This window comes from Streptomyces sp. NPDC046925 (genome assembly GCF_040644915.1).
GTDB lineage: Bacteria > Actinomycetota > Actinomycetes > Streptomycetales > Streptomycetaceae > Streptomyces.
Genome location: NZ_JBEYWZ010000005.1, coordinates 170,139 through 226,872, shown reverse-complemented (window position 1 = coordinate 226,872; position 56,734 = coordinate 170,139). Strand labels below are relative to the sequence as shown.

The 56,734-nt window shown below is 70.6% G+C and carries 50 protein-coding genes, 1 tRNA gene and 1 pseudogene (1 of these 52 running past the window's edge); 23 read left to right on the top strand and 29 right to left on the bottom strand.

What is annotated here, in order from left to right; translation table 11 throughout:
• Window positions 1-3 precede the first annotated feature (3 nt).
• From ABZ906_RS22485 to ABZ906_RS22465, 5 genes are all read right to left on the bottom strand, one after another.
• Window positions 4-1,221, bottom strand: a complete 1,218-nt coding sequence (locus ABZ906_RS22485) for a cytochrome P450 (RefSeq protein WP_361385223.1) — start codon at window positions 1,219-1,221, stop codon at window positions 4-6.
• Between the two features lie 19 nt (window positions 1,222-1,240).
• Window positions 1,241-1,909 carry a response regulator transcription factor gene (locus tag ABZ906_RS22480; protein WP_361190802.1) on the bottom strand — a complete coding sequence of 223 codons (669 nt, stop codon included), beginning with the start codon at window positions 1,907-1,909 and terminating at the stop codon, window positions 1,241-1,243.
• Window positions 1,906-3,171 carry a histidine kinase gene (locus ABZ906_RS22475; RefSeq protein WP_361385848.1) on the bottom strand — a complete coding sequence of 422 codons (1,266 nt, stop codon included), beginning with the start codon at window positions 3,169-3,171 and terminating at the stop codon, window positions 1,906-1,908. Before ABZ906_RS22475 ends, ABZ906_RS22480 begins: the two co-directional genes overlap by 4 nt.
• A gap of 768 nt (window positions 3,172-3,939) precedes the next feature.
• Entirely contained in the window at window positions 3,940-5,553 is a 1,614-nt protein-coding gene (locus ABZ906_RS22470; protein ID WP_361385220.1) for an ABC transporter permease, read from the bottom strand.
• Complete coding sequence (locus ABZ906_RS22465) at window positions 5,550-6,479, bottom strand: ABC transporter ATP-binding protein (protein WP_361385217.1); 930 nt, start codon at window positions 6,477-6,479, stop codon at window positions 5,550-5,552. The genes ABZ906_RS22470 and ABZ906_RS22465 overlap by 4 nt, the downstream gene beginning before the upstream one ends.
• 93 nt (window positions 6,480-6,572) lie before the next feature.
• On the opposite strand from ABZ906_RS22465, the gene ABZ906_RS22460 reads away from it, so the two are divergent.
• Entirely contained in the window at window positions 6,573-7,082 is a 510-nt protein-coding gene (locus ABZ906_RS22460; RefSeq protein WP_361190810.1) for a MarR family transcriptional regulator, read from the top strand.
• 67 nt (window positions 7,083-7,149) lie between these two features.
• Here ABZ906_RS22460 and ABZ906_RS22455 read toward each other — a convergent pair whose 3' ends face one another.
• A complete protein-coding gene (locus ABZ906_RS22455; RefSeq protein ID WP_361190812.1) occupies window positions 7,150-7,986 on the bottom strand; it encodes a diacylglycerol kinase family protein in 837 nt (278 codons plus the stop codon).
• Window positions 7,987-8,150: 164 nt separating this feature from the next.
• Here ABZ906_RS22455 and ABZ906_RS22450 point away from each other — a divergent pair, with 164 nt between their 5' ends.
• Window positions 8,151-9,434 (top strand): adenylosuccinate synthase, encoded by a 1,284-nt coding sequence (locus ABZ906_RS22450; RefSeq protein WP_361190815.1) that lies wholly within the window; start codon window positions 8,151-8,153, stop codon window positions 9,432-9,434.
• Between the two features lie 103 nt (window positions 9,435-9,537).
• On the opposite strand, the gene ABZ906_RS22445 is transcribed toward ABZ906_RS22450, so the two are convergent.
• The 3 genes from ABZ906_RS22445 to ABZ906_RS22435 form a co-directional block, all read right to left on the bottom strand.
• Window positions 9,538-11,529 carry a serine/threonine-protein kinase gene (locus ABZ906_RS22445; RefSeq protein ID WP_361385214.1) on the bottom strand — a complete coding sequence of 664 codons (1,992 nt, stop codon included), beginning with the start codon at window positions 11,527-11,529 and terminating at the stop codon, window positions 9,538-9,540.
• A 78-nt stretch (window positions 11,530-11,607) separates the two neighbouring features.
• The gene (locus ABZ906_RS22440; protein ID WP_361385211.1) at window positions 11,608-12,105 is read right to left on the bottom strand and encodes a MarR family transcriptional regulator; all 498 of its coding nucleotides are present in this window, start codon (window positions 12,103-12,105) and stop codon (window positions 11,608-11,610) included.
• Window positions 12,102-12,698, bottom strand: a complete 597-nt coding sequence (locus ABZ906_RS22435) for a DJ-1/PfpI family protein (protein ID WP_361385208.1) — start codon at window positions 12,696-12,698, stop codon at window positions 12,102-12,104. Before ABZ906_RS22435 ends, ABZ906_RS22440 begins: the two co-directional genes overlap by 4 nt.
• A 190-nt stretch (window positions 12,699-12,888) precedes the next feature.
• On the opposite strand from ABZ906_RS22435, the gene ABZ906_RS22430 reads away from it, so the two are divergent.
• Window positions 12,889-13,554, top strand: a complete 666-nt coding sequence (locus ABZ906_RS22430) for a DUF4956 domain-containing protein (RefSeq protein WP_361385205.1) — start codon at window positions 12,889-12,891, stop codon at window positions 13,552-13,554.
• Entirely contained in the window at window positions 13,551-14,372 is an 822-nt protein-coding gene (locus ABZ906_RS22425) for a VTC domain-containing protein (protein WP_361190828.1), read from the top strand. The genes ABZ906_RS22430 and ABZ906_RS22425 overlap by 4 nt, the downstream gene beginning before the upstream one ends.
• Here ABZ906_RS22425 and ABZ906_RS22420 read toward each other — a convergent pair.
• Together ABZ906_RS22420 and ABZ906_RS22415 are read right to left on the bottom strand one after the other, a co-directional pair.
• On the bottom strand, window positions 14,296-15,657 hold the full coding sequence (locus ABZ906_RS22420) for a HAMP domain-containing sensor histidine kinase (protein WP_361385202.1): 1,362 nt from the start codon (window positions 15,655-15,657) through the stop codon (window positions 14,296-14,298). The genes ABZ906_RS22425 and ABZ906_RS22420 overlap by 77 nt on opposite strands.
• A 599-nt stretch (window positions 15,658-16,256) precedes the next feature.
• Window positions 16,257-16,934, bottom strand: a pseudogene (locus tag ABZ906_RS22415) (response regulator transcription factor); the annotation flags it as partial.
• Between the two features lie 72 nt (window positions 16,935-17,006).
• On the opposite strand from ABZ906_RS22415, the gene ABZ906_RS22410 reads away from it, so the two are divergent.
• The 5 genes from ABZ906_RS22410 to ABZ906_RS22390 all read left to right on the top strand — a co-directional run bounded on the left by ABZ906_RS22410 (window position 17,007) and on the right by ABZ906_RS22390 (window position 23,130).
• Window positions 17,007-17,504 (top strand): hypothetical protein, encoded by a 498-nt coding sequence (locus ABZ906_RS22410; RefSeq protein WP_361385199.1) that lies wholly within the window; start codon window positions 17,007-17,009, stop codon window positions 17,502-17,504.
• 203 nt (window positions 17,505-17,707) lie between these two features.
• Window positions 17,708-19,075 (top strand): aspartate aminotransferase family protein, encoded by a 1,368-nt coding sequence (locus tag ABZ906_RS22405; protein ID WP_361385196.1) that lies wholly within the window; start codon window positions 17,708-17,710, stop codon window positions 19,073-19,075.
• Window positions 19,076-19,207: 132 nt separating this feature from the next.
• Window positions 19,208-19,924: a GntR family transcriptional regulator gene (locus ABZ906_RS22400; RefSeq protein WP_361190839.1), complete on the top strand. Its 717-nt coding sequence runs from the start codon at window positions 19,208-19,210 to the stop codon at window positions 19,922-19,924.
• Window positions 19,921-22,350, top strand: a complete 2,430-nt coding sequence (locus ABZ906_RS22395) for a dolichyl-phosphate beta-glucosyltransferase (RefSeq protein WP_361385193.1) — start codon at window positions 19,921-19,923, stop codon at window positions 22,348-22,350. The genes ABZ906_RS22400 and ABZ906_RS22395 overlap by 4 nt, the downstream gene beginning before the upstream one ends.
• Before the next feature lie 129 nt (window positions 22,351-22,479).
• The gene (locus tag ABZ906_RS22390; protein ID WP_361190845.1) at window positions 22,480-23,130 is read left to right on the top strand and encodes a hypothetical protein; all 651 of its coding nucleotides are present in this window, start codon (window positions 22,480-22,482) and stop codon (window positions 23,128-23,130) included.
• A gap of 118 nt (window positions 23,131-23,248) precedes the next feature.
• Here ABZ906_RS22390 and ABZ906_RS22385 read toward each other — a convergent pair whose 3' ends face one another.
• A complete protein-coding gene (locus tag ABZ906_RS22385; protein ID WP_361385190.1) occupies window positions 23,249-23,998 on the bottom strand; it encodes an SLATT domain-containing protein in 750 nt (249 codons plus the stop codon).
• 346 nt (window positions 23,999-24,344) lie between these two features.
• Here ABZ906_RS22385 and ABZ906_RS22380 point away from each other — a divergent pair, with 346 nt between their 5' ends.
• The 3 genes from ABZ906_RS22380 to ABZ906_RS22370 all read left to right on the top strand — a co-directional run bounded on the left by ABZ906_RS22380 (window position 24,345) and on the right by ABZ906_RS22370 (window position 26,113).
• Window positions 24,345-24,686 (top strand): YbaB/EbfC family nucleoid-associated protein, encoded by a 342-nt coding sequence (locus ABZ906_RS22380; protein ID WP_361190850.1) that lies wholly within the window; start codon window positions 24,345-24,347, stop codon window positions 24,684-24,686.
• Between the two features lie 97 nt (window positions 24,687-24,783).
• Window positions 24,784-25,383 carry a recombination mediator RecR gene (recR, locus tag ABZ906_RS22375; RefSeq protein ID WP_055569715.1) on the top strand — a complete coding sequence of 200 codons (600 nt, stop codon included), beginning with the start codon at window positions 24,784-24,786 and terminating at the stop codon, window positions 25,381-25,383.
• A complete protein-coding gene (locus tag ABZ906_RS22370; protein WP_361385187.1) occupies window positions 25,376-26,113 on the top strand; it encodes a DUF5063 domain-containing protein in 738 nt (245 codons plus the stop codon). Before recR ends, ABZ906_RS22370 begins: the two co-directional genes overlap by 8 nt.
• Window positions 26,114-26,187: 74 nt before the next feature.
• On the opposite strand, the gene ABZ906_RS22365 is transcribed toward ABZ906_RS22370, so the two are convergent.
• Window positions 26,188-27,345 carry a hypothetical protein gene (locus ABZ906_RS22365; protein WP_361385184.1) on the bottom strand — a complete coding sequence of 386 codons (1,158 nt, stop codon included), beginning with the start codon at window positions 27,343-27,345 and terminating at the stop codon, window positions 26,188-26,190.
• The gene (locus ABZ906_RS22360; protein ID WP_361385181.1) at window positions 27,281-27,706 is read right to left on the bottom strand and encodes a PadR family transcriptional regulator; all 426 of its coding nucleotides are present in this window, start codon (window positions 27,704-27,706) and stop codon (window positions 27,281-27,283) included. The genes ABZ906_RS22365 and ABZ906_RS22360 overlap by 65 nt, the downstream gene beginning before the upstream one ends.
• A gap of 430 nt (window positions 27,707-28,136) precedes the next feature.
• Here ABZ906_RS22360 and ABZ906_RS22355 point away from each other — a divergent pair, with 430 nt between their 5' ends.
• The 4 genes from ABZ906_RS22355 to ABZ906_RS22340 all read left to right on the top strand — a co-directional run bounded on the left by ABZ906_RS22355 (window position 28,137) and on the right by ABZ906_RS22340 (window position 32,665).
• On the top strand, window positions 28,137-29,408 hold the full coding sequence (locus ABZ906_RS22355) for an aspartate kinase (RefSeq protein WP_361190860.1): 1,272 nt from the start codon (window positions 28,137-28,139) through the stop codon (window positions 29,406-29,408).
• Window positions 29,405-30,451, top strand: a complete 1,047-nt coding sequence (locus ABZ906_RS22350; RefSeq protein ID WP_361190862.1) for an aspartate-semialdehyde dehydrogenase — start codon at window positions 29,405-29,407, stop codon at window positions 30,449-30,451. The genes ABZ906_RS22355 and ABZ906_RS22350 overlap by 4 nt, the downstream gene beginning before the upstream one ends.
• 316 nt (window positions 30,452-30,767) lie before the next feature.
• Window positions 30,768-31,427, top strand: coding sequence for a SigE family RNA polymerase sigma factor (locus ABZ906_RS22345; RefSeq protein WP_361190864.1), 660 nt, complete (start codon window positions 30,768-30,770; stop codon window positions 31,425-31,427).
• A complete protein-coding gene (locus tag ABZ906_RS22340) occupies window positions 31,424-32,665 on the top strand; it encodes a hypothetical protein (protein ID WP_361385179.1) in 1,242 nt (413 codons plus the stop codon). Before ABZ906_RS22345 ends, ABZ906_RS22340 begins: the two co-directional genes overlap by 4 nt.
• A 30-nt stretch (window positions 32,666-32,695) precedes the next feature.
• Here ABZ906_RS22340 and ABZ906_RS22335 read toward each other — a convergent pair whose 3' ends face one another.
• Complete coding sequence (locus tag ABZ906_RS22335; protein ID WP_361385176.1) at window positions 32,696-33,517, bottom strand: SURF1 family protein; 822 nt, start codon at window positions 33,515-33,517, stop codon at window positions 32,696-32,698.
• Between the two features lie 73 nt (window positions 33,518-33,590).
• Complete coding sequence (locus ABZ906_RS22330) at window positions 33,591-35,423, bottom strand: prolyl oligopeptidase family serine peptidase (RefSeq protein WP_361190871.1); 1,833 nt, start codon at window positions 35,421-35,423, stop codon at window positions 33,591-33,593.
• Between the two features lie 71 nt (window positions 35,424-35,494).
• Here ABZ906_RS22330 and ABZ906_RS22325 point away from each other — a divergent pair, with 71 nt between their 5' ends.
• On the top strand, window positions 35,495-36,325 hold the full coding sequence (locus ABZ906_RS22325; protein ID WP_361385173.1) for a class I SAM-dependent methyltransferase: 831 nt from the start codon (window positions 35,495-35,497) through the stop codon (window positions 36,323-36,325).
• A gap of 83 nt (window positions 36,326-36,408) precedes the next feature.
• Here ABZ906_RS22325 and ABZ906_RS22320 read toward each other — a convergent pair whose 3' ends face one another.
• Entirely contained in the window at window positions 36,409-36,999 is a 591-nt protein-coding gene (locus ABZ906_RS22320; protein ID WP_361190877.1) for a hypothetical protein, read from the bottom strand.
• A gap of 217 nt (window positions 37,000-37,216) precedes the next feature.
• Between ABZ906_RS22320 and ABZ906_RS22315 the strand changes: the two genes are divergently transcribed.
• Window positions 37,217-38,614: a serine hydrolase domain-containing protein gene (locus ABZ906_RS22315; RefSeq protein WP_361385170.1), complete on the top strand. Its 1,398-nt coding sequence runs from the start codon at window positions 37,217-37,219 to the stop codon at window positions 38,612-38,614.
• A gap of 49 nt (window positions 38,615-38,663) precedes the next feature.
• Here the strand turns inward: ABZ906_RS22315 and ABZ906_RS22310 are convergent, their stop codons facing one another.
• Window positions 38,664-39,206 carry a hypothetical protein gene (locus ABZ906_RS22310; RefSeq protein WP_361385167.1) on the bottom strand — a complete coding sequence of 181 codons (543 nt, stop codon included), beginning with the start codon at window positions 39,204-39,206 and terminating at the stop codon, window positions 38,664-38,666.
• Window positions 39,207-39,350: 144 nt separating this feature from the next.
• The gene (locus tag ABZ906_RS22305; protein ID WP_361385164.1) at window positions 39,351-39,800 is read right to left on the bottom strand and encodes a DoxX family protein; all 450 of its coding nucleotides are present in this window, start codon (window positions 39,798-39,800) and stop codon (window positions 39,351-39,353) included.
• Between the two features lie 213 nt (window positions 39,801-40,013).
• Here ABZ906_RS22305 and ABZ906_RS22300 point away from each other — a divergent pair, with 213 nt between their 5' ends.
• Window positions 40,014-41,228 (top strand): amidohydrolase family protein, encoded by a 1,215-nt coding sequence (locus ABZ906_RS22300; protein WP_361190887.1) that lies wholly within the window; start codon window positions 40,014-40,016, stop codon window positions 41,226-41,228.
• A gap of 7 nt (window positions 41,229-41,235) precedes the next feature.
• Here the strand turns inward: ABZ906_RS22300 and ABZ906_RS22295 are convergent, their stop codons facing one another.
• The 7 genes from ABZ906_RS22295 to ABZ906_RS22265 all read right to left on the bottom strand — a co-directional run bounded on the left by ABZ906_RS22295 (window position 41,236) and on the right by ABZ906_RS22265 (window position 50,164).
• Window positions 41,236-42,168: an FkbM family methyltransferase gene (locus ABZ906_RS22295; protein WP_361385161.1), complete on the bottom strand. Its 933-nt coding sequence runs from the start codon at window positions 42,166-42,168 to the stop codon at window positions 41,236-41,238.
• 84 nt (window positions 42,169-42,252) lie between these two features.
• Window positions 42,253-42,561: a hypothetical protein gene (locus ABZ906_RS22290; RefSeq protein WP_361385158.1), complete on the bottom strand. Its 309-nt coding sequence runs from the start codon at window positions 42,559-42,561 to the stop codon at window positions 42,253-42,255.
• Window positions 42,562-42,681: 120 nt separating this feature from the next.
• Entirely contained in the window at window positions 42,682-43,119 is a 438-nt protein-coding gene (locus ABZ906_RS22285; protein ID WP_361385155.1) for a hypothetical protein, read from the bottom strand.
• 380 nt (window positions 43,120-43,499) lie between these two features.
• Window positions 43,500-44,261: a glycosyltransferase family 2 protein gene (locus tag ABZ906_RS22280; protein WP_361385152.1), complete on the bottom strand. Its 762-nt coding sequence runs from the start codon at window positions 44,259-44,261 to the stop codon at window positions 43,500-43,502.
• A gap of 329 nt (window positions 44,262-44,590) precedes the next feature.
• Window positions 44,591-48,604, bottom strand: coding sequence for a WD40 repeat domain-containing protein (locus ABZ906_RS22275; protein WP_361385149.1), 4,014 nt, complete (start codon window positions 48,602-48,604; stop codon window positions 44,591-44,593).
• A 449-nt stretch (window positions 48,605-49,053) separates the two neighbouring features.
• A tRNA-Pro gene (locus ABZ906_RS22270) sits at window positions 49,054-49,127 on the bottom strand.
• A 110-nt stretch (window positions 49,128-49,237) separates the two neighbouring features.
• Window positions 49,238-50,164, bottom strand: coding sequence for a metallophosphoesterase (locus ABZ906_RS22265; RefSeq protein ID WP_361190900.1), 927 nt, complete (start codon window positions 50,162-50,164; stop codon window positions 49,238-49,240).
• A gap of 75 nt (window positions 50,165-50,239) precedes the next feature.
• On the opposite strand from ABZ906_RS22265, the gene ABZ906_RS22260 reads away from it, so the two are divergent.
• Window positions 50,240-50,704, top strand: coding sequence for a GatB/YqeY domain-containing protein (locus ABZ906_RS22260; protein ID WP_361190901.1), 465 nt, complete (start codon window positions 50,240-50,242; stop codon window positions 50,702-50,704).
• 93 nt (window positions 50,705-50,797) lie between these two features.
• On the opposite strand, the gene ABZ906_RS22255 is transcribed toward ABZ906_RS22260, so the two are convergent.
• Window positions 50,798-53,074 (bottom strand): transglycosylase domain-containing protein, encoded by a 2,277-nt coding sequence (locus tag ABZ906_RS22255; protein WP_361190904.1) that lies wholly within the window; start codon window positions 53,072-53,074, stop codon window positions 50,798-50,800.
• Between the two features lie 425 nt (window positions 53,075-53,499).
• Between ABZ906_RS22255 and ABZ906_RS22250 the strand changes: the two genes are divergently transcribed.
• Window positions 53,500-53,844 (top strand): WhiB family transcriptional regulator, encoded by a 345-nt coding sequence (locus tag ABZ906_RS22250; RefSeq protein ID WP_167828965.1) that lies wholly within the window; start codon window positions 53,500-53,502, stop codon window positions 53,842-53,844.
• Between the two features lie 122 nt (window positions 53,845-53,966).
• On the opposite strand, the gene ABZ906_RS22245 is transcribed toward ABZ906_RS22250, so the two are convergent.
• Together ABZ906_RS22245 and ABZ906_RS22240 are read right to left on the bottom strand one after the other, a co-directional pair.
• On the bottom strand, window positions 53,967-55,412 hold the full coding sequence (locus tag ABZ906_RS22245) for an ArsA family ATPase (protein ID WP_361385146.1): 1,446 nt from the start codon (window positions 55,410-55,412) through the stop codon (window positions 53,967-53,969).
• Window positions 55,409-56,389 carry an ArsA-related P-loop ATPase gene (locus ABZ906_RS22240; RefSeq protein ID WP_361190909.1) on the bottom strand — a complete coding sequence of 327 codons (981 nt, stop codon included), beginning with the start codon at window positions 56,387-56,389 and terminating at the stop codon, window positions 55,409-55,411. The genes ABZ906_RS22245 and ABZ906_RS22240 overlap by 4 nt, the downstream gene beginning before the upstream one ends.
• 82 nt (window positions 56,390-56,471) lie before the next feature.
• Here ABZ906_RS22240 and ABZ906_RS22235 point away from each other — a divergent pair, with 82 nt between their 5' ends.
• Complete coding sequence (locus ABZ906_RS22235) at window positions 56,472-56,633, top strand: DUF4177 domain-containing protein (protein WP_003975360.1); 162 nt, start codon at window positions 56,472-56,474, stop codon at window positions 56,631-56,633.
• Window positions 56,630-56,734, top strand: the start of a protein-coding gene (locus tag ABZ906_RS22230) for a RidA family protein (RefSeq protein ID WP_361190913.1). The gene runs 366 nt beyond the window's last position; the window shows 105 of its 471 coding nt (coding positions 1-105); the start codon lies at window positions 56,630-56,632; the stop codon falls past the right edge of the window. Before ABZ906_RS22235 ends, ABZ906_RS22230 begins: the two co-directional genes overlap by 4 nt.

Sequence of the window (56,734 nt, the reverse complement as noted above, 5' to 3'; positions counted from 1 at the left end):
GGCTCACACCTCCACAAGGAGTTCCCGCAGCCCCCGGATCACGAAGTTCGGCTTCCGTTCCGGCTCCGCGGCCAGTTTCAGGGCGGGGGCGCGGTGGAGCAACGCGCCCAGCGAGGCCGCCAGTTCGATGCGGGCCAGGGGTGCGCCGATGCAGTAGTGGATGCCCGCGCTGAAGGAGATGTGGGGGTTCTCGGCGCGGGCCAGGTCCAGTGCTGCGGGGTCGGTGAAGACGGCCGGGTCGTGGTTGGCGGAGCCGAAGAGGAGGGCGACCTCGCTGCCGCGCGGGATCATGGTGCCGTCGACTTCGATGTCGTCCAGGACCCACCGCTCGAAGAGCTGGAGCGGGGTGTCGTACCGCATCAACTCCTCCGCGGCGCCGGGAATCAGGCCCCCGGGGTCCGCGCGCAGGGCGGCCAGCTGGTCGGGATTGCGGAAGAGGGCGTACCAGCCGTTGACGGTGGCGTTGACCGTCGCCTCGTGCCCCGCGTTGAGCAGCAGCACGCAGGTGGAGATCATCTCCTGCTCGCTCAGGGACTCCCCGTCCTCGTGGGCGGCGATGAGCCCCGAGATCAGATCATCACCGGGCTTCTCGCGCCGTACGGCGATGAGTTCGCGCAGGTACGCCGAGAATTCCAGGGACGCGGTCACCGCCCGCGCGGCGGTCTCCCCGGAGGGGCTCAGTTCGTACATCCCGCAGATGTCGGCCGACCAGGGGCGCAGCTGGTGCCGGTCGCTCTCCGGGATGCCCAGCATCTGCGCGATGACCGCCACCGGCAGCGGCTCGGCGACGCGGGCCGCGAGGTCTCCGCCGCCGTCGGCGACGAGGTCCCGTACCAGCCGGTCCGCCAACTCCTCGACGTACGGGCGCAGTCGCTCCACCGTGCGCGGCGTGAAGGCCTTCGACACCAGGCGCCGGATGCGGGTGTGGGTCGGCGCCTCCAGGTCGAGCATGCCGTTGTCGTTCAGGACGTGGAACGGCTCGTGCTCGGGCGGCGGCGCCTGCCGCCCGAACTCCTCGTGCGTGAACCGGTGCAGATAGGTCCGCCCGAGCCGCCGGTCCCGCAGCAGCGCCGACACGTCGGCGTGATGCGGGATCAGCCACTGGTCGGTCGGCTCGAAGTAATGCACCCGCCCCGCGTCCCGCAGCCGCGCGTAGGCGGGGTACGGATCGGCGATGAACTCCGGATCCCAGGGGGCGAAGGGGGCGTTCGTGGCATCCATGGAGCGACGGTAATGGCGCTCAGCCGGGTGTGACCAGCCTTGCCTCGTACGCGAAGACGGCGGCCTGCGTGCGGTCCCGCAGGCCCAGTTTCACCAGGATGCGGCTCACGTGGGTCTTGATCGTGGACTCGGCGACCACGAGGCGCGAGGCGATCTCCCCGTTGGACAGACCCTGGGCGATGAGCACGAGCACCTCCGTCTCGCGTTCGGTGAGCTCGCCGTACTGCTGTGCCTGGACCGTCGCCGAGAGGCGCGGAGACTCGCCGAGCTTGGAGAACTCGGTGATGAGGCGGCGCGTCACGGAGGGCGCGAGCAGGGCCTCGCCCGCCGCCACCACCCGTACGCCGTCCGCGAGCTGGCGTGCGGATGCGTCCTTGAGGAGGAAGCCGGAGGCGCCCGCGCGCAGCGCCTGGTAGACGTACTCGTCGAGGTCGAAGGTGGTCAGGACGAGGACCTTCGACTCGACGTCCGCCGCGACGATCTCGCGGGTCGCCTCGATGCCGTTCAGCTCGGGCATGCGGATGTCCATGAGCACGACGTCCGGTTCGAGTTCGCGGACGCGCCGGACCGCCTCGCGGCCGTTGACCGCCTCGCCCACGACCTCGAAGTCCGGCATCGCGTTGAGCAGGACGGAGAAGCCCTCACGGACCATCATCTGGTCGTCGGCGATCAGTACGCGGATCGTCATTCCCGGCCTCCGGTGGGCTCCGACGCGGACGCGACGGGCAGGAAGACGGTGACTTCATAGCCGCCGTCCTCGGTGTTCTCTGTGGTCATCTCGCCGTCCAGCATGGTGACACGTTCGCGCATGCCGGTCAGGCCGTGGCCCGCTCCGGGGGACGGCTTGACCAGGCCGGTCGCCGGGCCGTTGACGATGCGCAGACCCAGGCCGCCCAGGACGTAGCCGACCTCGACGCGGGCCGTGGCGCCGGGGGCGTGGCGCAGGGTGTTGCTCAGCGCCTCCTGGACGATGCGGTACGCGGAGAGCTCGACGCCCTGCGGGAGCTCGCGGACCGCGCCGGTGATGACCTTCTCTACGGTCAGACCGGTCTCGCCGACGTTGGCGATGAGCCGGTCGAGGTCGGCGAGGGTGGGCTGCGGGGCGTCCGGCGCCTCGTAGTCCTCGGCCCGTACGACTCCGAGGACGCGGCGCAGCTCCGTGAGCGCGGCCACGGCGTTCTCGCGGATCGTGACGAACGCCTGCTCCAGCTCGGGCGGCGGGTTCTCGACGCGGTAGGGGGCGGCCTCCGCCTGGATGGCGACCACGGACATGTGGTGCGCGACGACGTCGTGCAGTTCGCGGGCGATGGTCGTCCGCTCCTCCAGGAGCGTGCGCTTGCCGCGCTCCATCTCGGTGACCGTCCGCTGGACGCTGACCTCGCGCTTGGCCTCGCGGCGGATGTGCACCAGGGAGGCGGCGAGCAGGGCGAGCGCGGAGAAGAAGAGCATCTCCGGGGTGTTGGCGCCGTAGCCCCGGCCGAGGAAGATCTCGGAGCCGATGCCGAAGATGGCGGTGCCCACCCACATCCAGGCGGCGGTGCGGGGCCGGGTCCGCAGGGTGACCACCGTCATCACGACGATGTTCGCGAGGAAGACGCCGGCCCGCCACGGATGGTCGTCCCAGGCGTAGCCCAGGGCAGCGGAGAAGGGGGTGCTCGCGAGCAGGATCCACCAGGCGCCGACGGGCCTGACCAGGGTCATGACGACGGCGGCGGCCGGGATGAGGGCGGTGAGGACGTAGCCGAGGCCGCCGTCGTCGTCCGCGTACCCGATGAGGAAGACGAAGAAGGCAGCCACCCCGACCGCCGCGTGCGGGGCCCACCCGGCGTACGGGCGTATCCGGCCGGGCAGGCGCCGGGCCAGCGGGCTGTCCGTACGTGCCCGGGGCAGCGGGCGGTAGACGAAGGCACCGCGGAAGAGGTCCTGGCGGAGCCCTGCGAGTGCACCCATGGCCAGGCGGAACTCCGGGCTGCGGGAGTTGCTGGGGGCGGTCTTGGTCGCGTCATTCACGCTTACGAAGGTACGGGGGCGGGGGCGGGGGGTCGTCCCGCCTGGGACGGGTTCCCGGGAGTCCGTCCCAGGTACTACACGGGGGTAACCGGGGTACGGCACAACGCCCCGGATCCCCCCGTGGACCCGGGCCGCCGCACGTCTCACGGCCGGGGCAGCGGCGGCTCACGCCCTCCGCCGCAGCCCCGCCATTCCCCCACCGACTAGCCCCGCGGCCGGCTCGATCCCACGAGCTCGGTCGGCCTCCGCCAGGCCCGAGCTCGGTCGGCCTCCGCCAGGCCCGAGCCCGGCCGGCCTCCGCCAGGCCCGAGCCCGGCCGCCCACCGCCGGGCCCGAGCCCGGCCGGCCTCCGCCAGGCCCGAGCCCGGCCGCCCACCGCCGGGCCCGAGCCCGATCGGCCGCCGCTGGGCCGAGCCCGGCCCGGCCTGCCCGTCCGATCCGGTCGTCGTCACGCCCGAGCCCGGCCCGGTCGCCCCGCCCTGCCTGCCGGTCCGGTCACCTGCGCCTGCCCGCCTGCCCACCTGCCCGCCTGCCCACCTGCCCGCCGGTCCGGTCGCCGTCATGCCCGAGCCCGGCCCGGTCGCCCCGCCCTGCCCGCTGGCCTGGTGGCCCCCCCGTCCGTCCGATCCGGTCGCCCCGCCCACCCGTCGAACGCGGGGCATCGGGCGGGTGGGCGGGAAAGTCTGTAGGCCAGGGCGAACCGCGGGGTTACGTCGTCATGTCCCGGCGGCGCAAACCCGCCAGGCCCGCGGCCACCAGCGCCGCCGCGATAGCGAGGAGCACCGCGATCGGTGCCCACTCCATGCCGCCGCCCGGCAGCTTCGGCAGGTGGCCGTAGGGAGACAGGTCCATCGCCACCTGCGGAAGGTCCAGCGCGGGGCCGATCCAGCCGATCGCGAGGCAGACCCCGGCCACCGCCCAGGCAGCGACCGCAGCCCGCGGGAACGCCCCCGCGAGGAGCACCGCGAGCCCGCCGATCGCCCAGATCGCGGCCACCTGCACCAGGCAGGCCCCCATCACGGGCCCGAAGTCCTTCCCGTACCCGGTGGCGAGCCCGAGCCCGCCCACCAGCATCAGGAGCAGCGCACCGCCGAAGGCGATCACGAGATGCCCCGCGGCCCACCGCAGCCGTCCCACCGCGTTGGCGAGGACCGGCTCCGCCCGCTGCGAGATCTCCTCACCGTGCAGCCGCAGCACCGAGGCGACGACGTACAGCGCGGCGACCATGCCCAGCATGCCGACCATGGTGGAGAGGAAGGCGTCCGTGAGGCCGGACTGGCCGCCCATGCGCTCGATGATGTCGCGGGTGTTGCGGTTGTCGCCGACGATGTCCGCCGCCCCTTCGACCATCCCGCCGAAGACGACACCGGAGACCAGGAAGCCGAGCACCCAGCCGATCACGCTGCCGCGCTGGAGCCGCCATGCAAGGGCGCCCGCGGTGGCGAGCCTGCCCTTGGCGGGCCCCGGCCGGGTCGGCAGGAAGCTCATGCCGACGTCGCGCCGCCCCGCGAGGTCGTAGGAGAGGGCGCCCTGCGCCAGGATCGCGCCGCCGATCAGGAGCAGCACCCACCACCGCTCACCGGCGAAGGCCCGCAGGTTCTCGACCCAGCCGAGCGGAGAGAGCCAGGTCAGCACGGACTCACCGCCCCCGGTCCCGGCGTCACCGGCGGCCTTGAGCACGTACGCGGCGCCGAGCACCCCGGAGGTGAGCCCCTTGGCGAGGCGTGCGCTCTCCGTGAGCTGGGCGACGATCGCCGCCATGGTGGCGAAGAGCATGCCGGTGCCCGCGACGCCGAGCCCGAGCGCGAGCGCCCCGCCAAAGCCGTGCCCGGCCATGCCGCCCGCGATGAGCAGCGCCACGGCGGCGTTCGCGGTGAAGGCGGCGAGCAGCGCGGCGGTCAGCGGCGCGCGCCGCCCCACCATCGCGGCCGAGAGCATCTCCTGGCGCCCGGTCTCCTCCTCGTCGCGGGTGTGCCGTACGACGATGATCAGGCTCATCGCGGCGGCGAGGACGGAGGCGTAGACGCCGATGCGCCAGGCGGAGAGCGCACCGATGGAGTCCCCGAAGACCGGCGAGTACAGCGCGCGCATCGAGGAGTTGGCGTTCATCGAGCGCATGGCGTCGGCCCGCTCGGCGGCTGTTCCGTAGCTCTGCTCCAGGGCGCCCGGAATGGCGAGGACCAGGCCGGCGACGACGAGCACCCAGACGGGCAGCATGATGCGGTCGCGCCGCAGGGCGAGCCTCAACAGGGCTCCCGTACCGGCGAGTTGGCGGGACCCGCCGGTGCGCGTACCGAACCGCGCCATGGCCACGGCGGTCATCGCGACACCACCTCGTCGGTCTCGTCGCTCTCGTCGGCGCGCACGTCGTCCTGGTAGTGCCGCAGGAAGAGCTCTTCGAGCGTGGGCGGCGTGGAGAGGAGCGAGCGGATTCCGGAGGAGGTGAGCGAGCGCAGCACCGCGTCCAGCTTGTCGGTCTCGACCTGGAGCTTGACGCGATGGCCGGATACGTCGACGTCGTGGACGCCGGGCAGTTCCCTGAGTCCGTTCGGCGGCTTCGCCAGTTCGGCGGTGACGCTGGTCCGCGTCAGATGGCGCAGGTCGGCAAGGGACCCCGTCTCGACGGTCCTGCCCTTCCTGATGATGCTGACGCGGTCGCAGAGCGTCTCCACCTCGCTGAGGATGTGCGAGGAGAGCAGGATGGTGCGGCCCCGGTCGCGCTCCTCCTCGACGCAGCTCTGGAAGACCTCCTCCATGAGCGGGTCGAGTCCGGAGGTCGGCTCGTCGAGGATCAGCACGTCGACGTCCGAGGCGAAGGCGGCGACCAGGGCGACCTTCTGCCGGTTGCCCTTGGAGTACGTACGCCCCTTCTTGGTCGGGTCGAGTTCGTACCGCTCGATGAGGTCGGCCCTGCGGGCCGCGTCGAGGCCGCCCCGCAGCTTCCCGTAGAGATCGATGACCTCGCCGCCGGAGAGGTTGCGCCACAGGGTGACGTCACCCGGTACGTAGGCCACCCGCCGGTGCAGTTCGACGGCGTCGTTCCACGGGTCCTTGCCGAGGAGCTGGGCGGCTCCGGAGTCGGCGCGGAGCAGGCCGAGGAGGACCCGGATGGTCGTGGACTTCCCGGCGCCGTTGGGGCCGAGGAAGCCGTGGACCTCGCCGGTCTCGACGTCGAGATCGAGGCCGTCGAGCGCGTGCGTCCGTCCGAACGACTTGTGCAGTCCGGAGACGGTGATTGCCTTCGTCATGTTTCTGAAAGTACGCTGGTTTCAGAAATTTGTGAAGTTAAGAAACCGTATAAACTCGATCACGACCGGTGGAGCAGGGGAGATGATCGGCAGATGCCCAAGGGGTCCAGGGGGTCCGACGACGTGGCGGTGCGTGACGAGGAAGTCGTCTCACGCTTCGTGGAGCAGTTCGCCGCGCAGCTGGTCGAGGCGGGCATGCCGAGGATGCCCGCGCGGATCTTCGCGGCGCTCCTCGCGTCGGACTCGGGCGCGCTGACGTCGGCCGAGCTCGGCGAACGGCTCCAGGTGAGCCCGGCGGCGGTCTCGGGCGCGGTCCGCTACCTCACGCAGCAGCACATGGTCTCCCGCGAGCGCGAGCCAGGCTCCCGGCGCGACCTCTTCCGGGTGCACAGCAACCAGTGGTACGAGGCGCTCGCCAACCGCGACGGGATCCTCAAGCGCTGGGAGAGCGCCCTGATGGACGGCGTGGACAGCCTGGGCGCCGACACCCCGGCGGGCCGCCGCATGGCCGAGACGCTCGCCTTCTTCGAGTTCGTCCAGACGGAGATCGAGGGGATGCTGGAGCGGTGGCGGGTGCACCGCGAAAGCCTCTTCGGCAAGTAGGCCCACCACTCTCGCGCCAGCTCCCCCGCCCTGCCCCGGGAGCCTTCCCGTCCTGCCCCCGGCGGCCTCACTCAGGCAGTACCAAGCCCCACGCCCCGGTCCGTACCGACCACGTGCGGGTCCGTACCGGGCCCCCGACCACCGCATCCGCGCGGTAGCGGAAATCCGCGCCGGACACGGTGACCGTCCGCGCCCGTGCCCGCAGGGCCGGCGCCGCCGCGCCCACCGAGGAGGGCAGGACCTCGACCTGTGCGAGGCCGTCGGCGCCCGGGGTCACCGAGACGCCCTCCACCGGCTGGTCCAGGTCCACCACGAGCACCCCGTCCGCCTCCACCCGCAGCCGCGCGGGCGACGGCCCCGGCGCGGACGCCACCCGGGCGGGACGCGCGAGGGTGCGGACGAACGACTGGCACGTGCGCAGCCAGGGGTGGGCGTCCACCGCCTGCCCCCCGGAGGCCGGGGCCGGGGCCGGGGCCGCGACGGGCGGAATACGCAGAGTCCCGATGACCACCCCGTCGCTGTCGTCGACGAGCAGATCAAGCCGCCGCTCGGCCCCTTCGAGCACCGCACGGGCCGCCGCGACGGCCCCCGAGGGGACCCCGAGCGACCGCGAAAGAACTTGGGCGGCGCCCACCGGAACGACCGAAACCGCACACGAACCGAGCTCGCGCTCCCGGTGCAGAACCGTCACGGCACGCAGCAGCGCCTGATCGTCCCCGATCACCACGGGGCGCCGTGCACCCCTCCTGGCCAGGGCTTTTGCAAACTCCTCGGGTCCTTCCGGCAGACAGATCCGGACGGCGGCCCCCGCGCCGAGCACGTCTTTGGCAATCCGTACCGACTCACCGTCCGTGCGCCGGGCGACCGGGTCGATGACGACTAGCAGCTGGTCGCGAGCCGACAACGTGCGCCCTTTCTTTCGTCCTCGGGTAGCATCTTTGTGCAAGAGCCCCTTGCGCTATTGCGCCAGGGGCTTCGTCTATTCCGGGGCAGCATCCAAGGCACACCCATACGGCGGCTACGGCCCCCAGACCTTGGACATGCCCCGCCCGGAAGGGGTGTACGCCTGTGCCCGCACTTGTGCTGCTCGGTGCTCAGTGGGGTGACGAAGGCAAGGGAAAGGCCACTGACCTGCTCGGTGGCTCCGTGGACTATGTAGTGCGATACCAGGGCGGCAACAACGCCGGCCACACGGTCGTCGTCGGCGACCAGAAGTACGCGCTGCATCTCCTCCCTTCCGGGATTCTCTCCCCGGACTGCGTGCCAGTCATCGGCAACGGAGTCGTCGTCGACCCGTCGGTCCTGCTCTCCGAGCTGAGCGGTCTGAACGAGCGCGGCGTCGACACGTCGAAGCTGCTGATCAGCGGTAACGCGCACATCATCACGCCGTACAACGTGACCGTCGACAAGGTGACGGAACGCTTCCTCGGCAAGCGCAAGATCGGCACGACCGGCCGCGGCATCGGCCCGACGTACGCCGACAAGATCAACCGCACCGGCATCCGCGTCCAGGACCTCTACGACGAGTCGATCCTGGTGCAGAAGGTCGAGGCGGCCCTCGAGGTCAAGAACCAGCTCCTCACCAAGCTCTACAACCGCCGCGCCATCGAGGTCGGCCAGATCGTCGAGCAGCTCATGGAGCACGGCGAGAACATCAAGCAGTACGTCGCCGACACCACGCTGATCCTCAACAACGCGCTCGACGAGGACAAGGTCGTCCTGTTCGAGGGCGGCCAGGGCACGCTCCTGGACGTGGACCACGGCACGTATCCCTTCGTCACCTCCTCGAACCCGACCGCGGGCGGCGCCTGCACGGGTACGGGCGTCGGCCCGACGAAGATCAGCCGCGTCATCGGCATCCTGAAGGCGTACACCACGCGTGTCGGCGCGGGCCCGTTCCCGACTGAGCTGTTCGACCAGGACGGCGAGGACCTGCGCCGCATCGGCGGCGAGCGCGGTGTCACCACCGGCCGTGACCGTCGCTGCGGCTGGTTCGACGCGCCCATCGCGCGCTACGCGACCCGCGTGAACGGCCTGACGGACTTCTTCCTCACGAAGCTGGACGTCCTGACGGGCTGGGAGCAGATCCCGGTCTGCGTCGCGTACGAGATCGACGGCAAGCGCGTCGAGGAACTCCCGTACAACCAGACGGACTTCCACCACGCGAAGCCGGTCTACGAGTACCTCCCCGGCTGGTCCGAGGACATCACCAAGGCCCAGACCTTCTCCGACCTGCCGAAGAACGCGCAGGGTTACGTGAAGGCCCTGGAGGAGATGTCCGGCGCCCCGATCTCCGCGATCGGCGTGGGCCCGGGCCGCACGGAGACGATCGAGATCAACTCGTTCATCTAGAGGCTGCCGAGGCTGTCGCGGCCGTCGCGGCTGTACGGCTGAGGGGCGCCCCGGTTCTTCCGGGGCGCCCCTCGGGCGTTTCTCCGCTCGGTCGATTTCCCGCTCAGCCTGCCTTGTCGTACGTCAGGCCCTTGTCCGTGCCGGTGTTCTCGCGGTGCAGCCTGCCGTTCGAGAGCAGGGTGATCGTGCTCGCCTGGCCCGGTCGGCAGGAGGTCGCGGGTTCGCCGACGATGACGTCCGTCGGTCCGACGCGCAGGGTGTTGCCGCTCGCCGACTCCAGCTTTCCCTGGAAGACGCAGTGGTACGTGCCGCCCGTGTCGGTCGGGCCGTCCGCCGTGATCGAGATGATCGTGTCGCCGACGTCGCCCTGCTGGAGCACGAGTCGGCGGGAGTTGCTGCCCAGGTTGTTCTGGATGGAGCCGTTCCAGGTGCCGAGGAACTTCTCCGGGACGGTGCCCTCCTCGTCCTTGGACGCGGGGGTCGTGGGCGGGTCCTCGGGGTCCGTCGACTTGTCCTCGGACGGCGTGCCCGGTGTCGAGGGGTTGCTGTCGGACGGCGACTCGGAGCTGGTGCCGCCCGCGTTCGTGGTGCCGTCGCCGTTCATCACCGCGTATACCGTGCCGCCCGCTCCTATGGCCACTATGACGGCCACCGCGATGAGCGCGGCGGTGGACCGGCCGCTGCGGCGCGGAGGTTCGGGCTGCTGCGGGTGGCCGAGAGGGCCGTACGGAGGAGTGGGTCCGTAGGGCGGCGTGGGTCCGTACGGGCCCTGCTGGGGGTAGCCGTAGCCGGAGGCTCCGGGTTGGGGGTGCTGCTGGGGGTAGCCGTACGCCGGGCCCGGCGGGGGAGTGGGGGGCGGTGCCTGGCCGCCGTTGATCATCGTGGGGAGGTGGTCGAGGGAGGAGTCGCCCGGCTTGCCCGGCGGTGGCGGGGTGTCCCCTTCGACGGGCCCGGGCTTTCCGCCGTTCGCGGCGGCGGCAGCAGCGGCTGCGGCTCCGGCGGTTGCGGCTCCGGTTCCGGCGGCTCCGGCCCCGGCCGCCCCGCTGTCGGTCCGGGCGGGCTCGTGCGCGGCGCCCTCGCCGCTCGCCGTCAGCTCCTTCGGCGGCGCGAGCGACACCGGCGGTGCCGAGCCGCCGGGACCCTGCGCGGGCGGCGCCTGCGGCGCGCCGTCGTCGGGGTTCTCCGTGTCCAGCAACTGCACGGCGTGGCGGCCCAGTTGGGCGACCAGGGCCCCCGGCAGCCAGGGGTCGCGCGTACGGCCGCCGTCGCCGAGGGTGTCCTCCGCCCCCGTGCGCTCCAGGAGCTGCTCAAGGGAAGGCCGGTCCGCGGGGTTCTTGCGCAGGCACTCGCCGACCAGCTCGGCGAGCTCCTCCGGAAGGTCTTCCAGGTTCGGCTCCTCCTGGGCGATCCGGAACATCAGCGCGTGCACACCGCTGTTGGCCGTGCCGAACGGCAGCGCGCCCGAAGCCGCGTACGCGAGGACCGAACCCAGGCAGAACACGTCGCACGCGGGCGTGATCCGGTCGCCCCGCACCTGCTCGGGCGCCATGAAACCGGGCGAGCCGACGAGGGCGCCGGTACGGGTCAGACCGCCGTCGGTGACCGTTTCGAGCGCGCGGGCGATGCCGAAGTCGATGACGCGGGGGCCGTCGATCGTGACGAGGACGTTCGACGGCTTGAGGTCGCGGTGGATGAGGCCCGCCGCGTGGATGTCCTTGAGGGCGTTGGCGAGCCCGGCGGCCAGTATCTTCACGGACCGCTCGGGCAGCGGCCCGTGGTCGCGCGAGATGACGCTCTGGAGCGAGGGGCCCGCGACATACCCCGTGGCCAGCCAGGGGATCGGCGCGTCGGTGTCCGCGTCGAGCACCGGCGCCGTCCACTCGCCGCCGACCCGCCGCGCCGCCTGCACTTCCTGCCGGAAGCGGTTCCTGAACTCCTCCTGCTCGGCGAGCTCTTCACGCACCAGCTTCACCGCGACCGTACGTCCCCGGTCGGACCGCGCCAGATAGACGTGCCCCATGCCGCCTGCCCCGAGCCGCGCGAGCAGCCGGTAGGCGCCTATTCGCTGTGGGTCCCCTGGCCCGAGCTTTTCCATCGCCGCGCAACCTCCCCCGTTGGTGTGCAACAGATCGAGGATAGTGGGGCGCTGCGACATCGGCGCACGGACTGCCTGCTACGGCTCCGTAACGGGTTGTTCCGTATCCAGGCCGGACAGGACACCGGAAAGCCGCTCCAACACCCTTACGGTCTCGCGGAATTCGTCCTCGCCGAGCGCGTCCGCGAGCCGGGCGGCCAGCTCCGCGTGGCCGGGACTGATCTTCCTGACGGCGGCAAGGCCCTCGTCCGTGGGGCGCAGGAGCTTGGCGCGCCGGTGGGCGGGGTTCGGCACGTACTCGGCGAGGCCGCGCCGCACGAGGAGGTCGGCGATGCGCTGCACGCTCTGCCGGGTGATGCCCATCGCGCGGGCGATGCCGGCGACGGGCAGGGGCTCGCGCAGGACGGCGCCGAGCACCTGCCACCAGGCGGCGGTGAGGCCGCCCGCCTCGGCCAACTCGTCCGCCACGGACAGGAACTGGCCGTTGAGCCGGAAGACGCCGAGGGCGGTGCGGGAGAACAGGTCCTGCTGCTCCCGCACCTGCTCCTCGGGCGCCGGGGTGCGGTCGGCACTCACGATTCGAGCACCTCGTAGGCGGACGCGTCCGAGTCGTGGAAGAGCCGGTACCAGGCGTCCAGCTTCTCGCCCTCGAAGGCGCCGAGGTGCCCGAGGATCTCGCGCGCGAAGGCCACGGGCTCGGTCGGCCCCGCCGTGATCAGCCCGCCGTCCGTGACGGCGTCGGCGTCCACGTACCGCTCGCCGCCCTTGTATCCGGTGGCCGCGAGGTAGAACGACACGGCGCTGGTGTGCGCGCGCTCGTCGAGCAGCCCCTCGCGGGCGAGCCCGGCGGTGGCCCCGCAGATCGCGGCGACCGGCACGTCCGCGTCGAGGAAGGCGCGGGCCGCGCGGCCGAAGGGGGCGAGGTCGTCGCCCGCGTCCCACAGATCGGCGCCGGGCAGTATCAGCAGCGCGCTGTCCTCGGGCCGCAGACCGGTGAGGGTCAGGTCGGGCTGGATGCGGATGCCGCCCGCCGTGGTGACGGGGTCGAGCGAGTCGGCGGCGACGGTACGGATCTCGTACCCGGCGCGGGCCAGGAACGCCGTGGCGTGACCGGGCTCCCAGTCGGCGAGCGTGTCGTAGACGGCGAGGTGCACGGGCTTGCGGGTCATGACTGCCTCCACGGGGTGGGGTGCTGCTGCCGCTGGGTGCTGATTGCTGTCTGCTGATTGCTTATGTGAGCATGCTGTCAAAACGACAGCATGCTGTCAAGAGTCGGATCGGGGTGGCCCCCGGTGGCTCCCCGGCTCGTTAACTCCCGCTGGGGGCGCCCTTAACCCGCCGCTCCCTAGCGTCCTGGTCATGGACAGCGCAGAGAACCTCGGACAGATGGCCGCCCACCTCGGCCTCGACCTGGTGGCGGTGACCCTCCTGACCTTCGGGGTCTTCTATCCACGGCACCGCAGAAGGGAGTTGGTGCCCGCCTATCTCGCCCTGAACGTCGCGCTCTTCGCGGTCGTCTCCGCCCTCGCGAGCGCAGGCGGCAACGGCGGTCTCGCCCTCGGGTTCGGGCTCTTCGGAGTGCTCTCGATCGTCCGGCTCCGCTCGGACGCGGTGCAGCACCAGGAGGTCGCGTACTACTTCATCACCCTCGTCCTGGGCCTGCTCTGCGGCCTTCCGGGCCTCGATCTGCCGGTGGCCGCCGGGCTCGCGGCCGTGCTGCTCCTGGTGATGTACGGCGCCGACCACCCGCGCCTCTTCGCCGGAGACCGGCGTGCGGTCATCACCCTGGACGCCGTGTACCGCGAGGAGACCGCCCTGCGCGCCGAACTGTCGCGGCGCCTGGGGGAGCCGCTCGGCTGGACCGTCCAGGAGGTCGACTACGTCCGTGACCTGATGGTTCTGGAAGTCCGCTTCCGGCAACCGGAACCTTCCGAGCGGGCCGGGGAGTTCATACGTACAGCACCACGACGCCGCACGACCCGGTCCCGCACGCCTGCCCCCGTCGCCCAGAAGGAGACCGTGTGAACCCCGCCGTACGCGCCATCGGACGGGCCGCGCTCGCCGCGCACCCCATCTCGCTCGACGAGGTCAACGCCCGCGCCGAACTGCTCGCCCGCTACGACAACAGCTATCTCGTGCCGGTCGAGATCTTCGACGACCTGGCCGCGCTCCTCACGGACCCGCGCCGCCCCTCGGGCCCCTTCCGAGCCCTGAGCATCGGCGGAAAGCGCTGGTTCAGCTACCACTCGACGTACTACGACACCCCTGAGCTGCTCACCTACCACCACCACCGGCAGGGCAGGCGGCTGCGCTACCGCATCCGGGAGCGCGTCTACCAGGACAGCGGCGAGCGGCAGTTCGAGATCAAGCTGAAGAGCGGCCGGGGCGAGACGGTCAAGCACCGCCAGCGCCTCGAAGGCGAGGACCGCGTCCTCGACGCCGAGCGACAGGGATTCCTTGCGGGCGTGCTGAAGGGGTCGTACGGGATCGAGGCGCCGGACGGCCTGACGACCGCGCTCGTCACCGAGTACCAGCGGGCGACCTTCGTGGCCGACGGGCAGCGCATCACGTGTGACGCCGGGCTCGTGGTGCGGGACGTCGCCACGGGCCGGTCGGTGGCGGCGGACTCCGGGCTCGTCCTGGTGGAGACCAAGACGCAGGGTCATCTGACGGAGGCGGACCGGGTCCTGCACCGGTACGGGGTGCGGGCCGCCGACTTCACGAAGTACTGCGGCGGATTCGCCGCGTTGCGTCCGGAGCTGGGGATCAACCGGTGGGCCCGGTCGGTCCGGGTCGCGTTTCCGAGGGCTTCGCAGGCGCTGGGGGCGCCAGGGGGAAGGTGAGCGTCACGCGGGTGCCGCGGTTGGCGTCCGACGTCATGTCGAAGGTGCCGCCCGCGGATTCCGCCGTGCGGCGGGCGATGTCCAGGCCGAGCCCCGTGGAGCCGCCGCCGCTGGTGCCGCGGGTCGCCGCGTCCGCGTAGGTCGCGGGGAGGCCGGGGCCTTCGTCGGCGACGGTGAGTTCGGCGTGCCCCGCCGGGGTGGTGCGGACGGTGATGCGGAACGGGGTGCCCTGGGGGGTGTGGTCGAGGACGTTGCCGATGAGGGCGTCGATGGCGGCGGTGAGGTCGTCTTCGGGGACGGGGACGGGGACGGCATCTCCCGGTGCCTCGGTCTCTGTCGTACGGCCTTGGTCCTCCGCCAGTGGCAGCCAGAAAGCGGCGCGTTCGCGGGCCACTGCGGCCAGGTCCGCGTAAGGGGCGTCGCGGAAGGGGCGGCGGGCCTTGCGGATCACGTCGTCCACGCTGCGTTCGAGGGCCGCGACGTCCGCGGCGATGCGCTGCGCCTCCTCCGAGTCGCGAAGGGTCTCCGCGTCCAGGCGCAGGGCGGCGACGGGGGTGCGCAGGCGGTGGGCGAGGTCGGCGGCGTTCTCGCGTTCGGCGGTGAGGAGTTCGTCGATACGGGTGGCGAGGTGGTTCAGCTGGCCCGCGACCAGGCGCAGTTCCGGCGGGCCTTCCGGGGTGGCGCGTGCGGTGAGGTCGCCCGCGGCGAGGCGGTCCGCGGTGCGGGCCAGGCGCCGGGTCGCGCCGACCAGGCGGGCGCCCAGGCGGTCGGCGAGGAGCAGCCCGATGAGGACGAGGCCGACCCCGATCCCGGCGAGCACGAGCCAGGAGGTCATGGTCCCCGCGTGCAACTGCTTCTCGCTGAGCGTCACTTGCACCACCGCCGTGCCACCGGCGGCCCCCTGCACGGGGACGAGGACCTGACGCCCGCCGGTGGAGGGCTCGTAGGTGAAGGCGCGTCCGGTGCGGGCCAGGCGGATGGCGTCCGTGACGCGGGGTGCCCCGCCGGGGTCGGGTCCGATGACGCTGCCGTCGGCGAGGACGAGCGAAGTGCTGGGCAGATCCTGCGTATTGACGCTCTCCACGGTCTGCTCGGCGGTCTCACGCTCGTCCGGGGTGGCGAGCGCGGGCCCGATGGCGTGCGCGACCCACTGGGCTCTGGCGGTGGCCTCGGCGGTGGTGCGGTCGGCGGCGTGGGTGCGGGTGAGGAGGGTGAGGGGGACGAGGAGGGCGGTGAGTACGAGGGCGGTGGTGGCGGCGGTGAGGAGGAGAAGACTGCGCCGCATCAGCTGGCCCCTGGGCCTTGGGGGGTGGGGTTTCCGCTTACGCGGGGGGCTTCGCTGCCGCGGGGTGTTTCGCTGGCTCGGGGTGCCTTGCTGGTCTGGGGAGTTTGGCTGGTCCGGGGTGCCTCGTTGGTCTGGGGTGCCTCGCTGGTCCGGGGTGCTTCGCTGACGCGGGGAGCTTCGCTGGCTCGGGGTGCCTCGTTGGTCTGGGGAGCTTCGCTGGTCCGGGGTGCTTCGCTGACGCGGGGAGCTTCGCTGGCTCGGGGTGCCTCGTTGGTCTGGGGAGCTTCGCTGGTCCGGGGTGTCTCGCTGGCTCGGGGAGCTTCGCTGGTTCGGGGTGCCTCGCTGACGCGGGGGGCCTCGTTGGTTCGGGGTGCCTCGCTCGGTTGGGGTGTTTCGTCGTGGGCTGGTGCTTCGTCGTTGTGGGGCGCCTCGTTGTTACGGGGCGGGGCCGCGCCGGTATGTCCGTCCTCGCCATCCGCCTGTGGACGCCCGTCTGCTTCGGTCCCGGAGTCCTGCGAACCGTGCTCCGGGCGGAAATACCGGCGCACCCCCTCACGTGCGTCGCGCGGCTGCGGGAGCGTGGGGGCCTGGCTCTCTTCGGGAGGCGTGAGTTTTACGCCCACCGTGCGGACCGTGTGGAGGTAGCGGGGGGCCTGGGCGGTCTCGCCGAGTTTTCTGCGGAGCCAGGAGAGGTGGACGTCGACGGTCTTGTCGGCGCCGCCCAGCGGCTGCTGCCACACCTCGGCGAGGAGTTCGCGGCGGGAGACGACCTGGCCGGGGCGGTGGGCGAGGTAGGCGAGGAGGTCGAACTCACGGGGGGTGAGGTCGAGGGGGCCGTCGTCCAGGGTGACTTCGCGGGAAGCCGGGTCGATGGCCAGTCCCCCCACGCGCAGGGGTTCCTCGGTCACTTCGCCGGCGCCCAGGCGGCGCAGGACGGCCTTGATACGGGCGTCCAGCTGGGCCGCGCCGAACGGCTTGACGATGTAGTCGTCGGCGCCGTCCTCGAGGACCGCCACCATCTCCGGTTCGTCGTCGCGGGCGGTCGCGACGATGACGGGCACGTCGCTGACGGCTCGCAGCATGCGCAGTACCTGGGAGCCGTCCACGTCCGGGAGGCCCAGGTCGAGTACGACGAGGTCGGGGCGGTGCGTGACCGCCGCGTCCAGACCTGCCATGCCGCTGGGCGCGGTGGCTACGGCGTGCCCTTTGTCGCGCAGAGCCCGTACGAGGGCGCCGCGCAGCTGGGGATCGTCCTCCACGACGAGAAGATGGGCCATACATCCACCGTAGTCAGCTGCTTTGGCCGCCCCTTAACCGGGCGTTAGGAAACTCTGCGGCACAGTGGCCGGATGAGGAAGTGGCGGAACGCGGCGGTGACCGCGGCATGGGTGGCGATGGGGACGGCCGCGGGAGCGCTGGGCGCTTGGCAGCTGGCCACGTCGGACAGCGGGGACGCCGCACACAGCCATCCCCTGGACGAGGCCGCGGTGGAGCGGGCGTTGTCGGCGACATCGGCGTCGCCGTCAGCGTCGGCATCGGCGTCACCGCCGAAGTCGCCTTCGCCGTCCGGCACGCCCTCCAAGCCGGCATCGGAGCGCTCGACCCTGCGCTTCACGGGCGGAACGGCGACGGTCGAGTGCAGGGAGGACGGCACGGTGTACCTCGTCTCGTGGAGCCCGTCGGACGGCTTCCACATCGACGACGACGTCGAGCGCGGCCCGGGCAGGGTGGCCCGCCTGGAGGCGGAACCGAGCGACGACGACGAGCAGGACGACCTCCCGTACGAAATCCGCTGCGGGGAGGACGGGAGGCCGGGGGCGAGGGTGGTGGCGGACACAGACGACTGATTCAGCCCGTGCCGCGGAAGATCAGCCCGTCCCGCGTTTGAGGACGAACTCGGCGAAGCCGGTGATTGCGGCACGTACAAGGCCCTCGCGCCGATCCCCGCCCCCGGCGAGGGAAGAGCCCGACACACTGTCCAGTACCCCCCGCCCCCGCAAAACAGGACGCCCATGTCCCGTCCACACCGTGGACATTTACCCTCAGCCCCATGACCCCTCAGCCGAACCCGAACCCCCAGGTCGGCGCAGCCGTAAAGGCAGCAGACCGCGCTCACGTCTTCCACTCCTGGTCCGCCCAGGAGCTCATCGACCCCCTCGCCGTGGCCGGCGCGGAGGGCTCGTACTTCTGGGACTACGAAGGCAACCGCTACCTCGACTTCACCAGCGGCCTCGTCTTCACGAACATCGGATACCAGCACCCGAAGGTCGTCGCCGCGATCCAGCAGCAGGCGGCGGAGATGACGACCTTCGCGCCCGCCTTCGCCGTGGAAGCCCGCTCCGAGGCCGCACGCCTCATCGCCGAGCGGACCCCCGGCGACCTGGACAAGATCTTCTTCACCAACGGCGGCGCGGAGGCCGTGGAGAACGCGACCCGCATGGCGCGCCTGCACACCGGCCGCCCCAAGGTCCTCTCGGCCTACCGCTCGTACCACGGCGGCACCTCCACCGCGATCAACCTCACCGGCGACCCCCGCCGCTGGGCCTCCGACACCGGCTCGGCGGGCGTCGTCCACTTCTGGGCGCCGTTCCTCTACCGCAGCCCCTTCTACGCCGAGAACGAGCAGCAGGAGTGCGAGCGCGCCCTCCAGCACCTCGAGGACACCATTGCCTTCGAGGGCCCGCAGACGATCGCGGCGATCATCCTGGAGTCCGTCCCCGGCACGGCGGGCATCATGCTCCCGCCGCCGGGCTACCTCAAGGGCGTACGCGAGATCTGCGACCGCCACGGCATCGTCTTCGTCCTGGACGAGGTCATGGCGGGCTTCGGCCGCACCGGCAAGTGGTTCGCCGCCGACCACTTCGACGGCGGCATCGTGCCCGACCTCCTCACCTTCGCGAAGGGCGTGAACTCCGGCTACGTCCCGCTGGGCGGCGTCGCGATCTCCTCCGCCATCGCCGAGACGTTCGCCCGCAGGCCCTACCCGGGCGGTCTCACGTACTCCGGCCACCCGCTGGCCTGCGCGGCGGCGGTGGCGACGATCAACGTCATGGCGGACGAGGGCATCGTCGAGAACGCGGCCCGCGTCGGTACGGAGATCATCGCGCCCGGCCTCGCGGAGCTCGCCGAGCGGCACCCGAGCGTCGGCGAGGTACGCGGCCTCGGCATGTTCTGGGCCCTGGACATGGTCAAGGACAAGGAGACCCGCGAGCCCCTCGTCCCGTACAACGCCACGGGCGAGGCGAACGCCCCGATGGCCGCGTTCGGCGCCGCCGCGAAGAAGCAGGGCCTGTGGCCCTTCATCAACATGAACCGCACCCACGTCGTCCCCCCGTGCAACATCACGGACACGGAGGCCAAGGAGGGCCTCGCGGCACTGGACGCGGCGCTCACAGTGGCGGACGAACACACGGTGTAATCGTTCCCTCGCGGGGCACCTTGCTGCCGGGCGCCGGAAACCGGATGCCCGGGGCAGGGAACCCCGACCGCGTAGTCTGACGTGCTCGTAAGTAAACGACGGTCACCGAAACGACTCCGCGAGGGAACCCAGATGCCCGGCACCGACGGCCCCGCCGTCATCCGCAGCACTCTGCGCCAGCAGATCGCCGACGCGCTGCGCGACGAGATCCTCGGCGGCCGTCTGGAGCCGGGCCAGGAGTTCACGGTCAAGGAGATCGCCGAGCAGTACGGCGTCTCCGCGACCCCCGTCCGCGAGGCCCTGGTGAACCTCGCCGCGCAAGGCCTCCTCGACGCCGACCAGCACCGCGGCTACCGCGTCCACGAGCACTCCCTCGCGGACTACCGCGGCATGCTGGAGGCCCGCAGGCTCGTCGCCGACGGCATCTTCCGCGACCTCCTGCGCAAGGGCACCCCGCTGGGGCCCAAGGGCCCGGAGGAAGCTTCCGCCGCCCTCCTGTCCGTACGCCGCCGCGGCGAGGAAGCGTCGCGCGCGGCCTGCGCGGGCGACCTGAACGTCCTCATCGGCTACGACCTGCGCTTCTGGCGCGAGCTCAGCGCCCTCTTCGGCAACGCCTACCTCTCGGACTTCCTGCACCGCATCCGCGTCCAGTCCTGGGTCTGCGCCGTCACCTACCTCCGCCGCGCCGTCGAACGCGGCGACGGTGACCTGCGCGGCACCCTGTGGGCCCGGCACACCGAGCTCGTGGACGCCCTCGCGCGCCGCGACCCCGAGGCCGCGCACAGAATCATCGACGAGTACAACACCCACTCGCTCGAACTCATCGAACGTCTCGCGGCCGCCGCATGAGCGTGGACCTGACCGTCGTCGTCCCCGCCTACAACGAGGAACGGCGCCTGGCCCCCACGCTCGACGCGATCCGGGCGTACCTCGACGACGGATACGCGGAGGGCGGCGAGCGCCCCCGGTGGGAGCTGATCGTCGTGGACGACGGCTCCACCGACGGCACCCTCGACATCGCGGCCGACGCCGAGGCCGCCGACTTCCGCGTCCAGCTGATCCACTCCGACCGCAACCGCGGCAAGGGCCACGCCCTGCGCCTCGGCGTCCTCGCCTCGCGCGGCGACCGCGTACTGATCACCGACGCCGATCTGGCCACCCCCATCGAGGAACTGGAGTGCCTGGACAAGGCGCTCACCGACGGCCACACGGCGGCGATCGGCTCCCGCGCGGGAGCGGACGCCACGATCGAGGCCCACCAGCACCGCCTGCGCGAACTCCTCGGCCGTACCGGCAATTTCCTGATACGCACGGTCGCCGTCCCCGGAATCCGCGACACCCAGTGCGGCTTCAAGCTCTTCGACGGCGACCACGCGCGTGCGGCCTTCGCCGCGTCCCGCCTGCGCGGCTGGGGCATCGACGTCGAGATACTGCAGTACTTCCGCCGCTCCGGCTGGCCGGTCGCCGAGGTGCCGGTGCGCTGGGCGCACCAGGAGGGCTCCAAGGTCCGGCCCTTCGACTACGTGAAGGTCCTCGCCGAGCTGACCTCGCTCAAGGCCCGCACGGTCCGCCCGGTGGATCTGCTCGTGGCGGCGCTTTTCCTGTCCATGGCGGTCACCCTCTACTCGGGCCGCCTGATCGCACCCGGCGACCGCTACCTCCCCGACTCCCTCCAGGACCAGAACCAGTGGGAGTGGTTCTTCGCGGTGACGGCGGACAACGTCCGCCACCTCCACAACCCCCTCTTCACGACCCTCCAGAACGCCCCGGACGGCGTGAACCTCATGGCCAACACGGTCATGCTCGGCCTCTCCGTCCCCTTCGCCCCGGTGACCTGGCTCTTCGGCCCCGCGGTCGCCCTGAACGCGGCGATGACGCTCGGCCTGGCCGCGACCGGGGTCGCCTGGTACTGGCTGATCCGCAAGCGTCTCGTACGGCACCGGGGCGCGGCGGTGGTCGGCGCGGCGCTCGCCGCCTTCGCGCCACCGATGATCAGCCACGCCCACGCGCACCCGAACTTCATGGTCCTGTTCATGATCCCGCTGATCATCGACAGGGCGCTGCGGCTCTGCGAGGGCACCCGTGTCCGGCGCGACGGGGTCGTCCTCGGGCTCTTCACGACGTACCAGATCTTCCTCGGCGAGGAGCCGCTGCTGCTCGCGGCGATGGGCATGCTGCTGTTCGCGGCGGCGTACGGGTTCGTGCGCAGGGACGTGGCGAGGGACGCCTTCCGCCCCCTGGCGCGCGGCCTCGGAGTGGCCGTGGCGGTCACGGTCCCGCTGGTCGCCTTCCCGCTCTACTGGCAGTTCTTCGGGCCGCAGAGCTATGCGAGCGTGCTGCACGGCGACAACGCCGGCAACAGCCCGCTCGCCCTCCTCTCCTTCGCGGAACGCTCGCTCGCGGGCAGCGAGGAGACCGCGAACGCCCTCGCCCAGAACCCCACCGAGCAGAACGCCTTCTACGGCTGGCCCCTGGTCGCCCTCGCCTTCGCGATCGTCGTACGTTTCTGGGAGCGGGCGGTGGTGAAGGCGCTGGCGTTCACGGCCGTCGCGGCGGCGCTGCTCTCGCTGGGCCCGAAGTTCCGGATTCCGCTGACGGACATCGTGCTTCCCGGCCCGTGGGCGCCCCTGGCGCACGCCCCCCTCTTCGAGTCGGTCATCGAATCGCGGGTGGCGATGGTGTGCGCTCCGGCGCTCGGCATGCTGCTCGCCCTGGCGCTCGCCCGCCTTCTCGCTCCGGAGCGCCCGATGACGGCGACGCGGTACGCGGGCGTGGCCGCGGTCGCCCTCGCGCTGCTGCCGATCGTGCCGGCGCCGCTGCGGGCGGTGGAGCGCGAGCAGCCGCCCGCGTTCATCGCCGACGGGACGTGGCGGAAGTACCTGGGCGAGGGCGAGTCCCTCGTACCGGTACCGCTGCCGGACCCGGCAGCGGCGACGGCGCTGCATTGGCAGACCACCGCCGACCTGGGCTTCAGCCTGCCCGGCGGCTACTTCAACGGGCCGTGGGGTCCGGAGCGCATCGGCATCTACGGAGCCTCGCCCCGCAATACGTTGAACCTCCTGCGCGACGTCCGGGACTCGGGCCGTGCCCCGAAGCTCACGGACGCGTGGCGCGAGGCCGCGCGCGAGGACCTGGCGTACTGGAAGGCCGGAGTACTGGTCCTCGCCCCGCAACCGCACGACGCCGCACTGCGGGAGACGGTGGAACAACTCCTTGACCGGCCGGGAAAGTGGGTAGACGGGGTGTGGATCTGGGATCTGCACAGGGGCAGCTAGCGGGCGTCCGCCCGGACTACGCTGCCTGAACGCGAGGAACGTCCGATGTCCGACATCAGCCGGACCTGAGCCCGACTTCCGACTCTCTGACCTTCTGACTCTCTGACCCTCTGACCTGAGGAGCACCCTTTGGCCTGTGACTTGTGGTTGGTCCCGCTCGTCGACGTGCTGTGCCACAGCCCCGACAATCCCTTCGCGGAAGAGATCGCGGTGTACGACAAGGCGCTGCACGAGGCGGGACTGCCCTCCGTCCCCGTCTTCGCCTATATGCCGGGCCTGTCCGGGGACGTCGCCCCGGTGGCGGGGTTCGACTACGACGCGCTGCATTTCCTGCGCCGGGCCTATCTGCTCCAGGTCTGCGGCCTCGAAGTGACCCCGGTCGACGAACTGGGCGGTGACTACGAGCAGTTGCTGGAGATGTTCGACTCGACCGCCCAGCAGTCGCACCTGGTCTGGCACTACGACCACGCGGGGGCGTACGTCCCGGTGGACTTCCCCGCACCTCTCTCGAACGACGAACTCCTCTCGGGGGGCGGCCCGCTGGGCTCGTCCCACGGACTGCTCCGGGAGCTGGAGTTCGTGGCCCCGTCCATCGGCATCGACCCGGCCAACCCTCCGCGCCCGCCGACCCCGCCCGAGGCCCCCACATCCCTGGAGGAACCGGCGGCCCCGGCTCCCCCCGACGACAGCCCCTTCGCCAGAGAACGCCACGTATGGCTGGGCCTCCACGCGGCAACGACCCGAAGCCTGGCGCAGGGCTCAATGATCATCTACAGCTGACGGTTTCGGGAAGGGGCGCCCGCGCGCGGAGCGCGCTGATTGGCTCTGTGGGGAGAGCCCCGCAGGGCCGGCCCTGACCCGCACCCGCTCCCCGTACCCAGCCCCGGGCACCCCGCCCCTACCGAGGCTCCGGCGGCCGCTGCCGGGGCATGTTCGGCCGAGCCCCCGGCGGCAACGCGGCCCGCGCGGGAAGGGCGGAACCTGCCTCCCCCCGGGAGGCAGGACCCGAGGCCTGCATGGCCAACGGCGCGGGCCCCGACCGGAACTCCACCATCCAGTCCGCCGTCTCTGCCCGCACAAGCTCCGTCACGTCCTCCGAAAACCGCCGAAGCACCCCCAGACACCGCTCGGCAGCCTCACTGGCAGTGCCCTCGGTAGGCCCGAGCACCTCCCGCACGCTCTCCGACGCCCAGTCGAACTGGAGCACCTGAAGCCGCCGCTGCACGGCCTGCGCGGTGGCCACGTCCCGCATCCACCCGGACGTGAGGCCGAAGAACCGGTCGCACCCCACACACGCGGCCCCCGCGAGCAGCGAGACGAACCCCCACGTGGCGACACCCGCCACCGCCCCCGCCAGATCGAGCAGCGGAAGCACCCCCGCGCCCACGGCCCCCACCGCCGCCCCGACCCGCGCAAGCCGCGCCCCGCGCCGCTTCCACGCCCGGTCGGACAGGTACCACTGCACGGTGCTGAGCGCCCCCAGCTCCACCCACCGGTACAGCTCGTCGAGCCGCTGGGCCGGCTCGCCCCAGTCGCCGAGCGGGAAGGCCCGCCCCGCCAGATCCCCGAGCCGATAGCCGTGCCCATCCGCCCCGGCACCCTGCCCCTCCAGGGGCACCCCCTCGGGCTGCATCTCCGGCTGGCTCACCCGGCACTCCCTCTACCTCTACGAGATCCCTGACTGGTCCCTGCGGCGGTTCCCTGCGGTGCGCGCCCCGTGACAGCTGGTGATGCAGCGGCTCTCGTGACCAATGCGACCGATGCGACTGACGCGACTGAAGTCATGCGCAGCCCCAGTCCTACCGCCCAATGGGTGGCCGTGAGCCCGGATTCGCGGTATTTCCGCCCGGACGAGGCGCTTGATCAGGTATAGGAGGACGGCTGGTCTCACTCGAAAGAGTGCTGGGGCGATGGCTCCCCCGACCACGTAGGCTCGTTCCAGGTGGAAAATCCACCGTAAATACCTGCACAGACCGTCGAGACAGGAGCTGATCGTGATCCCCGGTGGTGGCCAGCCCGACATGCAGCAGTTGCTCCAGCAGGCCCAGAAGATGCAGCAGGACCTCGCGACCGCGCAGGAGGAGCTCGCGCGCACCGAGGTCGAAGGCCAGGCGGGCGGCGGTCTCGTCAAGGCGACGGTCACCGGCTCCGGCGAGCTGCGCGGCCTGGTGATCGACCCCAAGGCGGTCGACCCGCAGGACACCGAGACCCTCGCGGACCTGGTCGTCGCGGCGGTCCAGGCGGCGAACGAGAACGCGCAGGCGCTCCAGCAGCAGAAGCTCGGCCCGCTCGCGCAGGGCCTGGGCGGCGGAGGAATCCCCGGCCTCCCGTTCTAGCGGTCGTTCCGGCCTTCCCTTCTAAGAGGGCCACGGGCCAACTACCGTACGTACCAAAGCGCGAAACCCGACAAGAGCAGGACAGGAAAGGCACCCCGTGTACGAAGGCGTGGTTCAGGACCTCATCGACGAGTTGGGCAGGCTGCCCGGCGTCGGTCCCAAGAGCGCGCAGCGGATCGCCTTCCACATCCTGCAGGCGGAGCCCACGGACGTACGCCGCCTCGCGCACGCCCTCCTTGAGGTGAAGGACAAGGTCCGCTTCTGCGCGACCTGCGGCAACGTCGCACAGGAAGAGCTCTGCAACATCTGCCGCGACCCGCGCCGCGACCCGAGCGTCATCTGCGTCGTCGAGGAGCCGAAGGACGTCGTGGCGATCGAGCGTACGCGCGAGTTCCGGGGGAAATACCACGTACTGGGCGGAGCGATCAGCCCCATCGAGGGTGTCGGCCCGGACGATCTGCGGATACGAGAACTGCTCGCGCGCCTGGCGGACGGCACGGTCACCGAGCTGATTCTCGCCACGGACCCCAACCTGGAGGGGGAGGCCACGGCGACGTACCTCGCGCGCATGATCAAGCCCATGGGCCTGAAGGTCACCCGCCTGGCCAGCGGGCTCCCTGTCGGGGGAGATCTGGAATACGCGGACGAGGTCACCCTGGGCCGCGCCTTCGAGGGGAGACGACTCCTAGATGTCTAAGAAGCAGCCTGAGAAGTCCACGAAGCCGGAGCAGGAAGCGGCGCTCGTCCCCGAGCCGATCGCTGCTGCCGACCCGACGGTCCTCCTGCACGCCGACGTGCAGGATCCGGACTCCTTCGCCGTGCAGATCTCGGATCAGATCGAGAGCTTCATCGTCGCGGTGACGGAGGTGGCCAAGGGCGACGAGCCCGACTCGGCCATCCCCTTCCTCCTCCTCGAAGTCTCCCAACTCTGCCTCGCGGGCGGCCGCCTGGGCGCGCACGAGGACATCGTCCCCGAGGAGCGCTACGAGCCCGATCTCGGCCCGGAGCGCGACGTGGACGACCTGCGCGAACGCCTGGCCGCCATGCTGGAGCCGATCGACGTCTACTCCGAGGTCTTCGACCCGTACGAGCCCCGCAAGGCTCCGGTCGCCTGCCGCATCTCGGACGACCTGGCCGACGTGATCGCCGACCTCTCCCACGGCCTCGCCCACTACCGCGCGGGCCGCACCGTGGAAGCCCTCTGGTGGTGGCAGTTCTCGTACTTCTCGAACTGGGGCTCCACCGCTTCGGGCGCCCTGCGTGCCCTCCAGTCCCTGGTGGCCCACATCCGCCTGAACCAGCCCCTCGAAGACCTCAACGGCCTGGACACGGACGAAGACCTGGCCGAGGACGCACTCGCCGAAGCGGCGGGCAAGGTCATGGCAGAGGAAATCGCCGGCCCCCTGGGCCTGCGCTCGGTGCAGTAAGGCGGTAAAGCGGTGACGCGGTAGCGCGGTAACGCAGCACCGCACTGACCAGTCACCGTGACGGGCGGTCGGCGTCAGGCCCTGGAGCCTGTGCCGCCGCCCGTTCGGCCCGCGCCGCCCGGCCGCAGCTTCTGCCACAGGGACGACGTGGTGGTGATCCAGGCCCAGATGCCGGCGATCAGTACGGCGGCCTTCGCCCAGAACCACGGTGACCCGGGCTCCGGATCGCTCAGCAGGTCGAAACCCCACCAGAGAAGACCCCCGGTGAACAGGGCGGTGGGCACCAACTCGGCCCGTGCCGCGCGCCGTGACTTCTCCGGGCCTTCGCTGAGCCGCAGTGCGTAGACCTCGACGTCCCCGAACTCGTCCGCGGCACGCCCGCCCGAAGCGGCGAGATGGTCCCGCGCCTCGGCCACGGACCGCGCGGCGGCCCCCGCGGACACCCCGTGCCGCCCCCGCAGCAACGCGGAGAGCCGCGTCAGCCAGGCTTCGTTGTCGTCGTTGTCGTTGTCGTCGTTCCGTATGACCCCGGAAGGCTCGGCGGCACGTCCGCGGAACCAGCGCCCCGCGCGCTCGGGGGAAAGACGCCACCCCAGCACGCCCACCAGCGCGGCGACAACGAACAACGAGGGCGCCGGGACGCTGACTTGGGGTCCTCGGGGTATGGCGGTGAACCCCGCGGCGCAGGCCAGGACGAGCAGCCCGGCGCAGGCCATGGCGGCCCGCCCGGCGCGAAGCCGCCCCGCAGCCCGAAGCTCGGGAATGACGCCGGTCACGAGCACGACGAGCGCGGCGAGCAGCAGACCGGAGCCACCCGTGGGCCAGCCGACATCGACCCAGAGGCCATTGCTCACCCACAACACCGCGCCGAACAGGAAGACTTGACCGGCGGCCAGCAGCAGCGAGCTCGTGAACCGGTCGCCCGCGGCGAACCCTTCGAGGTCGACGGAGCTGCGATGCGCCTCGTCGATCCGCTCGGCGGCGACGGTCGCGGCATACGCGCCGGGATCGCCGAAGACCTCCCTGATGGATGTCCCCGCCTCGACGGCGGTCAGCCGAGTCTCCTCAAGGACCTGCTCGGCGAGTCCGTCGGGCGCTGAATGCTCCACGGCCAACGCGATCTCGAACTCCGCGGCCCACTGCGCGTCGTCGCCCCCGCCGGCCCGGTCAGACGTCTGCTTCTGCCTCTCGGACTTCTGCGTCGCGGACTTCTGCTTCTCCGTGCGAACCATCGTGTCCCCCTAGTTCCCGTTGGTGTTCCCGTCGGTCGTCTGAGCCGGCCAAGGCCGTCACCACGCCGTCGAAGTCGCGCCAGGCGTGATACTCGACGACCAGCCGCTCGCGCCCCGCGTCCGTGAGGCTGTAGTACTTCCGCCCGGGCCCGCCCTCGCCCGCGCTCCAGCGGATGTCGACGGCGCCTTCCTCTTCCAGCCTGGTCAGGGCCGGATAGAGCGTGGCCGCTTTGGCGTTGGACAGCCCGGCTGCGCTCAACTCCTGAAGCAGCGCGTACCCATAGCTCTCGCCGCGCTCCAGCATGCCGAGCAGGCACAGCGGCAGCGCCGCCCGCAGCCACGCGGAACTGACTTCCGGCATCTGCCCCGCCTCCTCGACTAGTTGAGTTTTCAGAATAGTCCAGAACTCCGACATCCACCACCCCGCGATCGGCGGCGACTCCGCCGAGGGGTGTCCCAAGTCGGCGACCACCCCACGCGCCGAGAAACTCAAGGACTATGCCGCCTGAGGCCCGGGAAGGCTGAGGCGCGGGAGGGGGTGGGGCCTGGGAAGGGCGGGGCGCGGGGCTGTGACCCGCCCCACTTTCGGAGTGGCCCACTTTCAAACGGGCATGTGCCAAGCCGAGCGGTCGGAACGTACCTCCCGAGCAGCGGGGGTGTACGCCCTGCGGATGATCACCTGGTGGGCGGGACATCTCACCATGTGATATCAGCGAGGCGAATTTCGGCCGCTCGTTAGACTGAGCCGACCGCAGCAGTGCGGTAAGAGACGGACTGAGCGAGGAGCGCACGTGAGCCTTGTCGTGCAGAAGTACGGAGGCTCCTCCGTAGCCGATGCCGAGGGCATCAAGCGGGTCGCCAAGAGGGTTGTCGACGCCAAGAAGAACGGCCATCAGGTCGTTGTCGTGGTGTCCGCCATGGGTGACACGACGGATGAGTTGATCGATCTTGCAGGGCAGGTATCCCCGATTCCTGCCGGGCGTGAATTCGACATGCTGCTGACCGCCGGGGAGCGGATCTCCATGGCCCTCCTTGCCATGGCGATCAAAAACCTGGGTCACGCGGCCCAGTCGTTCACGGGCAGCCAGGCCGGTGTCATCACCGACTCCGTCCACAACAAAGCGCGGATCATCGATGTCACCCCCGGGCGCATCAGGACGTCGGTCGACGAGGGCAACATCGCCATCGTCGCCGGATTCCAGGGCGTCAGCCAGGAGGGCAAGAACATCACCACGCTCGGGCGTGGTGGATCCGACACGACCGCCGTCGCCCTCGCGGCCGCGCTCGACGCCGAGGTCTGCGAGATCTACACGGACGTGGACGGCGTTTTCACCGCCGACCCCCGTGTGGTGAAGAAGGCCCGGAAGATCGACTGGATCTCGTTCGAGGACATGCTGGAGCTCGCGAGCTCCGGGTCCAAGGTGCTGCTCCACCGGTGTGTGGAGTACGCCCGCCGTTACAACATCCCGATTCACGTCCGCTCGTCCTTCTCGGGACTGCAGGGCACGTGGGTCAGCAACGAACCGCAAGGGGACCGCAAGGTGGAGCAGGCCATCATCTCCGGTGTCGCGCACGACACCTCGGAGGCCAAGATCACGGTCGTCGGCGTGCCGGACAAGCCGGGTGAGGCCGCCTCGATCTTCCGCGCCATCGCGGACTCCGGGGTCAACATCGACATGATCGTCCAGAACGTGTCGGCGGCTTCGACCGGTCTGACGGACATCTCGTTCACGCTGCCCAAGGCCGAGGGCCGCAAGGCGATCGACGCGCTGGAGAAGACCCGCGCCGACATCGGCTTCGACTCCCTGCGCTACGACGACCAGATCGCCAAGATCTCGCTGGTCGGCGCGGGCATGAAGACGAACCCGGGCGTCACCGCCGCCTTCTTCGAGGCGCTCAGCGACGCGGGCGTGAACATCGAGCTGATCTCCACCTCCGAGATCCGCATCTCGGTCGTGACCCGCGCCGATGACGCGAACGAGTCCGTGCGTGCCGTGCACACCGCCTTCGGCCTCGACTCCGACACGGACGAGGCCGTGGTGTATGGAGGCACCGGGCGATGACCGGAAAGCCGACGCTCGCGGTCGTCGGAGCGACCGGGGCCGTCGGCGCGGTCATGCTCCAGATCCTGTCGCAGCACGCCGACATCTGGGGCGAGATCCGACTCGTGGCCTCACCGCGCTCGGCCGGCAGGAAGCTGGCCGTGCGCGGTGAGGAGCTTGAGGTCCTCGCGCTGAGCGAGGACGTCTTCGACGGCGTCGACGTGGCGGTGTTCGACGTGCCCGACGAGGTCAGCGCGCAGTGGTCGCCCGTCGCGGCGTCCAAGGGCGTCGTCGTCGTGGACAATTCCGCCGCTTTCCGGATGGACCCGGACGTGCCGCTGGTCGTCCCGGAGGTCAATCCGCACGCCGCGCGCGTACGCCCGCGCGGCATCGTCGCCAATCCGAACTGCACGACCCTCTCGATGATCGTGGCCATCGGCGCGCTGCATGCCGAGTTCGGCCTGCGCGAGCTGATCGTCTCCTCGTACCAGGCCGTGAGCGGGGCCGGGCGGGACGGCGTGGACACGCTGCGGCGGCAGATGTCGCTGGTGGCGGGGTCGGAACTCGGCACGAGCCCCGGTGACGTACGACGTGCCGTCGGGGACGACACCGGGCCCTTCCCGGAGCCCGTGGCGCTGAACGTGGTGCCGTGGGCCGGGACGCTGCGGGACGACGGGTGGTCGTCCGAGGAGATGAAGGTGCGGGACGAGTCCCGCAAGATCCTCGGGCTGCCCGACCTGAAGGTCGCGGCCACGTGTGTACGCGTGCCGGTCGTGACCACGCACTCGCTGACCGTCCACGCGCGTTTCGAGGACGAGGTCACGGTGGACAAGGCGCGGGAGATCCTGGCCACCGCGCCGGGTGTCGTGCTCTTCGACAATCCGGCCGCGGGGGAGTTCCCGACGCCCGCCGACGTGGTGGGGACCGACCCCACGTGGGTGGGCCGCGTGCGGCGCGCGCTGGATGATCCGACCGCCCTTGAGCTCTTCGTGTGCGGGGACAATCTGCGCAAGGGGGCCGCCCTGAACACGGTCCAGATCGCCGAGCTGGTGGCGGCCGGCTGACCCGCCGCGACAAAATTTGCGGGATCTGTGTAAGTTCTGTGTCCAACTTGATGGCCAGGATCGCTTGAACTGGACCATTGCCGCGTTCGAAGATTCGCAATATTCGTCCCCGTCCACTGCAACCGGCAGCAGGGCGGGGCGCGTCTTTGCGATCGCCCTCCGGGGGTGTGACCTGAACGCTGCGAAAACTGGGCATAGGGGAAGAGCTGGTACGCATGGGGGCATTTGATGCATCGTCACCAATGGCGACGATGCCCGCCGCAAACGCACCGCGCGATGCGTACAACCCTCCACGGGGTAGGCGTGTCCAACTGGCGTGGCAGAGGTACTCGATTTCACAGCGGTTCAGGCGAGAGGCGCACTCCTGCGTCCTCCCCGCCGTCCCCGTGCGCCCGCCGGCATGCCGGTGATCGCCCCCATGCCCACCACGAGATCGGCCCGCATCCCGACTCAGCGCGAGGGCGCTGAGGAGGCGATGAGCGCGGGCACCACAGTCGACCACCTGACCGAGACCTACCGCGCCCACTACAGGTCGCTCCTCGGACTGGCGGCGCTGCTTCTCGATGACACGGCCTCGTGCGAGGACGTCGTGCAGGAGGCGTTCATCCGGGTGCACTCGGCGCGCAAACGCGTGCGTGACCCGGAGAAGACGCTCGCCTATCTGCGGCAGACCGTCGTGAACCTCTCGCGGTCCGCGCTGCGACGCCGGATCCTCGGGCTGAAGCTCCTCTCGAAGCCGATGCCCGACATGGCGAGCGCCGAGGAAGGGGCGTACGACCTCCTTGAGCGGGACGAGCTGATCAAGGCCATGCGTGGTCTCCAGCGCCGCCAGCGCGAGGTCCTGGTCCTGCGGTATTTCGCGGACATGACCGAGGCACAGGTCGCCGAGACCCTGGGCATATCGCTCGGGTCGGTGAAGGCGTACGGATCGCGCGGGATCGCGGCTCTGCGGGTCGCCATGGAGGCACCGGCATGAGCGACCACGAGTACGAGCGTGAGCACCGCGAGCGCGACGAGAACGCCGAGTTCGAGCAGCATGCTGGGGACGGAACTGTGAAGCACGGTCAGGGCGACGAGCCCACCGAGTCCGCGCCCGAAGGCGGGTCCGGGCCCGGGGCTGACGGTGAGGTCGGTCCGGAGCCGGGCCCGGAGTCCGGCCCCGAGCCGGGCCCGGAGGCCGGCGCCGCATCGGGCGCGAAGGTCGCGGCCGTGCCGGATGAACCCTTCGGCGGCGACGGCTCCGACGAGCTGGCGCTGCGCAGGATGATGCGCTCGGCCGTCCAGGAGATCGAGCCGAGCGACCGCGCTCTGGAGCGTCTGCGGCATGCGGTGCCCGCGCGGCGGGCACGCAAGCGCCAGGCCGTGGTCGGCATGGCGGCGGCAGCGCTCTTCATCGGCACCGCCATCCCCGCTCTCGTGCACGTCACGAACTCCGGCAGCGGCTCGGACGACCGGCCGTCGATAGCGGGCAACAGCGAGCAGACCCAGGGCGGCTCGACCGAGGGCAAGGGCCCCGACGGCGGCGAGAAGGGCGAGGGCAGCGGCTCCGGCCCCTCGAAGTCCAAGGACAAGAAAGACAAGAAGGACAAGAAGGGCGGCAAGGGGAAGGACGCGTCCAGCGACGGCGCGACAGGTGGCCCCGACCCGTCGGGCGCAACGGCCGCCGGCTCGCCTGCCTGCGCGGTCGACCAGCTCGGCAACGCCAGCGGTAGCGCGGGGGCGGCGGAGGCGGACGGCAAGGTGTACGGCACCTTCCGGATCGCCAACGTCTCCGGGACCACGTGCACGGTCAGCGCCCCGGGCAATGTGAGCACGTCGACCACGGGCGCGGCCGACCCCGCGAAGATCGGCATCGCCGAGCACGTGGCGGGCGACGCGGCCACGGGCCTGCCTGATCCGGGCCAGGCGGTCAGCTCGCTGGTCCTCGCACCGGGCGCGGCGTACGAAGTGAAGTTCGCCTGGGTGCCCTCGGAAGGCTGCCCGACGGACAGCGGCGAGCCGTCCCCCGACCCGACGCCCACCGAGGGCGGCGGCTCGGACGGCGGCACGCCGGACAACACGGAGCCGCAGATGGTGCGCGAGGACGGCGGCGTACTCGAAGGCGGAGTGACGGTCTCCCTGACGGCGTCGACGGGCTCGCCCGCGGCGGGCGCGACGATCCCCAACGCGTGTGCGGGGACGGTCTACCGGACGGGGATGCTGTCGGCGTCGTAACCGACGGCGGTCGTAAACGACTGCGGTGTTCTACGGACGGGCTGGATGCGGGGCATCCGGCCCGTCTGCCGTTGCCTCCTGCGGCAGCAGCCCGAGGGCGGCGTCCCGTGCGAACTCCCGCTCCCGGCGGAACAGCCGGAACCACATGAAGACGACGAACCCCGCGAAGACGAACCACTCGCCGGTGTAACCGAGGTTCTGGAAGGCCTTGAGGTCGAGCCCCGAGTTCGCCGGTTCGGCCGCCGGGACCGCCTTCATCCCGGAGTCGCCCTTGTCCAGGGTGACCCAGGCGTCGTACACATCGCCCTGGACGACGTTCACCAGCGAGGCCGCGCTGATGGCGCCGAGCTGCCCGGACGGCAGTCCGCCCGCCGAACTGACCCCGTTGGACCCGGGGCTCTCGGAGGCCTGGAGCGCGCCGGTCACGGTGACCTCGCCGGAGGGCGCCGCGGGGGCCTTCGCCGTACTCGCGTCACCGGGGAGCCAGCCCCGTACGACGGGCAGGTCCTTGCCGGTGCCGGTGTGCAGGAGCGTCAGGACGTAGTACCCCGGCTTGTCGTCCAACTCCCGGCCCGGCACGAGCAGTTGCTTTCCGTACCGGCCGGACGCCGACACCCGTTCGCCGGACGTGTCCTGGTCCACGGGCAGGAGCGAGTCAAGCGGCTCGGCCTTCTTCCGTGACTGCGCGGGCGACGCCTGCTGGTCCGCCTGCGCCTTCGCGGCGTCATGTGCCTCGACGCGGTCCTCGAACCGCCCCAGCTGCCACGAGCCCATGAAGATGCAGACGGGGATGGCCAGCAGTACGAAGACGTTGATCCCCCACCATCGGGGCGTCAGCAGGAACCGGTACACACCCCCACGGTACGGGGGCGCCTGCGGGAGACGGGCCGCGGGGTGTGTACCGGTTCCTCCCCGGTGGCCCCTGTCAGCGGAGGTGTCGCTCGGTGAAGTCCAGTTCCAGCCGCACCTGCTTGATCCGCTCGTCCACGACGAGCGAGCCGTGCCCCGCGTCGTACCGGTACACCTCATGTACCGCCTCGCGGGCCTTCAGCCGGTCCACGTAGTTGTCGATCTGGCGGATCGGGCAGCGCGGGTCGTTCACCCCCGCCGAGATGTAGACCGGGGCCTTCACCGCGTCCACGTACGTCAGCGGGGACGAGGCCTCGAAGCGCTCGGGGACCTCCTCGGGCGTGCCGCCCAGGAGCGTGCGGTCCATGGCCTTCAGGGCCTCCATCTCGTCGTGGTACGCCGTCACATAGTCCGCGACGGGGACCGCGGCCAGGCCGAGCGCCCAGGCGTCGGGCTGGGTGCCGACGCCGAGCAGCGTGAGATACCCGCCCCAGGAGCCGCCGGCCAGGACGATCCGGGCCGGGTCCGCGAGGCCCGACGTCACCGCCCACTCCCGGACCGCCGCGATGTCCTCCAGCTCGATCAGGCCGACGCGGTGCTTGAGGGCGTCCGTCCACTCGCGGCCGTACCCCGTCGAGCCGCGGTAGTTCACCCGGACCACCGCGTACCCGTGGTCCACCCAGGCCGCCGGGCCCGCCGCGAACGCGTCGCTGTCGTGCCACGTGGGGCCGCCGTGGATCTCGAAGACCGTGGGGAGCGGGCCGCTCGTGCCGGCCGGCTTCTGTACGAGGGCGTGGACCCGGCCGCCGGGGCCCTCCACCCAGACGTCCTCCACGGGCACGGAGGCCGGGGCCTTCATGCCGGGCGGGTCGAGCACGACGCCGCCCGCCGTGGAGCGCACCACCGGCGGCTCGGCGGCCGACGACCACAGGTACTCCACGCTGCCGTCCGGCCGCGCCGTCGCTCCCGACACCGACCCCTTGGGCGTCTCGACCTCGATCAGCTCGCTGGAGGCGAACACATACCGGAACAGCTCGCTGCGGGCCTCGAAGCTGTGCACGATGAGCAGGGCGGAGCCGTCCGGATACCACTCGGCGCTCACGTCGCCCGGCAGGTCGAGCGCCAGCTCCGTCTCCTTGCCCGACGCCACGTCCCAGACCATCGGCTCCCAGCGGCCGCGCCGCTGATGCCCGACGAGCAGCCGCGTGTCCCCGTCCACCGGCGCGAAGCCGAGCACTTCGAGGCCCAGCTCGACCGTGCCGCCCTCGGTGTCGTCGAGTTCGGCGACCGTGGAGCCGTCGGGCCTGATCACCCGGAGGGTGGAGTGCATCGCGTCGCCGTGCTCCGTGTGCTCGACGGCGATCAGCGAGCCGTCCCTGGAGAGGTCGCCGACGCCCGCGGACTCGCGGTGGCGATAGATCTCGACGGGGTCGGCGCCCGGCTCCCGTACGACATAAATCGTCGAGCCGTCCTCGTCCGTCGAGCGGCCGACGACGGACATCCTGCCGTCCCGCGCGAGGGCGATGCCCGCCGGATAGGACGCTTCGAGGCCAGCCACCGCGGGCTCGTCGGCGCCGCCGCCCGCGAAGGGCTGGCGCATCCAGACGCCGAACTCGTCGCCGTCCGTGTCGTTGAACCACCAGATCCACTCGCCGTCCGGCGAGAGCAGGCCGTCCGTCGTGCCGTTCGCCCGGTCCGTCACCTGGCGCTGCTCGCCGGTGGCGCGGTCCCATGCGTACAGCTCGTACGTCCCCGTCGCGTTCGACACGAAGAGGGACCGGTCGGGGGCGTCCTCGGCCCAGTCGGGCAGCGACACCCGCGGCGCACGGAACCGCTTCTCCCAGTCCGGCATTCCGGCGCCCTCGTCCGCACCCTGCGTATCCACTGCACCCGCACCCAAGTCGCTCATGGACCCCATACTGCACGCACACGCCGACAATCCGCTGGCGAGGGTCCCCAGCCTGTGGATAACTTTCTGGAATGTACTCACCGACCCCCGCCGACTGGCGCGAGGCCAACCGAAAACGCTGGGACGAACGCGTCCCCCTCCATCTCGCCAGCGACTATTACGACCTGGAGGCGTTCCGCTCCGGCAAGGACCCGCTGCGCGCCTTCGAGCTCGCGGAGGTCGGTGACGTCACCGGGCGCGCGCTGCTCCACCTCCAGTGCCACATCGGCCTCGACACCCTCAGCTGGGTCCGGCACGGCGCGTCCCGCGTGGTCGGGCTCGACTTCTCCGAGCCCGCCGTCGACGCGGCCCGCGACCTCGCCGCCGAACTCGGCCTCGGCCCCGACCGGGCGTCCTTCGTCGCCGCCGACGTGTACGACGCGGCGGATGCGGTGCCCGACTCCTCGTACGACATCGTCTACACCGGCGTGGGCGCCCTGTGCTGGCTCCCCGACATCCAGCGCTGGGCCGAGACCGCGGCGGCGCTCGTCGCGCCCGGCGGTTTCCTCTACCTCTCCGAGTTTCACCCGCTCGCGGACATCCTGGACGACGCCACGGGCTCCCGGATCGAGTACGACTACTTCGCCCGCGACGCCTGGGTCGACGAGGCTCCCGGCGGCTACGCGGACACGACGACGCCCACCGTCCACAACCGCAGCGTGGAGTGGCAGCACCCGGTGGGCGAGGTCGTCACGGCCCTGGCGTCGGCGGGCCTGCGCATCGACTTCCTGCACGAGCACGACACCACGCTCTTCGAACGCTTCGGCGCCCTCGAACTGCGCGACGGCGCCTACCGCTTCCCCGTGGACCGCCCGCGCATCCCCCTCATGTACTCGTTGAAGGCGAGCAAGGCGGTGGCCTGAGCCTCACCGCGCCGCGCTCAGGCCACCGGCCGCATCCCTCAGGGCCATCGGCCGCATCCCTCAGGGCGTCGGCCTCGGCTTCCTCAGGGCATCGGCCGCATCCACCCCTCCCACACCAGACCGTCGGGCCCCGCCGTCTCGGTCTCCCCGCGCCGGGGCGGCGTCGTCGAGCCGGTCTCGCTCCGGTCGAACTCCCCGAGTTTCGTCCAGCCCCACGACCGCAGGACCTCCCGCCCCAGATCGTCGTCCCGCTTGATGACCGAGACGACCAGATCCGTGGAGTGCCGCACGAGCAGCAGCGTGCGCAGGCGCTCTGAGACGCCCCGGCGCCGGTAGGCGGGCACCACCATCAGCTCGGTGAGGATGAAGACCCGGCCCGCGGCCGTGCTCTCCTCGACCTCCGAGGGCAGCACCCCGCGGAATCCCTTCCACCACTCGCCGGTCCGCGCGGCGCGGTAGCCGTAGAGACAGCCGATCATGCCCACCGCGTCGGCGACGACCATGTCGAAGTCGGTCCGCTGTACGGCGTTCTCGAAATTGCGCAGGAACCCCTGCCGGTCCCGGTACTCGGCACCGGGGTCTCCTTCGTAGGACTCGACATAGACGTCGGCGATCGCCTCACGCTGCTGCTCCGCCTGCCAGCGGCTCAGCCGCCGCAGGAACACCTCTGCCATTCGTTCCTCCGCCCCGCCCCTGCCGAGGAGCCCCTGGAACACCCCTCGACACCTCTCTGGACTCCGCATGGTGGCACCACGGAAGGGCGAGCGGAACGGGGCGAGGGGTATATGTCGCCGCCTCCCCCGTATATGTCGCCCGCATTCCTTCTCTTGCGCACACTGTGCGGCGCCCGTACAGTGTGCGGACAAGCGAACGACGTGCGGAGGGGACCCCATGACGAAGACCGAACCGACCACCGTGCGGCGCTGGCAGTCACGCCTCGACGAGCTGCGCGCCGCGCACCACGTGCCGGGCGCCACCCTGGCCGTCCTGGCCGGCGGCGAGATCCACGAGCTGGCCAGCGGCGTCCTGCACCGCGGCACCGGCGTGGAGGTCACGACGGACTCCGTGTTCCAGTCCGGATCGATCGCCAAGATCTACACGGCGATGGTCGTGATGCAGCTGGCCGACTCCGGAGAGCTCGACCTGGACGCACCGGTCGTCTCCGTAGTGCCGGAGTTCGCCACGGCCGACCCGGAGGCCACGGCGGCCATCACGACCCGTCAGTTGCTCTCCCACACCAGCGGGTTGACCTGCGACTTCACCTACGACGCGGGGCGCGGGGACGACTGCCTGGCCCGCTACGTAGAGGCGAGCAAGGGCGTGGCCCTGGACTGCCCGCCGGGGACGGCGGTCTCGTACAGCAGCCTCGGGTACAACGTCCTCGGCCGCGTCATCGAGGTCGTCACCGGCCAGACCTGGGACCAGGCCCTGAAGGACCGCCTCTTCACCCCGCTCGGGCTCGACCACTCGATGACGCTGCCCGAGGAGGCGCTGCGCTTCCGCGTGGCGATGAGTCACCTGGGCGAGCCCGGCCAGGACCCCGGCCCGGCACCGGCCTGGGACCTGATGCCGCGCTCGGCGGGCCCGTACGGCAGGGTCCTGGTCACCGCGGGCGACGTGGCCCGCCTGGCGCGGATGCACCTGGCGGGCGGCACGGCCCCGGACGGCACCCGCGTCCTGTCCGCCGACGCGGTGGCGCGGATGCAGCGGCGCGAGGTCGATGTCCCCGACAAGTGGACGGTCAGCGCGGACGGCTGGGGTCTCGGCTGGACGCTCTACGACTGGGAGGGCATCCCCGGTTACGGCCACGACGGCGCCTCGATCGGCCAGTACGGATACCTGCGCGTGGTCCCGGAGGCAGGCGTGGCGGTGGTCCTGCTCACGAACGGCGGGGGAGCGCGCCAGCTCTACGCGGCCCTGTTCCGCGAGCTCCTGGGCGAGCTCGCGGGGGTCCGGATGCCGGACGCGTTCGCCCCCGCGGAGGTGCCGCCTGCGGTGGACATGACCCCGCTCGCCGGGACGTACAAGCGGGAGGGCGTGATCATCACGGTCACGGCCGCTTCCGGGGACGGGGACACCGCGCGGCTGACCTACGAGTTCGTCGACGGCATGGCGGAGTTCTCCCCGCCCCTGGAGATGGACCTGACCCCGGTGACGGACAAGGTCTTCGCGGCTTCGGGCGCGGGCCCCTCGTTCAGCGAGGACTACATGCCGGTGGTGTTCTCGACGCTGACGGACGGCACGGAGTGCTGCTACGTGGGGATGCGGGCGGCGCCGAAGGCGTCTTGAGGGCAGGGGCAGGAGCAGGAGCAGGAGCAGGAGCAGGAGCAGAGGTGAGTCAGAGGTGCATCATGGTCATCACTTCCGGGCTCCGCACCCCGGTGGCCACGCTGGGCACGTCTTCGCCGGGGCGGATCCAGCCCGCTGCCTCGGCTGCCGTGACGGCCGCCTTCTCCGCCGCGTCGGCTTCCGCGTTCAGCCCTTCGTCGACGCCCAGAGACTTCGCCCCGGCCGCGGCTCCGGCGGCCTGCGAGGCCCGGAGAGCGGCCCGGCACGCGTGGGCGGACGCCTCGGCGTCGGTGCCGTCCACGAGCTGACCCATCTGCGAGGCCTGCGCGGCGGACGCGGCGGCGTTTCGCGCGCAACGTGAATCCGCCGCGGGATCGGGCTCGCTCTCGGAGAGTACGGCGAGTGCCTGCGCCGCCACGCGAGCCGCGTGCGCGGCCCTCCACACGGCATCCGCGTGGCTGCCGGAAGCGCTCTGTTCGACGTAATGGCTCAGCGCGGCAGCCCGCGCCGCCGCGCTCTCGGCGCGGGCGGCATGCCTCACCTTGAGGGCTGCGGCCGTCGGCTCCTGCTCACCGTGGTCCTGCACGTTCACCGGCACCTCCGTGTCTGCACAGAGCGAGGGGGCGACCTGCCCCGACCCGCCGCCGACCGCAGGGCCGGGCGGCGGATGTGATGTGTCGGGCAGGGTGGCACGTCGCCGTACAACAGGCCAGAGCCGCGGGAGAACGAGACGCGCCTACGTGAAGAGACCGAAGGCGTGGTCGAGCGACCAGACCTGCCAGCCCATGCCGAAGAACGCGACCGCGGAGATCAGCGCCATCATCAGGTTCTGCCCCTGCTCGCCCCAGTCGTGGATCATGAGGACCAGGTAGATCAGGTTCAGCGCGAAGCCGCAGACGAGGGCGATCGGCGTCAGGAAGCCGACGATGAGACCGAGGCCGAGGGCGAGCTCCGCGTAGGCGACGACGTACGCCATCGTGCGGGGCCGCGGCTTCACCACGACGTCGAAGCCCGAGCGCACGAAGGCCCAGCGGTGTTTGTCCGCGATCCCCGCGGCCCAGTCGATCCCGCCGCCGGTGAACCAGGTCTTCTTGTCCTTGTGGCGCCAGCTCTCCAGCCACCACAGGCCGAGCCCGATCCGGAGCACGGCGAGCCACTCGGCTCCGCTGAGCCACATCGTCTCCATCGGACGTCCTCCCTCCAGTTGATCTGACGGGTTGTCTGATGGGCCAGCCCGGCAGCTATCTGATGGGTCGTCAGTTCAACCGATCCGGACCGATCGCGCAAGGGGTCGAGTTTCCGGCGGGCTGTTGCCGTCACCGGGGCGAGCCCATAACCTCAATCTGATGGGTCGTCAGATGCAGCTAAGGGAAACCGGCAGGTAGTAGGGGGCACAGCAGTGGACAACACCGAGGTCGGGGCCAAGGAGCTCCCCCGCGTCATCAGCGTGGACGACCACGTGATCGAACCCGCGCACCTCTTCGAGAAGTGGCTCCCGGCCAAGTACCGCGACCGGGGCCCCAAGCCCTTCACCGCAGGTATCGGCGAGCTCGCGTACATCGGCGGCAAGTACAAGTTCACGACGGACCCGGAAGGCCAGATCACCGACTGGTGGGAGTACGAGGGAGAGATCTTCCCGTACAAGCGCATCATCGCCGCCGTCGGATTCTCGCGGGACGAGATGACGCTCGACGGCATCACGCGCGAGCAGATGCGCCGCGGCTGCTGGGACCCGGCGGCCCGCCTGAAGGACATGGACATCAACCACGTCGAGGCCTCCCTCTGCTTCCCGACGTTCCCGCGCTTCTGCGGACAGACGTTCTCCGAGGCCAAGGACAAGGAGGTCGGGCTCGCCTGCGTCCGGGCGTACAACGACTGGATGGTGGAGGAGTGGTGCGGCGACAGCGGCGGCAGGCTGATCCCGCTGTGCCTCATCCCGCTGTGGGACGTGGACCTCGCCGTCGCCGAGATCAAGCGCAATGCCGCGCGCGGCGTACGGGCCGTGACCTTCAGCGAGATCCCCACGTATCTGGGGCTGCCCTCGATCCACTCCGGCTACTGGGACCCGTTCTTCGCGGCCTGCGAGGAGACCGGCACGGTCGTCAACATGCACATCGGTTCGTCGTCACAGATGCCGGCGGCATCCCCCGACGCGCCCCCGGCCGTTCAGGCGTCCCTGAGCTTCAACAACGCGATGGCCTCGATGATGGACTTCCTCTTCTCCGGGGTCCTGGTGAAGTTCCCCCGCCTCAAACTCGCCTACAGCGAAGGCCAGATGGGGTGGATTCCGTACGCCCTGGAGCGCGCCGACGACGTATGGGAGGAGCACCGGGCCTGGGGCGGGGTCAAGGACCTGATCCCGGAGCCGCCGTCGACGTACTACTACCGGCAGATGTTCTGCTGCTTCTTCCGGGACAAGCACGGCGTCGACTCCATCGAGACCGTGGGCGTCGACAACGCCACCTTCGAGACCGACTATCCGCACGTCGACTCGACCTGGCCGCACACCAAGCAGGTGGCCGAGGACCACGTCGGCCACCTGCCCGCGGACGTGGCGTACAAGCTGCTGCGCGGGAACGCCATCCGGATGCTGGACCTGCCGTTCGACCGGTAGCCGGGGCTTATCCCAGGGTCTCGGCATCGACACGGGAGAAGACCAGCTCGCTCTCGCCGACTACGGGTCCGCGCCAGCGCACCGGAGGTTCCGGTCGGCGCAGGGCGCGGGGGTAGTTCTCCGGCCGGTAGTCGGTGGGCAGCCGGTAGGTGTGGAAGCCGTTCCGGGCCATGGTCTCCAGCAACTCATCGATGGAGTCGCCGAGTTGTTCCATGCGGTCCGGAGTGACCTCCACGGCGATCTCCACGTCCGGGCGGAGCTGCCCGATGGCGGGAGCCAGGCCCCTGATGACCCCGCCCTCCGCGCCCTCGACGTCGATCTTGATGACGCGGGCCCGGGCGAGTTCGTCCTCGTGCAGGATCTCGGGCAGGGGCCGGGCCGCCATCTCGAAGCTCGACTCGGCGGGACCGTCGTACGGGACGATCGAGTTCGCGCCCATGTTGTGGGAGCTCGCGAGCACGAAGGTCAGCTTCTTGTGGCTGTCGGAGACCGCCTCGTTGACCGTACGGACATTGCCGCAGCCGTTGAGCTTGACGTGCTGCCGTACGCGGTCATGGAAGGCGGGCGATGCCTCGATCGCCACGACCTGCCCCGTGCTGCCGACGAGGCGTGATCCCAGAATCGCGAAATAGCCGATGTTGGCGCCCACGTCGACGAATGTGTCCCCGTCGCGAAGACGGCTTCGCAGCCACCGCGTCATGTGCGGTTCCCACACGCCGTACAGGCTGATGTAGCGCTGAATGAGGTCGCGCGAATCGCAGGCGAAGCGGGCGCCGAATCGCGCCTCGACCACGCGCTGACGCGGATGGTCGCGCAGATACGCGTTGAGAAAGCGGGCAGAAAGCGGGCCCTTGGCCAGAGAACCGGGCGCATTGCGGACATAGCCGCGGCCGAGGGTGACCAGAAGCTCCGACGCGTGACGGAGGGAAGTGCGAGGCATATCTGTGACCGTACGTAGTCCGCCGCGGCCACGGCAAGATCCGCCCGGTCGCCCCGGCAATACGCCTGCGCGGTACGGGAAATGTCAGTAGTGCAGCAAATCGAGGATGACGGCGAGCGAAGCGGCGCATCCCGCGTGGGCGACGGCAAGGAGCACCCATTCACCGACGGGCATACGCCACCGGTTACGGGCCAGCAGCCGCCACTCGTACACCGAAATCCCGACGGCTATGGCGAACGCCGGCGCCCACAGCAGGGCCCACCAGGACCAGACGCCGCCGAAACGGAAGACGAGGGAGACCACACCGAAGAGAAACACCGCAGGAAACCACCCCGGCGCTTCCGTCTCCTTTACGGCCTCGCGATCGGATACGGAATCAGTGCTGCTGGTCACGGTCAGGGCCTTTCGGATCAATGCGGGGGGAGAGACGAGGTGGGGGGAAGGCGAGGGGGAAACGCCGCACCTGCGGGCGCGACGCCCCCTTCACCTACTCACTCAGGCAGGCGACTTTGCTCAGTTGAAGAGCTGCCAGATTCCCCACAGGTCACTGCCGACACCGGCGGCTGCCAGCGGCCCCCGGATCCACCAGGACAGGCCGTTGTACCACTTCTTGAAATCGCTGTACTTGCCCGCGACGGCCTTGGCGAAGCCGGGCACCTTCTTGAGCAGCTTGACGAGCGGACCGAGCTTGCCGCCCGCCCGCAGCTGGACACCGCTGTCGCCGTCCGCCATGGTCCGCAGCTCGGCGCGGTCGGCGGCGCTGTACTGGATGTCGGAGTTCAGCAGGGCGCGGGCGGCATCCCGGATCGCCTGCTGCTGGTTCACCGGGGCCGTCACGGCGCTGCGGGGAGCGGGGGCCTCGGTGTGCGCCTGGGCCACACCACCACCGACACCGATGGCGAGGGCGGCAATCGCGGTGGCGCCCGCGATGCGTATCGTCTTGCGGTTCACGTATTCTTCCCTTGTGTACATGCACAAGGGGGGTATGGAGCATTAGGGCATGCGTTCGCGGAGCCGACGGCTTGGACACTTTAGGCCCCGCACCGCTACCCGGCTCCATCCCCCCGTGCGAACTGATTGCACTCACTCGCCCAATGCGAACTGATTGCAGTCACCCGCCCATTTGGCCTGGTCTGGACCTTTTCGGCGAGTGATCACGAACATATCCCGGCTTAATGACCTTCCCCAAACCGGGACACCGTGAGCAGCGTCACCACATTTCCGGGTGACCTCGAGGGCTCACATCGCCTCTACCAATCAATTGCCTGTTTTCGCGCCGCTCCGTTCGGTCCGGAGCAGTCCGGGGCAGTCCAGGGCAGTACGGGTCCGCCTCAGCGCTGACCTGCGGGATAGCTCCACCGAAAGCGCCCAAGCGCTCGCGCCCTTGCCTCCACCACGGCCATGCGGTCGGCGCGCTCCGCCGTCCCGGCGTGTGCGACCTGGCCGGTCATCTGGCCTTCCCACTTGCGGTAGAGCAGGCCGACTTCGGAGGTGAACCAGCCACGGGAAGTCGAGTCCAGGGCGAGCAGGAGGCCCGTGTCCTCGGACGCGGGCAGCGCCATCCACCCGCCCAGGGCCACGAGCAGTTCGCGGCGGACGAAGAGCGTCGCCGGATGGACCTGCGCGCGGTAGTCGTGCGACGCCCAGTGGTCGAGGACGTGCCCGCGCTCGATCGGCCCGGTCTCCGGGTCGCCGGGAAAACCGGCGGTGGTTCCGTCGGGGAGCAGGTCAAGGGCGCGTGACGTCGCCCAGCCGATGCTCGGATCGGCTTCGAGGGCCGCGAGGTCGCGGGCCAGCGCACCGGGCGCGAGCTGGTCGTCCGCGTCCAGGATCTTGATGTACTCGCCGTCCGCGTGCGCCAGGGCGAGGGTCCGGGCGACCCCGGGGCCGCCGGGGCGCCCCTGCTTGAACGTGATCCGGTCGTCGTCGGGAACGTGGGGCGCGACCCGGTCCGTCGTCCCGTCCTCCTGGATCAGCCAGTGCCACTCCCAGCCCGCGGGCAACTCCTGCTCGCGCAGGGACCTGTACGCGTCGGCCAGGAAGCGTGCCGACGGCGCGTGCACGGCCGTGATGACGATGATGCGCCGGTTCACGGCTCACCACCTTTCCAAGTGTGGTTTCGGACCGTCAATCGGGACGTTATGCAAGGCCCCACCGTCACGAAGCATGGCCCTACCACCCAGTTGGTACGGGGATAGCCGGACCGCAGTGTCTCAATTCGGATAGGCGATGAGCTCAAGCAGCCATCGGGCGGCGAGATCACGAAAGGGCCCGATCGCTGGCGACGGGGGATGCACCAGCGATCGGGCTGTGGCCAACCGTAGCAAGGCTGAATGCGTAGGGGGAGGCAACTACTCAGCCGAATTAGGGTGCTGTGATAGGGATCACTCGACGAGATCCGTAGCCCGGGCGCTGCAAACCCTCACGCGTCGCAGGGCGGTGCGTACGACAGGCGGGGCAGATACTCGTGCCATTTATCCCGGGTGAGAACGCCCTGCGTGGTCGAGCAAATGCGGCGAATCGCCTCGTCGGTGTCCAAGTTCCACAACCGGACGGTATCCGTACCGCTCGAAACGCCCAGCATCTCGCCCTTGGGGCTGAACGACAGGAAAGTGCCCGTCTTGGCGTTGGGGCTCATGGACTGGCCGATGGGAGAGGCCTTGGAGGGCCTTGTCACGTCCCACAGGCGGACCGTGTTGTCGTTGCCGCCACTGGCCAGCGTCTCGCCGTCCTTGCTGAACGTCAGTGACATGATCGCGTCCGTATGGCCGGTGAGCGATGAGCCCAGCTGGGTCGCCTCGCGCGGCTCGGCGACGTTCCAGAGCCGGACCGTGCCGTCGTCGCTGCCGCTGGCCAGCGTACGGCCGTCCGGGCGGTAGACGAGTTCGTTGATCGGGCCCAAGTGCCCCTTGAGGGGCTTGCCGAGGCGCGAGACGTGCCGCGGGTCGGCCGCGTTCCAGAGCCGGATGGTGCCGTCCGCGCTGCCACTGGCCAGCGTCCCTCCGCCCGGGCTGAAGGCGAGGGAGTTGATGTACCCCTTGTGGCCCGTGAGCGGCGCGCCGAGCTTACGGAGCCGGGACGGGTCGGCGGCGTTCCACAACTGGATGGAGCTGTCGGTGTCGGCGGTCGCCAGCGTACGGCCGTCCGGGGTGAAGGCCAGCGCGGCGGCGAAGCGTGTCCGCAGGGCGACGGGAGGACCGTAGGGAACGGGATGAGCCGGGTCGGCGACGTCCCACAGCTGCACCGCACGGTTGCCCGTGAGCACCGCGAGCGTGTCGCCGTCGGGGGAGAAAACCGGCGAACGCAGGTCCCCGCCCCCTGGATCGAACGGTTCGCCCAGCGCGACGGGCCGGGTGGGCCGCTCCACGTTCCACAGCCGCACCTTGTCGTCGCGCGCCGCCGTGGCGAGCACCTTCCCGTCGGGCCGGAACGCTCCGACCCTGCCGATCATGTCCGACGTGGGAATGGACCACAGGCGGACCTTGTTGTCGCCGCTCCCCGTGGCGAGCGTGCGCCCGTCGGGGCTGAAACCGAGGGCGTATATCTCCCCGCTGCTGCCCGCGAGAGGCTCGCCGACCTGCGACGGATGCTCCGGATCGCGGACGTTCCACAGGCTCGCCGTACTGTCCGCGCTGGCGGCCGCCAGCATCGTGCCGCCCGCGTTGAAGGACACGGACCACACGGCACCGGTGTGGCCGGTGAGCGGTTCGCCGAGCGCTTTCGCGCGACGCGGGTCGGTCACGTTCCACAGCCGGATGGTGTTGTCCCTGCTGCCGCTGGCGAGCGTGCGGCCGTCGGGGCTGAAGGCCACGGAGTGCACCGTGCCCGTATGGCCGCTCAGACCCTCGCCGAGCGGCTTCGGGCTGCGCGGATCGGCCATGTCCCACAGCTTGATCTTCCCGCTGTCGCCGCCGGCCGCCAGGGTCCGCCCGTCGGGACTGAAGGCGACGGAGCGCACGGCGGCGGTGTGGCCGCGCAGGGCACCGAGCGCCTTCGGCCGGCCCGGATCCTCCACGTCGTAAAGGCGGACCCGGTGGTCGTCGTTGGCGGAGGCCAGCGTGCGCCCGTCCGGACTGAAGGCGACCAGGTAGATCGCGCCCCCGTGACCGGCCACCGGCGAACCGAGCGAACGCGGACGGCCGGGATCGCGCACGTCCCACAGCCGGATCGTTCCGTCGTCGGCGGCGGTGGCGAGGGTCTCGCCGTCCGGACTGAAGACCGCGCTGCTCACCCAACTCGTGTGGCCGGTGAGGGGCTTGCCCAGGGGCTCGGGCCGCGAAGGGTCCGACACGTCCCACAGCCGTACGGTCCTGTCGTAGCTGGCGGTGGCGAGCACCCGTCCGTCCGGGCTGAACGAGGTGAGGTAGACGGCGCCCTTGTGACCCAGAAGCGGGGTGGCCAGCGGGGCGTTCACGATCGAAAGGAGCCGGTTCTTGGTGCCCGCGTCATCGGGCCGCAGATGGTGGGCCACCAGGTCGAGTTGGGCGGACAGGGACGGATCCGCGTGCTGGGCGCGATCGGCCTCGGCGACGACCTGCTGGAACACGGCGTCGTCCCGCTGCTGCCAGGCGACCACCGCCGAGACGACTGCCACCATCGCGAGGACGACCAGAGCCGCCACCGCACCACGCGTGATCAGGACCGTACGCCTGCGGAGCCTGGCCGAAGCGGCGAGGAACTCCGTCGCGCCCCTGGTCAGAAAGGTGCCCCCGGCGGTCTTCGTCCAGGCACGGGCCTGCTCGAGACGGGAACCCCGGTAGAGCAGTGCCGCGTCGCGGTCGGAGTCCTCCCAGGTCCTGCCGTCCTCCTCCAGGCGCTGGCGCAGGAGGTTGTCGTTCCTGTCCTCGTCGATCCAGTCGCGCAGCCGGGGCCAGGCATGGAGCAGCGCTTCATGCGTGATCTCCACGGTCTCCGCGTCGAGGGTCACGAGGCGGGCGCGCACCAGCGCTTCGAGCGACTCCTCCGTCTTGCCGGGGTCCGTCGACTCCTCGGCCAGCTGGCGCCGCGTCCCGCGCCTGCGGGTGGCGTGGGTGTCCTCGCCGAGCCGGACCAGCCTGAGCAGGAGGAGCCTGGCGGCCGTGCGCGCCGCCGGGTCGAGGCCGGACCAGGCGCGCTCGGCGCTCGCCGCGACGGCGCCCTGGATTCCGCCCGCCGCGCGGTACCCGGCCAGCGTGAGCTTTCCGGTCTTGCGCCGCTGCCAGGTGGCGAGCAGGGCGTGGGAGAGGAGCGGCAGCACACCCGCGTCGTGCGCGCCGCGGGGGCCGTCCGTGCTCACCTCGCGGACGATCAGCTCGGCAAGTCCCGGTTCGAGTTCGAGCCCCACGGCCTTGGCCGGGCCGTTCACCGCCTCGCGCAGCTCCGGGGTGGTCAGCGGGCCGAGCACCATGTGCCGGTGCTGCAAGGCGTCGGCCAGTTCGGGATGGCCGAGGCACTGCTCGTAGAAGTCGGCGCGTATGCCGAGGAGCACGAGCGCGGGAGCAGGCTCACCGGCGTCGGAGGGCGTGGACGCGGCGTCGAGGAGCTGGACGAAAGCGCGCTTGCTTGCCTCGTCGGAGGAGAGAGTGAACGTCTCCTCGAACTGGTCCACGATGACGACCGGACGTGCGCCGAAGGGAGCCTCGCGGCGCGCCCACGCCGTGACGGCCTCCCGCACCGCGGTCGCGAATTCCGGAGTGCCGGGTTCCATGGCCGCCGATTCCTCCCCGGCCGCGATGGTGTGCGCGAGCTCGGGTATGCGGCGGGCCAGCTCCCCGAGAGGATCACCGCCCGGTACGAGTTGCAGCACGGGGCCCGCGTCGCCGCCCGCCTCCCGCAGCGCGCCGTTCTGGAGGGCGGGCACCAGGCCGGCGTTCAGGAGCGAGGACTTTCCCGCCCCGGACGCGCCCACGAGCATGACCAGGCCGCCCGTCTCCTCCACCGCGCGGAGCTGGGCGACGAGGGCAGTCGTGCTCCGCTCCCGGCCGAAGAACCACCGGGAGTCCTGCTGCCGGTACGAAGCAAGGCCTCGGTACGGGCAGACGCCGTGGACGGCGGCCGGGGCCTCGTCCCGGGGGCCTTCCTCGGCTTCCGCCGACGCGGGCGCGGCCCGGCCGCTGACCGGGTCGGCCACCGCGCGCTCCCACAGGAGATGCCACTGGGCCATGTCGTACAGACCCGTGGAGACCGGCGAGGGCCGCTCGCGCCGTGCTTCGGGTATCAGGACGTGCAGCACCGCGGAGAGTGCGGCGAACTGGGCGGGCACGTTCTTGGCCCGCCGCCAGTCGCTGATCCGCTGGGCGGAGACCCGTACGGTCCGCCCCCGCTCGTCGACCCGCTGATGCCGCACGACCGCCTCGGCCACGCGCTGAAGAGGTGGGTTACCGGCTTCCTTGTACAGCAGCGCGAGACGCTCAGCGAAGGCTGTGCGTGCCCCTGAATCGGAACGCAAGGCCTCCACTCCTTACTTCCCCCGCACCTGGACATCCGGACCGGAAAACTCACCTTATACGTCTGACCTGCGGATTAGTGCTCCGGACGGTCGCGGAATCTCCCCTTCCGGGACCCTAGCTGGCAGGATCGCGAATCGGTAGCGAAGCAACCGCGCAGCGTCAGGGTAGGTCATCAGCCTTTGCTACCCGCAGGAGTGGATCGTGACGCCGCACGGCTTCGGCCGGTTTCCGTCGCTCACTCCTCGGCCCGCTCCGGTACGCCGATGCGGCGCGGGCCGACGCCGTCGTTCGGCACCGGTCCCCACAGGGGAGGGACCGGCGCCGAAACGACGCGTCGGGCACAGGAAGCACCCGTAGGAAGCAGCAGCAGTAGAAGAAGGGCACGAAGGCGCCCCGTACAACGCGTCAGGCCCGGTTTCCATCTCTGGAAACCGGGCCTGAACTGCTATTTCAGCTGTCGGGGTGGCGGGATTTGAACCCACGACCTCTTCGTCCCGAACGAAGCGCGCTGCCAAGCTGCGCTACACCCCGATGTCGTTGCTCCACCGGCCCGCTGCGCAGGTCGTGGCGACATCGATTACTTTAGCGGACCGGGGCCCTGAGACGAAATCCGGTTTCCGGGACCCCGGCCGCCGCGGGCCTCAGGACTGCGGAGTCAGCGTCAGGAGGGTCGCCTCGGGCGGGCACGCGAAGCGCATCGGGGTGTAGCGGTTGGCGCCGCAGCCCGCCGAGACGTGCATGTACGACGTCCGGCCCTCCGCCTCGTGCCGGGACAGGCCCTTCACGCGGTCCGTGTCCAGGTCGCAGTTGGTGACGAGCGCCCCGTAGAAGGGGATGCACAGCTGGCCGCCGTGGGTGTGGCCCGCGAGGATCAGCGGGTAGCCGTCGGCCGTGAACGAGTCGAGGGTGCGCAGGTACGGGGCGTGCACGATGCCCATCGAGAAGTCGGCGCCCGCGTCGGGACCGCCCGCCACGCGCGCGTACCGGTCGCGCTTGATGTGCGGGTCGTCCAGGCCCGTGAGGCCGATCTCGTAGCCCTCGACCTTCAGGGCGCCCCGCGTGTTCGTCAGGTTCACCCAGCCCGCGGCGTCGAAGCCGTCGCGCAGGTCCTCCCACGGGTTGTGGATCGCGCCGACGACGGGCGGATTGCCGTTCAGGCCGTGCTTGCCCCGCGACTTGTCCAGGAGGTAGCGGGCGGGGTTCTTGGGCTTCGGCCCGTAATAGTCGTTCGAGCCGAAGACGTACGCCCCGGGGAACTGCATCAGCGGGCCGAGCGAGTCGAGGACCTCCGGCACGCCCTCCGGGTCGGAGAGGTTGTCGCCGGTGTTGATCACGAAGTCGGGGCGCAGGCCGGCGAGCGAGCGCAGCCAGCGCTGCTTCTTGCGCTGCCCGGACACCATGTGGATGTCCGAAACCTGGAGGACTCTGAGCGGCCGCATCCCCGGCGGCAGGACCGGCACCGTGACCCGTCGCAGTCGGAAGGAGCGGGCTTCGAAGCCCACCGAGTAGGCCAGACCGGCGGCGGCTGTCGCCGTGATTCCCAGGGGTACTGCGTATCGCGCGCGCATCCACCCATCGTGTCAGACCTGAAGGCCCCTTAAATCAGCGGGCGTCGGGCCGTACGCACCTGCGACAATCACCGCATGACCACGCTCAAGTCGAAGCTCCAGGAAGACCTCACCGCCGCGATCAGGGGGCGTGACGAGCTGCGCTCCTCGACGCTCCGGCTGACCCTCACCGCCATCACGAAGGAGGAGGTCTCGGGCAAGACGGCCCGTGAGCTCTCCGACGACGAGGTGCAGAAGGTGATCACCCGTGAGGCGAAGAAGCGCCGCGAGGCCGCTGAGGCCTTCGCCCAGGGCGGTCGCGCCGAGCAGGCCGCGCGGGAGAAAGCGGAGGGCGAGATCCTCGCCGACTACCTCCCCAAGCAGCTCTCCGACGACGAGCTCCAGGCGATCGTCGCCGGGGCCGTCGAGGAGGCCAAGGCGGCCGGTGCCGAGGGGCCGCGCGCCATGGGCCAGGTCATGAAGATCGTGAACCCGAAGGTCGCGGGCCTGGCGGAGGGCGGTCGCGTCGCCGCCGCGGTCAAGAAGCAGCTCGCGGGCTGAGCGAAGGCTCCGTCCCGCGTACGTGAATGAGGGCGCCCCCTGACTCCAGGGGGCGCCCTCATTCATGAATCCTCGCGGACGGGAGATCCGGAGCTAGCGGTTCCAGCCGCCGATCCCGCCCCCGTTGCCATTGCCGTTCCCGCCGTTGCCGCCACCGCCGATGACGTCCGGCGGCAGGGTGATGTCCGGCCAGGGATTGTCGCCCCCGCCTCCGCCGCCACCGCTGTTGTCGCCGCCACCACCGCCGTTGTTGCCGCCACCGCCCGGCTTGTCGTCGTGGTGCTTGTCCCTGTCCTTGTCCTTGTCGCCGTTCGGGATGTGGACGGTGTTGAAGCCCGGCGCGGGCTTGCCCGCGAGCGCGCCGCTCATCGCGTCCCGCCAGATCGGACCCGGCACCTCACCACCGAAGACCTTGTCGTACCCGACTCCGCCGATGTTGATGTCGACCATCTGCCGCTTGTGCTGCGGGTCGCCGACCCAGACCGCGCCCGACATGTTCGGGGTGTAGCCCACGAACCAGGCGGCGTAGCGGAAGTCGGTCGTACCCGTCTTGCCCGCGCTCGCGCGGGAGCCGAGACCGGCCTGCTTTCCGGTTCCGTCCTCGACCACGCCCTTCAGGAGGGTGTTGATCGTGTCGGCCGTCTTCGTGGACATCGCGCGCGAGCACGTCGACTTCGGCACCGGCAGCGACTTGCCGCCCGGCGCGGAGATCGACTCGATGGCGACGGGTGAGCAGTACTTGCCGCGCGCCGCGAACGTCGCGTACGCGCCCGCCATCGTCAGCGGCGACATCTCCTGGGTGCCGAGCGCGATCGACGGCGCCTGGTCGATCTTCTTGCCGTCGGCCCGGTCGACGCCCATCTTCTTGGCCATCTTCGTGACCGGGCAGATCCCGATGTCGCCGATCATCTCGACGTAGTAGGTGTTGACCGACTTCGCGGTCGCTTCCCGCATGTCGTACGGGCCGACCTCGGTCTCGTTCTCGTTGGTCAGCTTGGCGCCGCCCGAGTTGAGCCACTTCTTGCCGTCACAGGCCGCGACGCTGTCGGGGTACGGCATCTCGTACGGAGAGCCGTAGCTCTTCGTCGGTGACATGCCGCCCTCCAAGGCGGCCGCCGCGACGATCGGCTTGAACGTCGACCCCGGCTGGTAGCCCGCGCCGCCGCCCATGGCGTGGTCGACGGACAGGTTCATCGAGGTCTCGTTGTCCTTGAGGTTGATGCCGTAGGGCCGCGACTGGCCCATCCCCAGGATCTTGCCGGTGCCCGGCTCGACGATGGTGGCCGCCGTCGCCACGTCGTCCTTCTGGTAGACGTGATCCTTTATCGAGGCCTGCACGGACTGCTGCGACTGCGGGTCGAGAGTCGTCTTGATCCGCAGACCGCCCTGGTTCCAGACCTTGGCCCGGTCCTTCTGGGTCTTGCCGAAGATCGGGTCGGAGAGGAAGACCTCGCGTACGTAGTCACAGAAGAAACCGGCGCCGCTGACCGCCGTGATGCAGCCGTTCTTCGGCTTGCTGACCTTCAGGCCGAGCGGCTTGTCCTTGGCCTCCTCGGCCTCCGCCTGCGTGATGTCGTGCGTCTCCGCCATCCGCTGGAGCACGGTGTTGCGGCGCTTGGTGGCTTCCTCGGAGTCGTTCACGGGGTCGTACCGGCTGGGGGACTGCACGATGCCGGCGAGCAGCGCGGCCTCCTGGACCTGGAGGTCCTTGGCGGGCTTGGAGAAGTAGCGCTGGGCGGCCGCCTCGACTCCGTACGCCTGCTGCCCGAAGTAGGTGATGTTCAGGTAGTTGCTGAGGATGCGCTTCTTGCCCAGCTTGTCCTCGACCTGGATCGCGTACTTCAGCTCGCGGATCTTGCGCCCGAGGGTCTGCTGGGTGGCCTCGGCGACCTTCGTCGGGTCGTTGCCCGCCTCCTCGACGAAGACGTTCTTCACGTACTGCTGCGTGAGGGTGGACGCGCCCTGGGACACGCCGCCGCTCTGCGCGTTCTGGTTCAGCGCGCGCAGGATGCCCTTCGCGTCGACCGCGCCGTGCTCGTAGAAGCGCGAGTCCTCGATCGCGACGATCGCCTTCTGCATATAAGGCGAGATCTCCTTGAGCGGCACCACCGTGCGGTCACGTGAGTAGACCGTGGCGATGGAGCCGCCCTTGTTGTCCAGGATCGTGGTGCGCTGGCTCAGCGGCGGCTGCTCCAGGTTGGAGGGGATCTCGTCGAACTCCTCCACCGAGCCCTTCGCCGCGAGGCCGAGCGCGCCGGCCGCGGGCAGAGCGATACCTGCCAGCACGGCTCCCGCGAGCACACTGACACCTAGGAACTTCGCGGCCTGCTGAGTTGGTGACAGACCACCGCCCGAGCGCTTCTTTCCCATGGAGGGCAGCCTACGTTCTGAATCGCCGGACACGCCTCAATGCCTTGGCCTAAGCTGCTCTCAACTGTCACAGCAGTGCGGTTTGGCAACAGCCCCTCTCTCGGTCCCGAATCCCGAACGGGGGCCACCCTGCTCTTGTTGGGCTCGGATCGAGCTCGAAAGAGCGCCCGAATTCGCCTCATGCGGCATTCGATGCCCGTTGTGACCCAGCTGAAGTGCCCGCATTTGCCGGGTTAATCACGCATGTCGCCAGCTCACTCCGTCGGGTGATCTGCCGCTTACGCATAGTCCGTTCGGGCCATTCAAGATTGGGCCCGAAGGGGGTGTTGCGCTGTGCCCACCTTCCGTAACGTCCTCAACTGGCGGCGGTGAATATGCCGCTGCCGCCGTGGGGGAGCCTCGATTCGGGAGAGGACGGCGCCGGTATGGGCTGGGTAACCGACTGGAGTGCGCAGGCGGCCTGCCGCACTACCGATCCAGATGAACTGTTCGTTCAAGGAGCAGCGCAGAACAGGGCCAAGGCGGTGTGCACCGGTTGCCCGGTGCGCACGGAGTGCCTGGCCGACGCGCTGGACAACCGCGTCGAGTTCGGCGTGTGGGGTGGCATGACCGAGCGGGAGCGCCGCGCACTGCTGCGCAGGCGTCCCACCGTCACCTCATGGCGCCGTCTGCTGGAGACGGCGCGCTCCGAGTACGAGCGTGGCGCGGGCCTGCTGCCCGTGGACTTGGAGGACGACGAGACGTACGAGAGCTACGCGGCAGTGGGCTAGCGCCCGTCCGCCGCGTGGCGGTGGGGGGAGGACCCCCACCAGCCATGAGGCAGCGGGCCGGCCATCAGCCATGAGGCAGTGGGCCGGCCATCAGCCATGAGGCAGTGGGTCAGCCCCGCTGCTCAGGCAGCTCCGGCCGGATCACCATCAGTACCGGCCGCGAGCCGGTCCCCGATGGCCCGAAGGCCTGCCAGGTCATGCACGTCGCCCGGCAGTGCCGTCACTTCGGCCACGGCCACTTCGGGGTGAAGCGCGGTGAAGCGATCGCGCGTGCGCTGTTCGCGCGCGAGCAGCTGCATGCGTTCCGCGTGCAGACGCAGCAGACCGGCGGTCAGCTGTGCCACGGGTGGATGCGTGTCGTGCGGTTCGGATGATGCCGGGGTCTCGGAGGTCTCGGGTGTCTCGGAGATCTCAGAATCGCCGGCGGTCTCAGGACCGGCGGCGTCGGAACCAACGGGGGCCTCGGGGGAGTGGCCGGGAGCCTCGTGGGAGTTACGAACTCCAACCTTCCCGTCCTCCTGATCCACAATGCGGCTCTCGTCAAGATTTTCCGCGGCGGCAAGAGCCCGCTCGGCCGAAAGCTGGGCGGCGCCGCTGCCGTGCACCCGGTTGAGGACGAGCCCGGCGAGCGGCATGTCGTCCGCGGCCAGGCGTTCCACGAAGTACGCCGCCTCGCGCAGCGCGTCCCGCTCCGGTGACGCCACCACGAGGAACGCCGTTCCCGGCGCCTGGAGCAGCCGGTAGGTGGCGTCCGCGCGGGTGCGGAAACCGCCGAACATGGTGTCCATCGCGGCGACGAAGGTCTGGACGTCACGCAGCAGTTGCCCGCCGAGCAGCTTGCCCAGGGCCCCCGTCATCATCGACATCCCGACGTTCAGGAACTTCATCCCGGCCCGGCCGCCCACCTTCGCCGGGGCCATGAGCACCCGGATCAGCTTCCCGTCCAGGAAGGAGCCGAGGCGCTTGGGCGCGTCGAGGAAGTCAAGGGCCGAGCGCGAGGGCGGCGTGTCGACGACGATCAGGTCCCACTCGTCGCGGGCCCGCAGCTGCCCCAGCTTCTCCATCGCCATGTACTCCTGCGTGCCCGCGAAGCCCGCCGAAAGCGACTGGTAGAAGGGGTTGTTGAGGATCGCGCTCGCCCGCTCCTTGTCCGCGTGCGCCTCGACGATCTCGTCGAAGGTGCGCTTCATGTCGAGCATCATGGCGTGCAGCTCACCGTCGCCCGACCCGTCGATGGCCTTGACCCGGCGCGGGACGTTGTCGAGCGAGTCGATCCCCATGGACTGCGCGAGCCGGCGCGCCGGGTCGATGGTCAGGACGACGACCTTGCGGCCGCGCTCGGCGGCGCGCAGGCCGAGCGCCGCGGCCGTGGTCGTCTTGCCGACGCCTCCGGAGCCGCAGCACACCACGATGCGGGTCTTCGGGTCGTCGAGCAGGGTGTCAACGTCGAGCGTGCGGGCGGGGTCCAGGGGGCGTGCCGTGTCCGCGTGACGTGCGGGGTCCTCGGGGTCCGGGAGATCCGAGAGATCCGAGGGGTCCGAGGCGTTACGTGCGGGGTCCGAGCTCATGCGATCCCTTGCTTCCGCAGTTCCGTGGCGAGTTCGTAGAGGCCCGCCAGGTCCATTCCGCCGGCCAGCAGCGGGAGTTCGTGCAGGGGGAGGTCGAGCTCGCCCAGGACGTCCCGCTGGGAGCGCTCCAGGGCGTGCCGCTCGGCGTACTCGGCGGCCTGCTCCAGGAGCGGGTCGACCAGACGCTCGGCGACACCGCCGCGCCGGGCCCCGCCGAGTCCGGCGGCGGACAGGGACTTGGCGATGGCGGTCCGCGGGGTCTGCCCGAGCCCGAGCTCCAGGGAGGCCTCGTCGAGCAGCGCGGGCCGCACCATGTTCACCATCACGCGCCCCACGGGGAGCTTCGCGGCCCGCAGCTCGGCGATCCCGTCCGCGGTCTCCTGGACGGGCATCTCTTCGAGCAGCGTCACCAGGTGAACCGCTGTCTCCGGAGACTTCAGGACACGCATCACGGCCTGTGCCTGATTGTGTATGGGCCCGATCTTGGCGAGCCCCGCGACTTCGTCGTTCACGTTCAGAAAGCGCGTGATGCGGCCGGTGGGCGGCGCGTCCATCACCACGCAGTCGTACGCGTACTGACCGCTCTTGTCCTTGCGGCGTACGGCCTCACAGGCCTTGCCGGTCAGCAGGACGTCCCGCAGACCGGGCGCGATGGTGGTGGCGAAGTCGATGGCGCCGAGTTTCTTGAGCGCGCGTCCGGCACCCCCCAGTTTGTAGAACATCTGGAGGTAGTCGAGAAGCGCGAGTTCGGGGTCGATGGCGAGGGCATACACCTCCCCGCCCCCGGGAGCGACGGCGATCTTCCGCTCCTCATACGGCAGCGCTTCGGTTTCGAAGAGCTGCGCGATGCCTTGTCTGCCCTCGACCTCCACGAGGAGGGTGCGCTTGCCCTCCGTCGCGAGGGCGAGCGCGAGTGCGGCGGCCACCGTGGTCTTGCCGGTACCGCCCTTGCCGCTGACGACCTGGAGCCTGCTCACACTTCCGAGCCTAACCAGTCGCCGTCCGGACTAAGCAGGAGGCCACCGTAAGCAGCGCCTCACAACGGCTACAGTCGGCCATATGACCAAGTGGGAATACGCAACCGTGCCGCTGCTCGTCCATGCCACGAAGCAGATTCTGGACACCTGGGGCGAGGACGGCTGGGAGCTCGTCCAGGTCGTGCCCGGGCCGAACAACCCTGAGCAGCTCGTGGCCTACCTGAAGCGCGAGAAGCAGGCATGAGCGGGGCCGTCGAGGCGAAGCTGGCCGAGCTCGGCCTGACCCTGCCCGAGGTGGTGCCGCCGCTTGCCGCCTATCAGCCCGCGGTGCAGTCCGGTGTGTAC

Coding starts and splice junctions, on each gene's coding strand:
- ABZ906_RS22485 (WP_361385223.1), bottom strand. CDS start 1,221: ATGGATGCCACGAACGCCCCCTTCGCCCCCTGGGATCCGGAGTTCATC.
- ABZ906_RS22480 (WP_361190802.1), bottom strand. CDS start 1,909: ATGACGATCCGCGTACTGATCGCCGACGACCAGATGATGGTCCGTGAG.
- ABZ906_RS22475 (WP_361385848.1), bottom strand. CDS start 3,171: ATGGGTGCACTCGCAGGGCTCCGCCAGGACCTCTTCCGCGGTGCCTTC.
- ABZ906_RS22470 (WP_361385220.1), bottom strand. CDS start 5,553: ATGACCGCCGTGGCCATGGCGCGGTTCGGTACGCGCACCGGCGGGTCC.
- ABZ906_RS22465 (WP_361385217.1), bottom strand. CDS start 6,479: ATGACGAAGGCAATCACCGTCTCCGGACTGCACAAGTCGTTCGGACGG.
- ABZ906_RS22460 (WP_361190810.1), top strand. CDS start 6,573: ATGCCCAAGGGGTCCAGGGGGTCCGACGACGTGGCGGTGCGTGACGAG.
- ABZ906_RS22445 (WP_361385214.1), bottom strand. CDS start 11,529: ATGGAAAAGCTCGGGCCAGGGGACCCACAGCGAATAGGCGCCTACCGG.
- ABZ906_RS22435 (WP_361385208.1), bottom strand. CDS start 12,698: ATGACCCGCAAGCCCGTGCACCTCGCCGTCTACGACACGCTCGCCGAC.
- ABZ906_RS22430 (WP_361385205.1), top strand. CDS start 12,889: ATGGACAGCGCAGAGAACCTCGGACAGATGGCCGCCCACCTCGGCCTC.
- ABZ906_RS22420 (WP_361385202.1), bottom strand. CDS start 15,657: ATGCGGCGCAGTCTTCTCCTCCTCACCGCCGCCACCACCGCCCTCGTA.
- ABZ906_RS22410 (WP_361385199.1), top strand. CDS start 17,007: ATGAGGAAGTGGCGGAACGCGGCGGTGACCGCGGCATGGGTGGCGATG.
- ABZ906_RS22405 (WP_361385196.1), top strand. CDS start 17,708: ATGACCCCTCAGCCGAACCCGAACCCCCAGGTCGGCGCAGCCGTAAAG.
- ABZ906_RS22400 (WP_361190839.1), top strand. CDS start 19,208: ATGCCCGGCACCGACGGCCCCGCCGTCATCCGCAGCACTCTGCGCCAG.
- ABZ906_RS22395 (WP_361385193.1), top strand. CDS start 19,921: ATGAGCGTGGACCTGACCGTCGTCGTCCCCGCCTACAACGAGGAACGG.
- ABZ906_RS22370 (WP_361385187.1), top strand. CDS start 25,376: ATGTCTAAGAAGCAGCCTGAGAAGTCCACGAAGCCGGAGCAGGAAGCG.
- ABZ906_RS22365 (WP_361385184.1), bottom strand. CDS start 27,345: ATGGTTCGCACGGAGAAGCAGAAGTCCGCGACGCAGAAGTCCGAGAGG.
- ABZ906_RS22360 (WP_361385181.1), bottom strand. CDS start 27,706: ATGCCGGAAGTCAGTTCCGCGTGGCTGCGGGCGGCGCTGCCGCTGTGC.
- ABZ906_RS22350 (WP_361190862.1), top strand. CDS start 29,405: ATGACCGGAAAGCCGACGCTCGCGGTCGTCGGAGCGACCGGGGCCGTC.
- ABZ906_RS22340 (WP_361385179.1), top strand. CDS start 31,424: ATGAGCGACCACGAGTACGAGCGTGAGCACCGCGAGCGCGACGAGAAC.
- ABZ906_RS22330 (WP_361190871.1), bottom strand. CDS start 35,423: ATGAGCGACTTGGGTGCGGGTGCAGTGGATACGCAGGGTGCGGACGAG.
- ABZ906_RS22325 (WP_361385173.1), top strand. CDS start 35,495: ATGTACTCACCGACCCCCGCCGACTGGCGCGAGGCCAACCGAAAACGC.
- ABZ906_RS22320 (WP_361190877.1), bottom strand. CDS start 36,999: ATGGCAGAGGTGTTCCTGCGGCGGCTGAGCCGCTGGCAGGCGGAGCAG.
- ABZ906_RS22315 (WP_361385170.1), top strand. CDS start 37,217: ATGACGAAGACCGAACCGACCACCGTGCGGCGCTGGCAGTCACGCCTC.
- ABZ906_RS22305 (WP_361385164.1), bottom strand. CDS start 39,800: ATGGAGACGATGTGGCTCAGCGGAGCCGAGTGGCTCGCCGTGCTCCGG.
- ABZ906_RS22295 (WP_361385161.1), bottom strand. CDS start 42,168: ATGCCTCGCACTTCCCTCCGTCACGCGTCGGAGCTTCTGGTCACCCTC.
- ABZ906_RS22265 (WP_361190900.1), bottom strand. CDS start 50,164: ATGCGCGCGCGATACGCAGTACCCCTGGGAATCACGGCGACAGCCGCC.
- ABZ906_RS22260 (WP_361190901.1), top strand. CDS start 50,240: ATGACCACGCTCAAGTCGAAGCTCCAGGAAGACCTCACCGCCGCGATC.
- ABZ906_RS22255 (WP_361190904.1), bottom strand. CDS start 53,074: ATGGGAAAGAAGCGCTCGGGCGGTGGTCTGTCACCAACTCAGCAGGCC.
- ABZ906_RS22250 (WP_167828965.1), top strand. CDS start 53,500: ATGGGCTGGGTAACCGACTGGAGTGCGCAGGCGGCCTGCCGCACTACC.
- ABZ906_RS22245 (WP_361385146.1), bottom strand. CDS start 55,412: ATGAGCTCGGACCCCGCACGTAACGCCTCGGACCCCTCGGATCTCTCG.
- ABZ906_RS22235 (WP_003975360.1), top strand. CDS start 56,472: ATGACCAAGTGGGAATACGCAACCGTGCCGCTGCTCGTCCATGCCACG.